Below are 56,711 nucleotides of genomic sequence, written 5' to 3'. Positions count from 1 at the left end.
GCCGGTGCCGGTCATCAACATGGAGACCATCACCCATCCCTGCCAGGAGCTGGCCCACGCGCTGGCCCTGCAGGAGCGCTTCGGCACCACCGACCTGCGCGGCAAGAAGTACGTACTGACCTGGACCTACCACCCCAAGCCGCTCAACACCGCGGTGGCGAACTCGGCGCTGACCATCGCCACGCGCTTAGGCATGGACGTGACCCTGCTGTGCCCGACCCCCGAGTACGTGCTCGACGAGCGCTACATGGGCTGGGCCGAGCAGAACGTCGCCGAGAGTGGCGGTTCGCTCACGGTCAGCCACGACATCGACAGCGCCTACCGCGGCGCCGACGTGGTCTACGCCAAGAGCTGGGGCGCGCTGCCGTACTTCGGCAACTGGGCCCCGGAAAAGCCGATCCGCGACCAGTACAAGCACTTCATCGTCGACGAAGCCAAGATGGCGCTGACCAACAACGGCGTCTTCAGCCACTGCCTGCCGCTGCGCCGCAACGTCAAGGCGACCGACGCGGTGATGGATTCGCCGAACTGCATCGCCATCGACGAAGCCGAGAACCGCCTGCACGTGCAGAAGGCGGTGATGGCGGCGTTGATCGGCCAGTAACCCGTATTGCTCCCTCTCCCGCACAGTGGGAGAGGGTTGGGGTGAGGGCGCTGTCCGCCTTGGCTCCGAAACACCCGCTTCATCCGTTTGCCCCCACCCCGACCCTCCCCCGCAAGCGGGGGAGGGAGCCAAACAGAGCAGAGACTTTCCGAACATGAGCAAAGACATCGTCCTCGCCTTCTCCGGCGGCCTCGACACCAGCTTCTGCGTGCCCTACCTGCAAGAGCGCGGCTGGGCCGTGCACACCGTGTTCGCCGACACCGGCGGCGTCGATGCCGAGGAGCGCGCCTTCATCGAACAGCGCGCCGCCGAACTGGGCGTGACCAGCCACGTCACCGTCGACGGCGGCCCGGCGATCTGGTCGGGCTTCGTCAAGCCGTTCGTGTGGGCCGGCGAGGGCTACCAGGGCCAGTACCCGCTGCTGGTGTCCGACCGTTACCTGATCGTCGAAGCCGCGCTCGCGCGCGCCGCCGAACTGGGCACCAAGGCCATCGCCCACGGCTGCACCGGCATGGGCAACGACCAGGTCCGCTTCGACCTGGCGGTGAAGGCGCTGGGCGATTACGAAATCGTCGCGCCGATCCGCGAAATCCAGAAGGAACACACCGAAGTCCGCGCCTACGAGCAGAAGTATCTGGAAGAACGCGGCTTCGGCGTGCGCGCCAAGCAGAAGGCCTACACCATCAACGAGAACCTGCTCGGCCTGACCATGTCCGGCGGCGAGATCGACCGCTGGCAGGCGCCGGGCGAGGGCGCGGTGGGCTGGTGCAAGCCGCGCGCGCAGTGGCCGGAGCAAGCGCTGCGGGTCAAGCTGAGCTTCGAAAACGGCGAGGCGGTGGCGCTGGACGGCGAGAAGATCGCCGGCCACACGCTGCTGGCCAAGCTCAACGCGCTGTTCGCGCAGTACGGCGTTGGCCGTGGCCTGTACACCGGCGACACCACCATCGGCCTGAAGGGCCGCATCATCTTCGAAGCGCCGGGCCTGATCGCGCTGCTGACCGCGCACCGCGCGCTGGAAGAGGCGGTGCTGAGCAAACAGCAGAACCGCTTCAAGCCGGACGTGGCGCGCAAGTGGGTCGAGCTGGTGTACGAAGGCTTCTACCACGACCCGCTCAAGACCGACCTGGAAGCGTTCCTGGCCAGCTCGCAGAGCACGGTCAACGGCGAGGTGACCCTGGAAACCCAGGGCGGCATCGTCAACGCGGTGGCCATCGACTCCAAGCACATCCTCAATGCCAAGGGCGCGACCTACGCGCAGGCGGCCGACTGGGGCGTGGCCGAGGCCGAAGGCTTCATCAAGCTGTTCGGCATGAGCAGCACGCTGTGGGCGGAAATCAACCGCAAGGGCTGATCCCGTGAAAGCCCCTCTCCCGCGTGCGGGAGAGGGTCAGGGTGAGGGCAGAGCGCGGCGATCCCGCACACCCTCACCCTGACCCTCTCCCGCAAGCGGGAGAGGGGACGCAAGCGAAGCCGCTGCGGTGACGCCCCCGACCGACTCCAACTAACCGCCGACCATGCTCCCCGAAGTCCTAAACCACCTGCACGCCCTGGTCTCCTACGACACCCGCAACCCGCCGCGCGACATCGGCACCGGCGGCATTTTCGATTACCTGCGCAGCCAGCTGCCCGGCTTCCGCATCGAGGTGACCGACTTCGGCGCCGGCGCGGTGTCGATGCTGGCAGTGCGCGGCAACCCGCGCCGGCTGTTCAACGTGCACCTGGACACGGTGCCCTCGTCGGAAGCCTGGAGCGCGGACCCGCACACGCTGCGCGTCGGCGCGGATCGCGCCATCGGCCTGGGCGCCTGCGACATCAAGGGCGCGGCCGCGGGCCTGCTGGCTGCGGCCGCCGTCACCGACGGCGATGCGGCGTTCCTGTTCTCCACCGACGAAGAAGCCAACGACGCGCGCTGCATCGCCGGCTTCCTCGCCACCAATCACGGTTTCACCGAGGCCATCGTCGCCGAGCCGACCATGTGCGAGGCGGTGCTGGCCCACCGCGGCATCAGCTCGGTGCTGCTGCGCTTCCGCGGCGTCGCCGGGCATGCCTCCGGCGCCAACGCCATGCAGGCCAGCGCGCTGCACCAGGCGGTGCGCTGGGGCGGCAAGGCGCTGGACTACGTCGAAGCGCAGTCGCACCAGCGCTTCGGCGGCCTGACCGGACTGCGCTTCAACATCGGCCGCATCGAGGGCGGGATCAAGGCCAACATGATCGCGCCCAGCGCCGAGCTGCGCTTCGGTTTCCGCCCGCTGCCGTCGCAGTCCATCGACGGCCTGCACGAGACCTTCGGCACGCTCACCGACGCCGGCGCGATCGAGCGCTACGAAGAAACCTTCCGCGGCCCGCCGCTGCCGGCCGGCGGCGTGGCCGAGGCCGAGGATCGCCGACTGGAAGCGCGCGACCTCGCCGACGCGCTCAACCTGCCGATCGGCAACGCGGTGGACTTCTGGACCGAAGCCTCGCTGTTCTCGGCCGGCGGCCTGACCGCCATCGTCTACGGCCCCGGCGACATCGCCCAGGCCCACACCGCCGACGAATGGGTCGCGCTGGAACAACTCGAACGTTACGCCCAGAGCGTAGCGCGCATCATCGGGAGCAAGGCGCAATGAGCGTTTCCATGGACAACCACCTGCAGACCCGCCAGACCATTGTGCGGCTGCTGTCGAGCATGGCCTCGGCCAAGGAAATCTCGCAATACCTCAAGCGCTTCTCGCAGCTCGATTCCAAGCGTTTCGCCGTGGTCAAGGTCGGCGGCGCGGTGCTGCGCGACGATCTGGCCGCGCTGACCTCGTCGCTGGCGTTCCTGCAGGACGTGGGCCTCACCCCCATCGTCATCCACGGCGCCGGCCCGCAGCTCGACGAAGAACTGTCGGCCGCCGGCATCGTCAAGCAGACCGTGGGCGGCCTGCGCGTGACCTCGCCCGAAGCGCTGGCGATCGTGCGCCGGGTGTTCCAGTCGCAGAACCTCAAGCTGGTCGAAGCGCTGCAGTCCGGCGACGGCCGCGCCACCTCGATCATCTCCGGCGTGTTCGAAGCCGACTACCTCGACCGCGACACCTACGGCCTGGTCGGCGAGGTCAAGAAGGTCAACCTCGCGCCGATCGAAGCCAGCCTGCAGGCCGGTTCGATTCCGGTCATCGCCAGCCTCGGCGAAACCGCCGGCGGGCAGATCCTCAACGTCAACGCCGACTTCGCCGCCAACGAACTGGTGCAGGTGCTGCAGCCGTACAAGATCGTGTTCCTGACCGGCACCGGCGGCCTGCTCGACGACAACGGCCGGGTGATCGACTCGATCAACCTGTCGACCGAGTACGAACACCTGATCCAGCAGCCGTGGATCAACGGCGGCATGAAGGTCAAGATCGAGCAGATCAAGGACTTGCTGGACAAGCTGCCGCTGACCTCGTCGGTGTCGATCACCAAGCCGTCGGAGCTGGCCAAGGAACTGTTCACCCATAAGGGCTCGGGCACCCTGGTGCGGCGCGGCGAACGCGTGCTGCAGGCCTCGCGCTGGGACGAGCTGGATCTGGTGCGCCTGCGCGGGCTGATCGACTCGGCGTTCGGCCGCAAGCTGGTCGACGGCTATTTCGACAACACCAAGCTCAAGCAGGCCTACGTCAGCGAGAACTACCGCGCCGCCATCGTGCTGATCGAAGCCGACGACGGCCGCACCTACCTGGACAAGTTCGCCGTACTCGACGACGCGCAAGGCGAAGGCCTCGGCCGCGCGGTCTGGCAGGTGATGCGCGAGCAGAACCCGAGCGTATTCTGGCGCTCGCGCCACGGCAACGCGGTCAATCCGTTCTATTACTCCGAATCCGACGGCTGCCTGAAGCAGGAGAAGTGGAAGGTGTTCTGGTACGGCATGGACGGTTTCGACGAGATCGCCGCCTGCGTCGCGTACGCCGGCCGGCGCACGCCGACCCTGGAGGACTGAGATGGGCAACGCAGCCTGGACCGCGCAACCGCGCATGAGCGGCGAGCACGTAGCGCTGGAACCGCTGAGCCACGCCCACGCCGACGGTTTGCGCGCGGCCCTGGCCGGCGGCGAGCTGGCCAAGGCCTGGTACACCAACGTGCCGGCGCCCGAACGCGTGGACGGTTACATCGATGCGGCCCTGGCGATGCGCGACAAAGGCGTGGCCTGGCCGTTCGCCGTGCTCGACGCGCACGGCGAGGTAGTCGGCAGCACCCGCTACTACGACATGGACGCCGCGGTCCCGCGCGTCCAGATCGGCTACACCTTCTACGCCCCGCGCGTGCAGCGCACCGGCCTGAACACACAAGCCAAGCTGCTGTTGCTGCGACACGCGTTCGAAACCCTGGGCTGCATTGCGGTAGGCTTCGAAACCAGCTGGTTCAACCTGGCCTCGCGCACCGCGATCGCGCGCCTGGGCGCCAAGCAGGACGGCGTGCTGCGCAACCATCGCCGCCACGCCGACGGCAGCCCGCGCGACACGGTCGCGTTTTCGATCATCGATACGGAGTGGCCGGCGGTGAAGCGCAGCCTGCAGTACAAACTCGACCAGCACTCCAACGGAGCGGCGCATGGCTAAGACCATTGGCATCGTGGGCGCGCGCGGACACGTCGGCGCCGACCTGGTCCGGCTGATCGCCGCGCATCCGCAGTTCGAGCTGGCCTTCGTGTCCTCGCGCGAACTGGCCGGGCAGAAGCTCGCCGACCATATTCCCGAGTACGCGGCCAAGAACCCCGAGCTGCGCTACAGCTCGCCCAGCCACGAAGAACTGCCCGGCCTGGGCGCCGACGCGGTGGTGCTGGCGTTGCCCAACGGCAAGGCCGCCGACTGCGTGGCGGCGTTCGACGCCGTCGGCGTCGATCCGGTGGTGATCGATCTGTCGGCCGATTACCGCTTCGACGACCGTTGGTACTACGGCCTGCCGGAACTGACCCGCGCGCAATTCCACGGCCAGCGCCGGATCAGCAATCCCGGCTGCTACGCCAGCGCCATGCAGCTGGCGATCGCGCCGCTGCTCAACGTGCTGGAAGGGCCGGTGCAGTGCTTCGGCGTGTCCGGTTACTCCGGCGCGGGCACCACGCCCTCGGACAAGAACGACCCCGACAAGCTGCGCGACAACCTGATGCCCTACGCGCTGACCGGGCACCTGCACGAGCGCGAAGTGACCCGCCACCTCGGCCATCCGGTCGAGTTCATGCCGCACGTGGCGCCGCATTTCCGCGGCCTCACCGTCACCTCGAACCTGCATCTGGAGCGCCGCTTCGACCGCGAGGAACTGGTCGAGCACTACCACCGCCATTACGACGGCGAGCCGCTGGTGCGGGTGACCGAAGACGCGCCGTGGGTGAGCTCCATCGCCGGCCAACACCACGTCGACGTCGGCGGCTTCGCGCTGTCGGAAGACGGCCGCCGCGTGGTCGTGGTCTCCACCCTCGACAACCTGCTCAAGGGCGCGGCGACGCAGGCGCTGCAGAACCTCAACCTGGCCTTCGGCTACGACGAACTCAGCGGCATCGACGCCCACCCGCGACCGCGACCGTGACGCTTACGCCGCCCCTTTGCGCGCAAAGGGGCAGGGGATTCGCCCGGCCGCCGCACGCGCCCAGCCCGATGCGGGCCACGGCCGGCCGAGTCGCCCAGGCGCCCTTGCCTGCAAGGGACACCCGGTAAGACCGTCGGCCCACGTCTGGGCCCAGCGTTCGGAGTAAAGCCATGCGTCTGTCGCGTTATCTGTTGCCAACCCTGAAAGAAAACCCCGCCGAGGCGCAGATCGCCTCGCACCGTTTGATGCTGCGCGCCGGCCTGATCCGGCAAGAGGCCGCCGGCATCTACTCGTGGCTGCCGGCCGGCCTGCGCACGCTGCGTAAGATCGAAGCCATCGTGCGCGAGGAAATGAACCGCGCCGGCGCGCTCGAACTGCTGATGCCGACCCTGCAACTGGCCGACCTGTGGCGCGAAAGCGGCCGCTACGACGCCTACGGCCCGGAAATGCTGCGCATCCGCGACCGCCACGAGCGCGAGCTGCTGTACGGGCCCACCAACGAGGACATGGTCACCGCGATCTTCCGCGCCAACGTCAAGAGCTATCGCGCGCTGCCGCTGAACCTCTACCACGTGCAATGGAAGTTCCGCGACGAGCAGCGCCCGCGCTTCGGGGTGATGCGCGGGCGCGAGTTCCTGATGAAGGACGCGTACTCGTTCGACCTGGACGAAGCGTCCGCGCGCCGTTCCTACCAGCGCATGTTCGTCGCCTACCTGCGCACCTTCGCCCGCATGGGCATCCGCGCGATCCCGATGCGCGCGGAAACCGGCCCCATCGGCGGCGACCTCTCGCACGAGTTCCTGGTGCTGGCGCAGACCGGCGAATCGGCGGTGTACTGCGACAAGGCCGTGCTCGACCTGCCGATCCCCGGCGCCGGCGTCGATTACGACGGCGACCTCGACCCGATCGTCCAACAGTGGACCGCGCCTTACGCCGCCACCGAGGACGTGCACGACTTCGAACGCTTCGAACGCGAAGTGCCGGCCGAGCGCCGGGTGCAGACGCGCGGCATCGAAGTCGGCCAGGTGTTCTACTTCGGCACCAAGTATTCGGCACCAATGAAGGCGCTGGTGACCGGCCCCGACGGCAGCGACAAGCCGATCCACGGCGGCTCCTACGGCATCGGCGTGTCGCGCTTGCTAGGTGCGATCATCGAAGCCGGCCACGACGACGCCGGTATCGTCTGGCCCGACGCGGTGGCGCCGTTCAACGTCGGCATCGTCGATCTCGACCCCGGCGATGCGCAGGTCGGCGAAGTCTGCGCCGGCATCCAGAACTCGCTCGAAGCCCTCGGCCTGGACGCGCTGCACGACGACACCGACGAGCGCGCCGGGGTGAAGTTCGCGCGCATGGACCTGCTCGGCTTGCCGTGGCAGCTCATCGTCGGCCGCCGCGGCCTGGGCGAGGGCACGGTCGAGCTCAAGCGCCGCGCCACCGGCGAGCGCCTGAGCCTGGCCCCACACGACGCCGTCGCCCACATCGCCAACCATCTTTCTTCCTGAGTCTTTCCAGACCGCATTCGAGCGAACGCCCCCATGTCCGATCTGCTTTGGCAAAAACCCGGCGTCAAGGTCGACGCGCGCATCCAGAACTTCCTCGCCGGCGAGGACGTGATCCTGGACCGCGAATTCTTCGTGTTCGACATCCAGGCCAGCCGCGCGCACGCGCAGGGCCTGCAGCAGATCGGCATCCTCAGCGCCGAGGAACTCGACGGCCTGTCGCGCGAACTCGAGCTGTTGGCCGAAGACTTCCAGGCCGGCCGCTTCGTCCTCGACGAGCGCTTCGAAGACGGCCATTCGGCCATCGAAGGCCGCCTGATCGAACGCCTCGGCGATGCCGGCCGCAAGATCCACACCGGCCGCAGCCGCAACGACCAGATCCTGGTCGCCACCCGCCTGTGGCTCAAGGACCGCCTGGCGCGCGTGCACGCGCTGTGCGTGGAGACCGCCGAAGTCGCGCTGGCGCGCGCCGCGGCCGAACGCGACCTGCCGCTGCCGGGCTATACCCATCTGCAGCGCGCCGTGGTCTCCAGCGCCGGCATGTGGTGGGCGGCCTGGGCAGAAGGTTTTATCGACAACGCGGTGCGCGCGCGGCAGACGCTGGACTGGGTCGACGCCAACCCGCTCGGCAGCGCCGCCGGCTACGGCGTCAACCTGCCGCTGGCGCGCGACCACACCACCGCCGCGCTCGGCTTCGGCCGCATGCAGGTCTCCGCCGCTTATGCGCAGCTCTCGCGCGGCAAGTTCGAACTCGGCGCGATCGACGCGCTGTCCACCGCCTTGCTCGACCTGCGCCGGCTGGCCTGGGACCTGAGCCTGTTCACCAGCGCCGAATTCGGCTTCGTCGCGCTGCCGGCCGAGTACACCACCGGCAGCTCGATCATGCCGAACAAGCGCAACCCGGATGTGATCGAACTCATGCGCGCCAGCTACGCCGCCGCTGCGGCCGCGCGCGCGGAAATCGAACACCTGCTGTCGCTGCCCTCGGGCTACCACCGCGATCTGCAGTTCTCCAAGGGCGCGATCTTCCACGCCTTCGGCCGCGGCCTGGGCGCGCTGGAACTGCTGCCCGACCTGCTGCGCAACCTGGAATGGAAGCCGCAGGCGATGCGCGCCGCGCTCGACCCGTCGATGTACGCCACCGACCTCGCCGTCGATCTGGCCCGCCAAGGCCTGCCGTTCCGCGACGCCTACAAGCAGGCCGCCGACCCGGCGCGCTGGGCCCAGGGCGACCCGGAAGCCAGCCTGGCCGCGCGCGTCTCGCCCGGCGCCGCCGCCGATCTGCGCCTGGACGTGTTGCAGGCGCGCTTGAAGGAACTCACATGAGCGCGACGGCAAAGGACTTCGCCGCGCAGCCTTTGCCGTCCTGGCGCCGCGCCGTGCTCAAGGTCGGCAGCAGCCTGCTGGCCGGCTTCGACGGCGGCGGGCTCGACCCGCGCTATGCCGCGGGCCTGGCGCGCTTCATCGAAAGCGCGCGCGAACAACAGCGCGAAGTGGTGCTGGTGTCGTCCGGCGCGGTCGCCGCCGGGCGCAGCCGGATCCAGGCCGGCGGCGACGGGCTGGTGCTGCGGCAGGCGCTGGCCTCGCTCGGCCAGGCCTCGCTGATCGCGTTCTGGCAGCAACTGTCCAGCGTGCCGGTCGCGCAGGTGCTGCTGACCCACGACGACCTGCGCAACCGCCGCCGCTACCTCAACGCACGCGCCTCGCTGCGCGAGCTGCTGCGGCTGGGCACGCTGCCGGTCATCAACGAAAACGACACCGTCGCCGTCGATGAGCTCAAGCTCGGCGACAACGACAACCTCGCCGCGGCGGTGGCCTCGCTGGTCGATGCCGACCTGCTGCTGATCGCCACCGACATCGGCGGGCTCTACAGCGGGCATCCGCAGCGCGACCCGAGCGCGCGGCCGATCGAGCGCGTCGCCGCGGTCACGCCCGAGCTGTTGCTCGCCGCCAGCGGCGGCGCCGGCGCGCTCGGCACCGGCGGCATGCGCACCAAGCTCGAAGCCGCGGCCAAGGCCGCCACCGCCGGCGTCGCCACCGCGCTGTTCTGCGGGCGCGACAGCGATGTAGTGGATGCGTTGGCGCAGGGCCGCCTGCACGGCACCTTGGTGTCCGCGCAGAGCGACCGTCTGCGCGCGCGCAAGCAATGGCTGCGCCACGCCCCGGCCAGCGGCAGCCTGTTGATCGACGCCGGCGCCGCCAACGCCTTGCGCGTGCGCGGCGCCTCGCTGCTGCCCGGCGGCGTGGTCGCGGTGCAGGGCGAGTTCCGTCGCGGCGACGTGGTCGAGTTGCGCGTGGCCGAAGGCGACGACGCGGTGGGGCGCGGGCTGGTGCAGTACAGCGCCGGCGAACTGGTGCGCATCAAGGGCCGGCACAGCCGCGATATCGAGGCCGTGCTGGGCTTCGGTTATGGCGAATCGGTCGTGCATCGCGACGATCTGGTGATGATCGGCGACAAGGCGGCCGCATCCGCGCCGGTAGCCGCCATCGAATCCGCGACTTTCGAATCGAACAGCCAAGAGGCAGCGCAATGAGCGGTTACGTACGCACTCTCGCCGAACGCGCGCGCGCGGCCTCGCTGACCCTGGCCGCGCTCGACGGCGCCGAACGCGCCGCGCTGATCGCAGCCATGGCCGGCCAACTCGACGCGCAGCGCGAAGCCATCCTCGCCGCCAACGCCGAGGACGTTGCCCGCGGCGAAGCCGGCGGCCTCAGCGCCGCCATGCTCGACCGCCTGCGCCTGGACCCGCCGCGTCTGGCCGCCATCGCCGCTGCCCTGCGCGAAGTGGCCGCGCAGCCCGACCCGCTCGACGGCGTCACCCGCAGCGAAACCCGCGCCAACGGCCTGACCATCGAACGCCAGCGCGTGCCGCTGGGCCTGATCGCGATGATCTACGAATCGCGCCCCAACGTGACCGCCGACGCCGCCGCGCTGTGCCTGAAGGCCGGCAACGCCGTGCTGCTGCGTGGCGGTTCGGAAGCGCGCGCCAGCAACGCCGCCATCGCCGCCGCCCTGCATGCCGCACTGCGCGAACGCGGCCTGCCGGAGGCCGCGGTGTCGTTGATCGAAGACACCGCGCGCGAACACGTGCTGGAACTGCTGCAACTGTCCGACCTGATCGACCTGGCCATCCCGCGCGGCGGCGAAAGCCTGATCCGCTTCGTAGCCGAACACGCGCGCGTGCCGGTGATCAAGCACTACAAAGGCGTCTGCCATCTTTACGTGGACCGTGCCGCCGATCTCGATCTCGCGCTGAACCTGCTGGTGGACGGCAAGGCCTCGCGCCCCGGCGTGTGCAACGCGCTGGAAACCTTGCTGGTGCACCAGGACATCGCGCCCGCCTTCGTGCCGCGCGCGCTCGCGGCGCTGTCCGGCCGCGGCGTGCAAGTGCGCGGCTGCGAGCGCATCCGTGCCTTGGCGAGCGACAGCGGCATCGACGTAGCCGCCGCCGACGACAGCGACTACCCCGCCGAATACCTCGACCTCATCATCGCCGCCCGCGTCGTCGACGACCTCGACGCCGCACTGGCGCACATCGCCCGTTACGGCTCCGACCACACCGAAGTGATCGCCAGCGAAGACCCCGCGACCGCCGACGCCTTCGTCCGCCGCACCCGCAGCTCCGCGGTGATGGTCAACGCCTCCTCGCGCTTCAACGACGGCGGCCAACTCGGCCTCGGCGCCGAGATCGGCATTTCCACCACCCGCCTGCACGCCTACGGCCCGATGGGCGTGGAATCGCTGACCATCGAACGCTTCGTCGTGCGCGGGGCAGGGCAAGTCCGCCACCCCGAATCCCTGAATCGCTGAGCCCCACGCACCGCCCTGGGCCCCTGTAGGAGCGACGCAAGTCGCGACCGCGGGGTCGCCAGCTTGCGCCGCACGCCGGAATTCGCGGTCGCGGCTCGCGCCGCTCCTACAGGGGGCAACCCATCCGCGCAATCATCGGGCTAGCCCTGTAGGAGCGACGCAAGTCGCGACCGCGGGCTTACACGCGCGAACGAAAGCTCACGCAAGCCGCCATCGGTCAACCCGCACCGCTCAAGCCCCAGCCACCGGCCGCACCGTCAGACACTGACTGACCACTCCGACCACACCCTCGCGGTCGTGGATCCAACTGTGAGTCAGCCCCACGCCTCCGGGCCCGAAACTCACCGACGTATCGAACCCCACCCACGGCCCGACCGGCGCGCGCAGCAGATGCGCGGTGAGGTCGAGATTCGGATACAGCGCCCGTTCCGGCGAAACCCGCGGCGTCGCGCCGTTGGCGATATCGACCAGCCCCATCAGCCGTGCGGTCGGGCTCACCGTTTCGCCCTTCAGCAAGGCCACGTCCGTATCGACCCAGAACACGCACTGCCCCGGCGCCTGCTCGCGCCGCCGCGTGCGCACGCTGCGGACGAAGCCGCCGGGCCAGACGCTGCCGAAATCCCACGATGGCAGCGCCTCCGGCGGTGGAAGCGGCGATTGGGGCGTTCCGGCCAAAGCGGCGCTGTCGGTACGCGCCAGCCACCACGCGCGCAGCACCACCGCGGTCCGCCCGCCGTGCACGATGCGCGCTTCCACCAACTCGATGGTGCGGCCGGGCCGAACGACGTCCAGTTCGACCTCGAACGCCTCCATCGGCAGCACGCCGTGAATATCGAAGCTCAGCCGGCCGAGCGCGAGATCGCCGCCGCCGCGTTGCTCGCGATGCCGTTCGAGCAGATGCGTCAGCAAGCCGAACGCCGGCGCGATGTGCTGCTCGCGCGGGTTCCAGCCGCCGCCTACATGGCCGCTAGGCGCGAAACGCAACGCGCCGAGCGGTTCGAAATACCAAGCGTCGTCGTGCGAACGATCCATTGCGTCCATAGGCGGGAGGAACCGTCGCCCAGCATACTCCTTCGCACACGCCGGCCTGCGGCGACGCAGCCGCGCAAACGAGGGCGTCCACCCGCGGCGCAAACAAGAACGCGACGGCCAATGCGGGCCGTCGCGTTCGCACAACGCTCCAGACCGAAAACCGCGCCGCCGCCCGCCGGTCGCGCGCGGCTCAGGGCTTCTTGGGCTCGTAGCTGGAGTCGTTGTCGACCCAGATTTCCGTGCACTTCTTGGCGGCATCGAACATGAAGTGGATATACGAATCGCCCTTGGCCGATTGCGCCGCCGACACCAGCGGCGCCTCGGTGGTGGTGCAGGTGGCGCGCGCGCCGAACGCATTGGCGGCCGAGCACATGGCCGACAGCGACGCCACGCCCGAGGTGGCGTACACCGTGCAACCGATGCTCTGGCGAGTGTCGGTGCTGTTGCGGGCGTAGCCGACACTGCCTTCGGCGTAGTTGGTGCCCACGTCGACGGCGACGTACTGCTTGAAGCCGGCATGGGCCGGCGCGAGCGAAGCAACGACAGCGCACACGACGACCGATACGGCGAACAGAGACTTCATGGCGATCTTCTCCTGAAAGTGGATGTCCATCGATGCGCAGCGATCAGTTCACCCGCCCGGTCGCGCCGGCGCCGTTGGCCGGGTTGTAGAACAAGACGCCGTTGGGCGAATACACCACGCGATTCCACCCCAGCGCGAAGGCGCCGTTGGGATAGGTGGCGAGCGTGGTGTGGTTGCCGGCGCTGTCGAGCCGGCCGATCGCGCCGGCGCCGGTCTGCGCGTTGTAGAAGAGCAACCCGTTGGGTGTAGAGACGATGCTGGTCCAACCGGTGGCGAACGAGCCGGCCGGATAGCTGCGGATGGTGACGTGATTGCCGGTGCTGTCGATCCGGCCGACCGAACCGGCGCCGTTTTGCGCGTTGTAGTACAGCAGGCCGTTGGGCGTATCGACGATGGTCGTCCAGCCGGTGGCGAACGACCCGGCCGGCCACGTGCGCAGGGTGGTGAACGACTGCGCCTGCACCGACTGCAACGGCAGGGCCAAGGCCAGCGGCACCAACAGCGAAGCCAACCAGGTGCGCTTGATCGTGCCCAGATTCGAGGTGCTCATGAGGTTTCCTTTCCGTAGGGTTCGCAGGGCGCGACCGCGGGAGCGGAGAGAGCGCCCCGCGTCGCGATGCCGCGGTCTGGCGAGCAGTCGCCGCGCGGCACACGCGGATTCAACGGCGCCGTCGCGGCAGCGGCAAGCCGCCTTCGCGATTGCTCAGATCGCGCGTGATCGGGCGCGCAGAGGGGTTGATCGGATCGAAAAAACGCGGCCCGCGCTTACGGATTTGGAAACCTGCGCGACGTCGCATGCGTCGCAGGCCGGAACGCGATGGCTGCACTTGAGGGCAAGAAAAGCCGATCCCCTTGCGATGACCAAGCCGAAGAACGGCCCTCCCGCCGCACGCGTAACCTCGCGCCGCCCTACATGTAGGAGCGGCGCAAGCCGCGACCGCGAACCTTCCAGCTCGCGCCGGATGCAGTGCGCCGAGCGCTAAAGACGCCGGACGCGCGCCAACGTTCAACGCCCGCGCGGAAAGAACCCGGGCGCCCGTTCCTGCACCGCGCGGAAATACGCAAAGTGACGCATCGCGTACTTGTTCGCGCTGGGCGGCGACGCAGCCATCCGCGGCCACTCCTCGTCGAACCCCACCTTGCGCAGCAGACGCGCATATTCCTTGAACTCGTGCGGCGTATTGCCGGCCGCCAGCATGTTCGCCACCCGGTGCCGGACGCGCTGCTTCAGCGCGTCCGGCAACTCGGCGCTGCGCAGCGCCCGCGCGGCATTGCTCTTGAGGATGCGGCCGAACGGAAACTTGCGGTCTTGCTCGATGAGCTCGACGCCGAGCGCCACGCAGGCCGCATCGCCGGCTTTGATGCCGTCGATGACGGTCTGCAGGATCGGCTCCGCCCAGACGCCGTTGGCGTTGCGATGCGTCCTGGGCTGGAGCGGGCGGGGCGAGGGGAGGTTCAATCGGGCGCAGTGCGCCAGGTAGCGCGATTGAACGGCCTCAACGCTCCACTCGCCGTCTGCGTTGTCGTCGCGAACCGGCATCGACCGAATCCAGGAACCGTGTGTGGCCGGCTATCTTAGGCGACTACAGCTCGGACTTGTTCTTGACGAACACTGGCAACGGCACGTCCAGCGCTTCGTCCTTGACCGGCCGGCCGGCTAGGAAATCGGCGATGTTCTCGGCGATGCCCGGGTGGCCCAGCCACAGCTCGTTGTCGTGGCTGGCGCCGCGAACCAGCAGTTCCCGGCCCTGGCGGAAGCCGGGCAACAGCGCCTGCGCATTGGCGCGCGGCGTGCGTCCGTCGAGCGTGCCGCTGACGAAAAGCACCGGCACCTTGCTGCGCAGCGGCGCGCGGAACGCCTCGCCCAGGTCGACCAGCCCCAGGCCGTCGGCGAGCTGCGGGAACGGGAAGTTCAAGGCGTCGCCGAACAGGCTTTCGCGCGCCTGCGCCTCGACCAGGGCGCGACGCTGCGGGCTCTGGCCGGAGGCCACGTCCATCGCCAGCGGCATCGCGCGGACCCCGAGCCCCTCGCGCATCATCAGCACGAAGCCCGCCAGCAGGCTGTAGTCGCCGCGTTCGGCGTCGCGCAACAGCAGCGGCAGCATGCGCTGGGAAGAGCGCCGGCCCAGCGCGTTGGCGATCGCCAACTGAGCGTCGAATTCGCCGATCACGACTTTCCTGCCGTCGTGCATCGGGCTGCTGCCCTGGACGGGCTGACGGCGCAGCGCTTCGAGCACGCGCCGGGCCGATCCCTGCATATCGTCGAAGCCGTCCTTCTTGGCGACGACGGCCAGATCCGCCAACAAGGCGTCCGCGGCCAGCGGCAACTTGATCGTGTCGTCCGGCCCCTCGGTCCCCATCAGCACCACGCGCTCCAGGCTCGCGCCGTGCCGGCGCACGGTGGCCAACGCCAGATGCGTGCCGTAGCTCATTCCCCACAGGCTGATGCGCTTGAGGCCCATCGCGCGCCGCAGCGCGTCGATATCGTCGGCGCTCTCGACCGTGGTGTAGGCAGCCAGATCGACGCCGGCCTTGCGCCACTGCGCGATGCACGTCACCGCGGTCGCGCGCAGCGCGGTCAGCGCGGCCTCGCGTTGCAAGGGTTGCGCGTCGTCGAAGCGATGCTGCTGGGTGCACTCCGGCGGCATTTCCGAGAAGTCCGTGCCGCGCTGATCGAGCAGCAACACATCGGTCTCGCGGCGGATGCGGTCGAACACCGGCCAGCGCGGCCCGAGCGCGGTGCCGAAACCGGAGCCGCCCGGGCCGCCGGCGAGATAGACCACCGGCGCGGCGCGGCCGTCGCCGCCGGTCGCGGGCAGGCGCACCACGCGCAGACGGATGCGCGGCCCGTCGGGCTCGCTGTGCCGGCGCGGCACCTCGATAAACGCTTCCTCAGTCGCGATCGTACCGTTGCCCTTGGTCTGCATCGCATACGGCGCGAACGCCAGCGGCTTGCGCGCGTCGCCGGCCAGCGCCGGCGCCGTGCAGGCGAGGGCGATGCACAGCGCCGCCCAGCGCGCGGCCCGATGCAAGGGCCGGCCGCGACGGCTTGAAACGAAAAACGATTGGCTCGACATAGCGCGCTCCGGTTGAGAGAAGGTCTGAACGTGGCCGGGCGCTTCGCGTCTTTGCGACGAGCCCAGCGGCCACGGCGTCCAGCTTCTCCCTGGCCGCGGCGTACCGGCCGCGTCCGTCCGCCGAACCGCTCCAAACGGCGGTCCAGCGTCTCCGCGCAGCCGATAAGATGCGGGCATGCAGATCCCACGCGGCTTGGCCGTCATCGTCGTCCTGTTCGTCGCCGTCGCCGCGTGGCTGCTCGCCGCGACGCCCGACATGACGGCCGTGCGGTTGCTGACCGGAGAAATGGCGCCCGCGACGCAGGCAGCCTCCGGCGCCTTGCCGGCGCGCCCGCCCGCCGACGCGCAGTGGCGCCCGCTCGATCAGCGCGTACTGGCCGGTTGGCGCGGCCCCTACTGGCTGCGCTGGCGCTCGCCCGCGCCCGCGACGCAGGACCCGGACGACCGCGCGCTGCGTGTGTCGCTGCGCGGCGCCAGCCGGCTGTACTGGAACGGACGCCCGTTGGCGGGCAATGGCGTCGTCGGCCGCACCGCCGCGCAGGAACGCCCGGGCCGCATCGACATCGTCCGCGCGCTGCCGCCCTCCGCCGCCGCCGGGACGGACGAACTGCTGGTGCTCGCGTCCAGCCACTATCGCAGCGGGTATCTGCGCAGCGCGGACGCCATCGCCGTGGTCGCGCCAGCGCAAATGCTCTACGGCCAAGTTCTGCGGCCCTGGCTGATCGCCGCCTTCGCCACCGGCGCGCTGGCGGCGGCGTGTCTTTACTTCCTGGCGGCCCAGCGCGGCCGCCCGCGCACGCCCGGCGCGCGCTTGCTGCTCGCACTGTGCGCGGTCGGGCTGGCGCTGCCGGTCGTCGAAGCCTGGCGCCCGCTGCTGGGCTATGCCTATCCCTGGCACGCGCCGCGCTTGCTGCTTCTGTTGGCGCTGCACCTGGCGGCAGCGGCGCTGCTGCCGGCCTACCTCGCGCGTCACTTCGGCGTCGCCGTGCCCGTTGCCGCGCGTGTCGCCTATCTGGCGACGCTCGTCGCGCTGGCCGCGTTCGTGCCCAGCTTCGATGCGCGTTCGGCGGCGGTGCTGCTGCTGAGCCTGCTCGCCTCGGCGGCGGTGCTGGCGCGCGCCCGAGGCGCGGCGGAGGAACGCACGCCGATCCTGGCGCTGTCGATCGCCGGCATGCTGGCGATGGCGGTCGCGCGCAACGCCTTCCTCGACGGCCCGTATTTCCTGCTGCTGGCGGTGCTGATGGGCTTCTTGCTGATTCGCCACGCGGCGCAGCTGCGCGCTTTGGACCGCCACAACGCGACCCTGCGCGAAGAGCGCGCCCAGCTCTCGCTGCAACTGCTGCAACGGGGCATCCACCCGCACTGGCTCATGAACACCTTGACCTGCCTGCAAGAGTTGATCGAACAAGCGCCGCCGCGGGCCAGCCGTCTGGTCGAGTCGCTGGCCGAGCAGTTCGACCGGCTGCGCGACAGCAGCACCCGCCCCAGCGTGGCGCTGGAGGACGAACTGGCCTTGTGCCGCAACCACCTGGACATCGTCGGCCTGGCCTCGGATCAGCCCTTGTCGCTGGAGGTCGACGCCGACGACACCCGGCTGTCGCTGCCGCCCGGCATCCTGCACGCGCAGATCGAGAACGCGCTGACCCACGCCGGCGCCAGCGCTTGCGCGCAGCGGCCGTTCCGCTTGCGCGTGCGCCGCCAGAACGAGCGCTGGACCCTGGAGTTGCGCAGCGCGCGCGGATCGGCGCCGCACCGCGGCCGCGGCACCGGCACGCGCTATATCGAGGCCAGCCTGGCCACTGCCTATCCCGACCGCTGGCGCTTCGACCAAGGCGCCGACGGCGCCGACTGGTGCGGCCGGATCGAGCTGACATGCGCATCCTGATCGTCGAGGACGAACCGCTGGTGCGCCAGCGCCTGCTGCGCCTGAGCGCAGAACTGGCCGGCGCGCGCGCCCGTTTCGACGCGGTCGCGGACTTGGAAGCGGCCGGCGACCGACTGCAGCGCAACGTCTACGATGGCCTGTTGCTGGACCTCAACCTGGAAGGCGAGGACGGCTTCGAACTGCTACGGCGCGCGGTGGCCGGACGCTACCACTGCGTCGTGGTCTCGGCCCATCGCGAACGCGCGCTGCAGGCCTTCGAACACGGCGTGCTGGATTTCGTGCCCAAACCGTTCTCGCGCGAGCGCCTGAGCCAAGCGCTCGAACGCCTGCTCGATGCCGGCCGCTACCGCAGCGGCCAAGCCCGCTACCTCGGCATCTGGCGCGCGCAAGGCACCGCGCTGGTCGAACTGGCCGACGTGGTGTGGATCCGCGCGGACGGCGACTACAGCCAACTGCGCCTGCGCGACGGCCGCAGCGAACTGCACGACAAATCCCTGGCCGCCCTGACCGGCCTGCTGCCGCCCGACTTCGTGCGCTGCCACCGCTCGTACCTGGTCAACCTGCGCCACATCCGCAGCCTGCACGCCGGCTCGGGCAGCCGCTATTGGGTGGTGCTGAGCGACGGTGCGGAGCTGTCCGTGGGCCGGGCGTACGTTGCGGCGTTGCGGCGCGAGCTTGCGTTGGAGTGAGGGCGTTGCCGGCGCGGACGCGTGGCGGCCATCGCCAGCGATGGTTTGGGCCACCGCCGGGCCACAGGCTGCAAGGAGTCGCGACGTTGCCGCTCACGGCATTCGTTGAATGCCCTTAAGCCAATCGCGCCAGAGCACGCCCGAGCTCCAGAGCGGTGCAGCGCGCAAAGTGGTTTGGGCGGAAATCCGTCGGGTGAACCACCAGCCGATGCACGCGAACGAACGCACCTTGTCCTATCGGATTCAATACGGTGCTTGCGCCCTCGAGAATCGCCAAGCGAGCCGCCTCGACCCATTGCGGATCAGCGTCAGCCGGCTCGGTCGCGACCACTTCGACTTCGATGAGAGGGGCGTCGCTTAGCTCGATGTCTGCATCGTAGATGACGACGTAGCTTCCGCCGCTTGCCGTCTGCCGGATGTCGCTGACGTTCAAGTACATGCGTGCTCACCGGTCGCCGATTGGGTCGGAAACGCACATTAGCACCCGACCGGCCGCCCGGCTCGATACATCAGAACCCAGCCACGGTTCTGACGAGTGCCCTAGAAGGCCATCTTCGGTCCGCCCTGGGACGGCCCGTCCATGCCCAGGGTTTGGGCCTGAGCTTGCTGTTGGGCCTGCTGCTGGTTGAGTTGCTCCACCCGTTCCAGGCTCTTGTGCGCAGGCACCTGAGCCGCGTTGCTGGCGTCGATCCCGAGGTGATGGTGCGGACCGGCCGGTCCATGCGGGGACGCATACCCAATCAGGCTCGTGCCTCCATCCGCCGCCTGGCCGATCACGACGCCGGTGAGGTTCGCCCCTACGGTCGGGTCTGCCTTCACCGCCGCCAAGCCCGCTGAGGCGAGGTTGCGGGCCTCGGCTTGACTCCAGCGGCCGTCGGCCAGCGCGGCGCGGTGGAACATCTCGAAGGCTGGGTGGTCGGGATGTTCCGGCTGGTCGGCTCGCAACGCCGATGTTGTTGCCTCTACAACAGGGGCATCCTGCCGGTGCGAGACGTGACCGCTGATAGATCGAGTGTGCGAGATGCTTTCTTGCGCGTGCCTGCCGTCGCTGGTGTCGACGTAATGCAGTTGGCGCCCGGGGCCGCCGAGGTCCACGCCGAACCGTTCTATCCGGCGTGGGTCCAGTTTGAGCGCCGCCATGTCCAGCTCGATCTGCGGGACATGCATCATCGTGTTCTTGGCGTAATCGGCCAGTGCCTGGGACACGGTGCTCATGGCATACGCCCCGGCCTGATCCCGATAGCTGGATTTGCCTTGAGGGCCAAGCGTGGCAGACGTGTCCGTGTAGCACTGGGCCACCGCTTCCAGCGCTGGGCTGGGTTGGAACTTGCCGATGCGCTGAATGCCGTCGGGAGACAGCTTGAGGCCGTCGTAGAGCTTGTTGTCGCCATCCACGCACGGAGTTGAAGTAGCCGCGAGCTTGGCGAACGCGTCGCGGTTGAATGGCTCCTGCCCGCCGTGGGTGGCCCGGCTCGCCAGGGCGTTCATTCCAATCAGCTCCGCCATGGCCTCGTTGCGCCGCTCGAACGCGACCTAACGTTGGACGGGAGCGGTGAGGTCAGCGGACTCGAAGTCTCTGGACGCGTCTCGAATCGCATGGGTCGCATCGAACAAGAGCTGATAACGCTCAAGCCGTCCAGCCTCCGCCAGCAGTGCGTGACCGGTTTCATGGCCGATCACCACCGCCAAGTTGCTCTGGCGAACCTCCGCTTTGTCGAAGCGTGCCGGATCGAAGTTGCTGCGATTGAGATGGACCGTGCCGGTGCCTGGATCGTAGTGCCCTGATTGATGGGGCTCGTCCGTCATGCCCAGATGTTTGAGGCTGCCATTGGCGATAGCCGCACCCATGACGTTGGCCAAGTAGGGCGAACTGGCGATGGTGGCTTCGATATCGGCCACTGCCGAGGGCGGGAGATTTTTTTGCCGAGCCAGTTCGTCGATGAGCGGCCCGATGTCGGATCGAACCTCCGCCACCTCAGCGCCCCTTGGTGTCGGCTTCGATACGCAAGTTGCCGACGCACGCTTCGCCCGGATTGTTATCCGACGCACCAACCCGATGGACAAGAGCGGTCACCGAGAAGGAGAGGCCTGGGATGCGTTTGACGTAGGTCGATCGCTCACGCCCCGCTCGGTCCGACCATCCCTCGTTGGCCGAATAGCCCAGCGCCGTAACGTGGCGTTTGAGGGTTTCCTGCGAGAACGAACACTGGGACTTCGCTGAAGTATGCGAGCCGCTCCCGGCCTCACCAAAGCCTGTGATCGAGACGGTCCAGTCGTTGGGAGTGTCGAGATACAACGCGTCCACATCCAGGGAATACTCGCCCCCGTCAGACAAGCGTCCTCGCACGGTCCAACCTCGACCGTCCGGGTGCTCGGCGCTCTTGCCGAGGGCAAGGCCGGTCACGGCCGCCACCCGCTCGGGCGCCAAGTCTTGGCTGGATTTCAAACTCGCGATCAAGCGAGTGGTGCGGTCGATCAGATCGCTGGAAGCCAAGAGCGGTCCGGGTGGCGGTGGAGTGACCGGAGCGTCAACAGGGACCGTATGAGAAGAGGGGTGGGGCGCCTCATCGGCGATGCGGTCCAACTGCTCAGCGACTTCTCGCGCAGCGATTTCACCGGAGGACGGTTGAGCTTCGGCCACGGGGACTTCCTTTTCCTGCTCAGCAGAAGCTTGGTCAGGGCGCGCGCAGCCTGCGAGTGCGAGGCAAGCGAATAAACCGATGTGGGGCCAGCGATGCAAGGTCATGAGCCGCTGCCGTCCTCTGCTGGGCTGGTCGGTTCCGACATTGGGTCCGTGGCCGTGGTGGCGCATGCGCAGGCAGCGAGCACACGGGCCCCAGTGGGCCGTCTCGTCGCCAAGAAGTGGCAAGGGAGCATGGGCATTCACGTCTCCATGTGCGCTTCGGCTCAGGGCCAAACGAGCAGCGCACTCGCGGCTCATCGTGGAAGAGCCTCCGCCGAGGGTCAAGCAGCGCAGGCGCCGACGACGCCAGGATATGACCACGATCTCAGCGGCGCGCCCGCTTTTTGCAGGCGGGCTTTTTATGTGTGACGTTCAGGTGTGCCGATGGGCCGCACGAACTGAAAACGCGGCACGCCCCATGTGCAGCCAAGCCCTTTAGCGCGAAGCGGCCGGCTTCAACGGCACATAGAACTCCGCAATCTTCGGAATAAACCGCTGCGGATTCGCCCCCGCAAGATTGGTCAACACCACAACCGCCAACCCATCGTCCGGATAGACCACGAACGCCGCGCGCGCACCACCGATGCCGGCCACTTGCCGCGGCGGTGCGGCGCGCAGCACCGGCCAGCCGGCGCCCCAGGCGCCGTCGGCGCCGCTGTTTACTTTCTCCGGCGTCCACATGCGCTACAGATGGGCTTGGTCGATCAGCCGGCCGTTCGACAGCGCGATGAGCCAACGCGACAACTCGTCCGCCGTGGTCTGGATGCCGCCGCCGGCCCACAGGCTGTAGGGCATGTCGTAGATCCAACGCGACATGCGGTTGCCGTCGTCCTTCGCCAAGGTGCCGCGCGGCGAGTGGCTGTAGATCGTCGCCGCGTTGGCCACCAGGTCGTAGCTGTCGCCGAAGGTCGTCAGCGGCATGCCGACCACGGCGAACTGGCGCTGCGCCAGATACTGCTCGTAGGGCATCTGCGTCTGCTTGACGATGATCTGCGCCAACAGGCCGTAGTTGGTCTGGTTGTAGGCGAAGCGCTCGCCGATGGGCGCCTCCAGCGGCCGCGCCTTGACCGCCTGCCACGCCGCCGCCTCGGGGCCGGCGCCGATCGAACCGTTCTGATCGACGATGTCGGGCAGCCCGGAGGTATGCCCGAGCAACTGACGCACGCGGATCGCCCGCCACGCTGCGGGCAGGTCGTCCAGATAACGCGAAACCGGCGCGTCGAGATCCACGCGCCCGGCTTGCGCGAGCTGCATCATCGCGACGCCGGTGAAGGCCTTGGTGGCGGAGTTGATGGGGAAGCGGGTGGTGGCCGTCACCGGCACCTTGTTCTCGACGTTGGCGTAGCCATAACGCTCGGACAGCACGCCCCGACCGTCCTTGATGACGGCCACTTGCAGGCCGGGAATCCGCTGCTCGGTCATGGTCTGCTGCACGAACCGTCGGGTGAGTTCGTTGGCCTCGCGCAACGAGGTGGCGGCGAGCGCGGCACACGGCAACGACATCAGCACCGCGGCGATGAGCGCGGTGACGCGGAGTTTTACGGACGGCATGCAAGTCCCTGTGGCGAAGGCGCCGGTGAGGTGAGGTTCAAGACGCTGGCCGGGCGATGCCTGTGACCAGCCCGGTGGGTGGATGTAGCCAATGGCGGGAGGGTTTAAACCGCTCGGCCTCGCCACAACAGCGCGTCCGGAAGGAGGGCAGCGAGTGTGTACCATGGCCTACCCTCGTCGAAGCGCACGCGGCCGGGCATCGGGTCGGGGCGATGCAGGAATGTTCTCCCGCCCGTTCGCCGCACGCGTGCGTCGTCGCTCTCGCCGTGCGGTCGCGACCCGATCAACACCGACCTTTCGATGCATCGACCATGCTGAGCCAGCATTTCCTGTTCTTCTTCGCGATGCTCGGCGCCTTCAACGGCATCGGCGCGGCATCGTTTCTCTGGTGGCGGGCCAAGGGCCAACCCACGCAGCGTTGGCTGTCGCTGCTGATCCTGGCGGTCAGCGTGCGAACGGGAAAATCGGTGGCCTATTATTTTTGGCCCGCCATTCCCAAGATCGTTCTGCAGCTCGGCCTGACCGCCTGTTTCATGATCGGGCCATGCCTGTTCTTCCTGGTGCGCTCGAGCCAAAGCGACAACCCCAGCCTCGGGCGGGCCGACCGTTGGCATATCGCCGGCCTGCTGGCCATCGCCGCCGCCGTGAATGTGTTGCTGCCCTATGCCGGGCATATCGACCTGTGGCGACAGGTGATTGTGCCGGGCATCACCTACTCGTGGCTGGGCTACCTGCTGCTGGCCACCGCGCAGGTGTACCGCCACCGCAGCCGGCTTGCGGGGACGCCCTCGGGCCCGCTGTTGCTGGGGGCGGTAGGCGGCATCTGGTTGATCTGGATCGCCTACTACACCTCCGGCTACACCGCCTACATCGTCGGCGCGCTGTCCTTTACCTTCGTCCTGGCGGCGAGCGTGCTGGTCTATCTGCGCCTGCGCGCGGGCCGCGCCCCGATCGAGCCCTACCAGGATCGCCGCATTCCCCAAGCCGAAGCCGCCGTGCAATTGCAGGCCCTGGCCGAGTTGATGGCGAACGAGCGCTTGCATCTGGAACCCGGACTGACCCTGCCACGCCTCGCTCGCCGGCTCGGCATGCCGCAGACCCGGCTGACGCAGTTGCTCAACGACAACAACCAGACCTCGTTCAAGCAATACCTGGCGCAACTGCGCGTCGGCGAGGCCAAAACGCTGCTGGCCCGGGAACCTTCGAAGCCGCTCGAAGCGATCGCCGAAGCGGCGGGCTTCCAGTCGATGTCGACCTTCTACAGCGCCTTCAAAAAAGCCGAAGGCATCACCCCGGCGGCGTTCCGACAGCGCTGCGCGACTCCGGCAATCGATTCCCGGAGTCCTCGAAGCGATTCCAAGGCATTGATCTGAAAGGGCGCCTGTAGCGTACGTGGCCTCCCTCGATTGCGAGCCGGTGCCATGTACACGTTTCGATTGTTGCGATGCCTCGTCCTGCTGCTGGCCGGCCTGACGGCCGTCGCCCACGCCCGTGCGGCGGATGAAGACCCCGAGCGGGCCGCCATCACCCGCACCTTGACCGACTACATCGACGGCAGCGGCCAGGCGCGGCCGGAGCAGTTGCGGCGCGCGTTCCATCCCGACGCACGCCTGCTGCTGAGCCGGCCGGGCACCGCCTATTGGCCGGTCGGCGTCGACGAGTACGTCGGCTGGTTCTCCGGCGCCAAGGCCGGCCAACCGACCGGGCGGATCGGCAAGGTCCTGTCGATCGACGTCGAGGGGGACACCGCCACCGTCAAGGCCGAGATCCTGATGCCCGGCCAAGGCGCGCGGTTCATCGATTTGTTCCTGCTGCGCAAGCTCGATGCCGAATGGAAAATCGTCGCCAAGACCGCCACCCGCGAGCCCAGCCAGCGCAGCGGCGAGCGCGTGCTGTTCGTCCTGTCCAGCAGCCAGTTCCACGGCGCCTCCAAACTGCCGGCGGGCGTGAGCTTCGGCGAGGTCGTGGAAGCCTGGGACGCGTTCCTGGCCGCCGGCCTGACGGTGGATTTCGTCACCCCCGAAGGCAACGCCGCGCCGATCAACGTGACCGAAGCGGGCGAGTTCCGCAGCCGGCTCTACGACGCGGACCTGATGTACGCGCTGGGACACACCTACACGCCCGCGCAGATCGACCCGGCGCGCTACCGCGCCGTGTACTTCGTCGGCGGCAGCAACGCCATCTACGGCGTACCGGAAAACACCCAACTGCAAAACATCGCCATGCACGTCTACGAGCGCAACGGCGGCGTGGTGTCGGCCGTGTGCCACGGCACGGCGGGGCTGGTGAACCTCAAGTTGTCCGACGGCAAATACCTGATCGGCGGCAAGCGCGTCAGCGGCTATCCCGAGGAATTCGAACGGCAGGACGCCGCTTATTTCAAAGAGTTTCCGTTCCTGATCCGGCAGACGGTGGAGTCGCGGGGCGGTACGTTCCTGACTTCAGCGCGGGATAAGGGGTATGTGGTGGTCGATGGGAGGTTGGTGACTGGGCAGAACTATCTTTCTGCGAAGCAGGTGGCGGGGGCGGTTGTCGACATCCTTCGCAGGCCGGATGATCGACAGGCGAAGTAGGGCGCGGCGGAAGTGTGATCTTGTGCGGCATCGTCTAAGCGATGCAGGGCCGCAAACGCGCGCTCAGTGAAAGTCCACGGCGCAACGAAAGTCTTGATCCGCCCCTTTTTTTCGCAGGGGGCGGTTCTCTTTTTTCCGCATCCATCATGGTGCGAAGCCGCGAGCATGATGTAGTGGGTCGTGCCCTAAAAAATAGGATGCGCGCGTTCGAAACGGGCGACGCTAATCCAACCTTCCAAGTGTTCACAAAAAACGGGTGGGTGCTTGGCTGTCGTTGGTCTGGTAGCAGCCGAGATGGCCGCCGACAGGCGCATCCAACGGTCGCGTTAATTACCTGCCACGCCTCCGCCTCGGGGCCGATGCCGATCGAGCCGTTCTGGTCGACGATGTCGGGTAGCCGGAGGTATGCCCGAGCAATTGACGCACGCGGATCGCCCGCCACGTTGCGGGCAGGTCGTTCAGATAGCGCAAGACTGGGGCGTCGAGGTCCACCTTTCGGGCCTGCGCGAGTTGCATCATCGCTATGCTCGTGAAGGATTTGGTGGCGGAGCTGATGAGGGAGCGGGTCTAGGGCGTTACGGGGGCTTGGTTCTCGACTTTGGCTAGACCGTAGCTCTCCGACAGAACTACTCGGGCGTCTCTGACGACTACTACTTCAAGGCCGGGCATCCGTTGCTCCGTCATTGTCCGCTTCACCAACTGGCGGATGAGTGCGCTTGCGTTCTGCAACGTAGAACGGGCCAAAGAGGTTGTCGACAATGTAAATCTAGTTGGCCCGGCCGGTCAGATCCACCGGGTGGTGAACGAATGAGCTCGTACCTGCAGTGTCGGTACGGCCAACGTCAGAGGGGCGGCAGCATTGTCAAACAACTACGCTTGCTAACGATCACATTCGAGGGGCTCATATGCGTTCCTTTCCTTTGGCAGTATGGGAAGGCATCCGGCACGGACCGCGTCGCAGAATTGAGTGCGATGAAAGCCAGTAGCGGGTATCGGTCGTGGCGCACTGGCATTCAAGATCTGATGTACTCTGAAGCAATAAGAATTTACTGGGGTTCGCAAGGAGGGGGTATGCCCGCGGTATTTATTCATGTGTCCGACATTCATTTCGGGCAGGAAAAGGATGATCGTGTCTATATTCACGGTGATGTAAAACGCCAGCTCATCGCTGATGCCAGGGATGTTGTGGCGAGTATCGGTTCAGGAGGGGCGCATGGCATTCTGGTTACCGGTGATATTGCCCACTCTGGTGTCCGGGAGCAGTACGAAGAGGCTGGGAAATGGTTGGATGAGCTGGCTGCAAGTATCGGCGCTGAGATTCACTGCGTTCAAATGGTGCCAGGCAATCACGATCTTGACCGTTCCAAGGCTTCATTTGCAGCTGGCCAGATTCTCGCTCACATCCGCGATGGCGGAGCAAAAGAGTTTGAGAATATCCTCCGGAATCCAACCGATCGGGCTGCATTGTTCGAAAGATTCGAGGATTACGGAAAATTTAGCTTTGGCTACAACTGCCCGCTCAACAACGAAGGTGCATTCGCTTCTGAGATGGAAGTAACGTTGGCCCCAGGGCGAGCAATACGATTCATTCGGTTCAACTCGTCGCTGCTATGTCATGGGAAGGAGCGTCATGAGCATCCGGAGCTGATGATTGGGGCTAGGCAGTTCACTATTCCCAGGGCAGATGGGGTAGAGAACATAGTGCTAGTTCACCATCCGCTGCATTGGTACAAAGACCAAGCTCAAGTGCGTGACTACATTCGTAGCCGTGTACGAGTGATGATATCTGGGCATGAGCACGATCCTAAAGTGATCGTTGATGCGGTAGAGCCCGGTTGCGATTTGATGATGCTCGCTGCCGGCGCGACGGTCCCATTCGAATCTAATGAAATTTATACATTCACATATAACGTCATTGAATTCGACTGGGATGAGGAAATCGATGGCCTTTCTGTGACTATTCATCCAAGAGCATGGAACCCGCAACGAACTTGTTTTGAAGACGATCAACAGCGGCTCGGCGGTAGGTCCCCGAAGTTTAGCTTGCAGTGCCCTTCATTTCGAAAAGCGGAGAAGCTTGCTGCTGATGAATCAGCCGGTTTGGTGACATCCACTGGGCGTGATGCTGGTTTGAGCGCTATTGACCCAGTCATAGAAATGGTCCCAATAGGGCCGTTGATGGAAGGGGATCAGGTTATGCCATCAAACATAGAGGGCTATGAGATCGCCCGCCTACGCTTTTTCCGCGACCTCCTTCAAGGGGAGCGATTGCGCATTCTTGTTGAACTCGGAGCCCTTGATAAAGGTTTCGATGAGCGCATGACGCAGGGGCTTGAGCGACGCTTACTGGATAAGCTTGTTAGCGGCGGTAGGCTTGAGCAAATAAATAAAATGATTGATCAACTGATTAGCGAAAAAGATAGGGGAGTGTGAATGAATAACATCTCGACCCACATGCGGATTTGCGCGGTCTCCATCAGTGACGATGAGGTTAATTCGAGGACTGCAGCGGTAACAAGTCTTGCTGTCGTTTGGGGGAAGGAAACTAATATCACAACTCTTTTGCGAAGAGCCGAAGATGTGGCAATCGCGTTAGGTGGTGATGGTCGAGCTACTCAGTCGTTAGGTGTAGAGGTGCAGGCTGCTATTCAAAAAAAGTCCTCAGCTTACTTATACGAAGAACGCCCCCTCGACGTAGGTGTCTGTGCCGGTATGGCGATGGTGTCGTTGATCAATGAGCAGCCGGGGAATAGTGGCTGGACAAATAAAGATGTGTATGCGACAGCGTTATGGCTGGCTCTTACATATCAACCAAGCTTGGGAGATGCTCGGCGTGAGAAGCTTCGTAGAGAAGTACTTGAAAGCTGCGAAAATTGGGCGATCTCCTCTGCTCGCGAGGCAAGATCAAGGTCTGAGGTAAAGAATCCGGCAGAACTAAAGATTACGGTCGCCGAGAATGGTTTAGTTACGCACAATTTCAAGGCCGTGATCGATGGATCAATCAATGCCTTGAGGCGTAATGCTGCGCTAGACCGCGAGGAATTAGACTTTCTCTGGTGGGCGCAGATCGGAAGTAGTCGGCTGCTGAGGAGAAAAATTTCTTCTCTTAATGAGCCGACGAGAATTATCGGCGCAGCGATTGAAGGTGCTGCGATTTTGCGTCGCCTCCCTAGTGAAGTGCATCGCGAAATTATTCTGCGTACGCTGAATGAGGATCCCCAGCTTGATCTAAGCGAGCTTCTCGATATGCTCGGTGAGGATCGAGCTGCAATTGGTGCTGGCTTTGGATTGGATAACGTGACCAATCACCCCGCAGTATTTCCCGTCCTCTTGGCTTTAACGAGTGGTGCGGTGACTGGTGAAGATGCGTGCATAAAGCGTGCCGTTTCTGAGTGGGGCGCAAGAGCTCTGGTAGAGGCCAGTCTAAGCCATATGGCAGCAAAAGGATTGCGGACCTTATGAGCAGGACCTGCAAGTACGAGGGATGTACCGTTGATGAGACTGGGGTGTGTGCGCTGGAGCGTCCTGCATCGACCTGCGAGAATAGAGATGGAGCCCTGGCTGAGGCAGTTATTGGTGAGACATCTTTTGATAGCAGCCAATTCCCTCAATCCGGCGAGTCTCTCGGCACTCCTGTACTCAATCGACCCGCTATCAAAAGTCCTTTTCCCTCAAGCCGTACGCTTGGCCTAGAGGATCTCAATGCCTTGATGGCTACCCGATATGTCAATGTGGTCGGAATTCTAGGTGATCCAGAGTCAGGAAAAACGGCATGTCTTGCTAGTCTGTATTTACTTGTGGCTAACGCGATGCTGAAAGGTTGGTCGTTCGCTGATAGTAGAACACTCACAGCGTTTGAGGATATCGCTCGAGGTGCACGAGAATGGAATAACGGCGCGCCCCCCGAGCAAATGACGGTTCATACCGAGCTATCTGACGACCGTCAACCAGGCTTTTTGCATCTCAGGCTAGTCCGAGAGAGGGACGGGAGGCGAGTCGATTTCGCTCTCCCAGATGTGCCTGGAGAATGGACACAGGCGCTCATAACTTCCGCCGAGTCTGATCGTTTCGATTACATGAAGTCCGCTGAGGTAATCTGGATTGTGTTAGACGGTCGTGTACTAGCGAGCCTCGAAAAGCGACAGGGTCTTATAGTTCGTGTGGGACAACTAGCGGCGCGGCTAAATAAAATGCTTAGCGGAAATAAACCGAGAATATTGTTGGTCGTAACGCACAGAGATCAATGTGCTGTGGACGAAGTTGTTGTTGCGCGCCTGAATAATGAACTGTGGCGTCGTCAAATTCATGCTGAAATTGTCGAAATTGCTCCATTTTCAGATCAGCCAGACATTGTTCCTGCGGGCTTCGGTATATCCGAACTCATCAATCAGACAGTGGATTGCAACCCTAATCATTCGGTGTTTTGGCCTGCTAGCGAGCATGTTGATGGTGACCGTTATTATCTAAACTATCGGAGGCTCGTATGAGCCAATCTATTGTTCTTCTGGGCGGTCCGGACTCTGGTAAGACCAATTATATTGGGCGTCTTTGGAGGATTCTGGATGAGGCCGCGGGTGCGCTGCATGTTGCGGAGCAGCCTGAGGACTTGAGCTTCGTTCTTGAAATCGCCGATCATCTATTTGAGGGCGAATTCGCGCCGCGTACCGAACTCAGTGAAGCGCGCAGGGATTTTAATGTTGTGGTGGCTGCGGAGTCGGGCGGGGCGACAACCAAACTAATTGTGCCAGATATCTCAGGTGAGCTTTGGCAAACCGCAGTGCTAGAGAGCGAAATTGCGGCAGACTGGATGCAAGAACTGCGCAATGCCAGCGGCGCGCTGCTTTTTGTACGCGTTGCTTCTGACCAGGACGTGCGCCCGCTCGACTGGGTTACTTCCCGTAAAATGCTGGAGTTAATCGGAAGTGACGATGATCATGGGATGCCGACGCAAATAATGCTTTGTGAGCTTCTACGCTTTTTGGAGTGTTCACTGGCTCGCCAAAGTAATGGCGGGATGTCGCGTTTATCGATTATTGTTTCCGCATGGGATCTCGTCGATTCGGTTACTTTTACGAGTGGCCCGGTGGAATATCTGAAACAAGAGTATCCGTTATTTTTTGGGAGGTTGGGGGACATGTCAGATATCGACGTCCGTGTGTACGGCCTCAGTGTTGTTGGCGGTGATTTGAAGAATGACCTTGCTTATAGAGAGCAATTTCTACGGAATGGTCTGGATGGCCGCGGCTGGGTTGCGGTACTGGTAGACGGTGTATGGCGGAAAAATCCTGATGTGACTTTACCGTTAGCGTGGGCGATGGGTCTGTAATTTCGTGAATACATTCGAAGTCCAAGTTCATGGTTATCGAAAAGGGCATCAGCTATTAGCATCATCCGTAGCATTAGCTAGGGATGATCAATCGGTCGTGGATAGATTGTCAGACGTAGCTGGTCCGTTGCGACCCCGAGAGGTATTTTCCCCATATCTGTCTGCTTATCCATTGCCGAGCGGGACTTACTACGTCGTTGCGAGGACGTGGCAAGACATGACTGTTTCGCGAGCAGGGTGCGTTCGTACTAAAAGTATATTTGTTGAAATGGATGCGTGGCGTCGCGGCGCGTCGGTGGGAGGGATTCTTGAGCAAATCAGTTCCACTGATCTGCCTGATGCAAGTGAGGCGAAGTCTCTTAATGTCGGAGATGGGCATGAAGAGGGTTTTGCAACTGTGCCAAGTTTCAATTCTAGTGAGCTTCTCGAGGCTATTTTCTTTGAGGAGCTAATGCCTGTTGTGGTGTTTGACGCGCCAGATCCTGAGTTGATTGGCTTGCGTATATTGTCTTCGCTTTGGCCTGATATTCGCGCGGGTTTTGCGCTTTCGACGTTTGCCTTATCGCCCAGAAGGATTGGTGGACGTGACTTCGATCTTGTGTTTGCGCCGTTGAATGCGAAGGCTAAGTTCGCTGGCTGGGCTGGTCGCAAGATTGATGGGCGTCTGCAACAGGCTGAAAGACATAGATGGACGGGTGCAGTTGTTCGTCGGGTTTTTGTTGATCCTAATCCAAAGCTTTTGTCCGCTCGTGAGAATGAGTTGGTTCGTGGAAATTCGGTTAATAGTGCCTCGGTGCTGCGTATAGCCTTGTTATGGGATGAGCTTGTTGCAAAAGTTGAACAGACGCCTACGGCAGTGCTGGGATTGCTTGATATTGCCAACTCTGGCCTGGTGAATAGTGATTTAGTTTCTAGTCTGCTAGAGCATCGCCTGGTCTCTGCTGCTCGCAACGTGGCTGTTAGCCTTCCTGTCGACGACGCATGGGACTTTGTCGGAGCTATTGTGAGGAAGCTTCAAAGCGGCACGATGCCGGCAGGGCACGCTGCTATTGAGAGGCTTGCGACTAATCTTGCAAAGCGCTCTCCCCGTGGCGCGATTGAGTTGTTGCGACGGCCCGATGTAAAGGGGGAGATTGGCGCTCTCGTTCCTAGTATCGCTGCTGGTTTTAGTGAAGGAGCTAAGCCTCAGATCGAGAATGCTCTTATTGACGCTCCGCCGGATGTGTTTGCAAAGCTAGTATTTCAAAATACGGAGCTATCAAAGCTGTCTATAAGCTCTGATGCTCTAATAGAAAAGACGGGCGCCGTACTGAGGGACGCCGCCGCGCCTCAGTTTGCAGATGATGCGAGTGCTGTGCTGCTTCCGCTATTGGTGGAGGCTCGCCATCTTCCAGTCGCTGAGCCAATCTTCGAAAAACTGGACAGCATAGGTGTTGCAAATGAGCTGAGATGGCTAGGGCATGTCAATGATTTTGGTGCAATGGAGCTATGTGAGGCGCTCTTGGCTCGTGCAGAGGAAATCGATGGGTTTCTCGCTGCACGTGATGCTTTGATTTCACTGAAGCCTTCCCCGCGTCGAGATGAAATGATCGAAGCAACGCTGAGATCAAGTGTTGCTGATGTTCTATGGGTAATTAATAGAGACGGTGTTTCCGAGGATTTGAAAGGTAAGCTGCTGGCGATTTTGTTCAGACATGCAAGCGTTAAGGAGCTCCGGGAGTTGCTATCCCATGAAGTGATAGGTGTGGGAGCTGTAAGGTACTCCGCGAACTTCGAAATAGATATTTTGGCGCGCATCGTTCTAGAAGATGCTCTTCCGCTCAATGCGTATGCTCATTTTGTTCGGGCTTATATCTCGAAAGCTGACGGAGAGGCTAAGGCTGAAGTCGTATCTCACGCGTTGAAGAAATTCTTGTCGATTAGTTTTGAAGAAGATGATGGCGACACCCTATTGCTTTTGCTCAACGCGTTGGGCTCTAAGGTTGATGGGCTATGGGTGGTCAAAGTTGGCTTGTCGCGTGGGCTTTCTGCTGAGGTTGCCAGTAGAAATGCAATCATATTTGAGAGGTCTCAAATCGAAGTTCGCGCATGCTTTGTTGCTGTTGTGGATGAGTTTGCTCGTATGTTGAAGGAGCGACGAAATTTTGATCTTTCAGAGGATGCACTTGATGCATGCGCGAAGCTGATGTTCGACGCTGGGGAATCGGCACGGAATTCTTATGGGCGCGCTGCCGCCTGGTTAGTAGCGCCGCTCTTACTGGCGCGCCGACGCCCAGTCTCTCTGCTTGTTGCGGCTCTTTTTCCCGAAATTTACCTCCGTCTTGATAAAGATGAGGAGGCATCTGATTTTTTTGGAGTATTTTCCTTTCTTGGTAAGTACTCGCGGAAATCCGCTCGCGAAGATCTTGTTGAAGCTTTCGTATATTCAAGCTGGAGGCCGGGGCATTTCGCATTGACAGCTATTCGATGTGGTGATGCGCCGAGATTTTTTGCGAGAGTCCTTAAGTTGTATCGTGGGGAAGAGTACCTGATTCAAGTTGAAAAGGATTTGAGTGCTTTGAGTGTTGAAGATCAGTACTCGGTTAATCGCGCTATTGCCAAGGTTCGGCCTGCCTCTCGTGCCAAGCGCAATCGCTGATTTTCTTGTTTTTAAAAAATAACATAGTCCGTTATGCTTGGGTTAGCAGCTTGCGTCGTTGATCTCCGGCGATAAAATCGGACGTGTCTGATTGACAGCCTTTGTTGGTCTCAGCAAAGTCGCAGCCAAGGAGCCTCTAAACTCCTCAAACAGCGGAACCCACCTCCGAAAATCGGTGGGTTTTTCATGCCTGAAGTTTGGGCATGACCGATGCTGCGTCCTGCGTCGGGAGGGCGGCTAATACAACACCCGAAAGGGGAATACGCCCGCCGTCTGTTTGCGGTTTAGAGCCTCCCGACATCCCGCCGGCGCGTCTGCGTCCGGCGGGTTCCCGCCCAAGGACAGGAGTACCGCGTATGCCCCGCACCCCCGACCACACGCCGCCGCCCGAAGGCGTGGTCATGCCCGTTGACGCGTTCAAAGCCCTCTCGGCGTTCCAGCAGGAACTGCACGGCATCGTGCGGACCTTGCAGCCGGAGGTGTTGATCGAGATCGGTTATCCGCCCGGCCAGGATCACCGTTTGTTGCGCGAAGTCTTCCAGGCGCTGGCGCGCCGGCTGGATCCGGTCATGGATGCCTGTGTGTGGACGCCCACCGGGGACGGCGGCGCCGGGTCTGCGGCGTCGCAGCGCCTGCACTGATCCGCGCCGGCCCGGTTTGAGTGGGGGCGGGGTGGGCGCAAGCCGCCTCGTCCCGTCAGCCAGTCGCTGGGGTCGGGCATCGGCCGGAATCGCTCCGGCCGCAACACAAAACGCTTTGCGCGCAAGCCGAAACGGGCCGCGCGCAAGGCGATTCGCTCCGGTGTCGGGCGGTTCGGGTCCGCCCGCAAGCTGCGGCGCCCCGCCCGCAAGCTCGCGCATCCCAGCCGCCAGCCGCGGCGCGTTGCGCGCGGGCTGCCGAATCTTGCGCGCCACGCTTCGCACCTTGCGTTCGCAATGCGTCGGGGCTTGTGCGCAAGCCGTTTGGGTTGCGCGCGGGGCGCAACGGCTTGCGCTTGCTGCGGCAAGGCTTGCGCGCAAGCCGATGTGGCTTGCGGGCGCAACGCGCGGCGCTTTGCGCGCAAGCCGGAGGTGTCGCGCGCGGCCCGCGCGGGTTTGCGCTTGGGTGTTGGCGGTGTGCGCGCAAGGCGCAACGGCTTGCGGTCGGGGCGGCGGGGCTTGCGCGCGGGGCGTGGCGGGTCGCGCGCGCGGTTCTAGGCTGCGCGGACCGGCCGCTGGGGCCGGCGTGAATCCCCCGATTGCCAAGGACTGCCATGAGCCAGAACCTGATCGACCTGACCCTGTCCGCCGAGTCCATCGCCGCCATCGACGAGGCGCTGAACGTGCTGGAAATCCACCTTGCCGGGCTGGTGGCGCTGCCGCTGGACCAGCGCCGCCAGCTGACCAAGATGGGCGACAAATCCGAAGCCTTCTGCCGCCAGGCGCTGCATGTGATGGGCGAGAACCCCGGCATCCTGCCGCGCAATTTCGACCTCGACGGCTTGCGCCGCGATCTGGCCTTGCTCGACACCCTGCGCCCGCGCGCGCTGCGCCTGACCCGCCTGCACGAGCGCATGCGCGACACCGAGACCGCGCTGGGCAGCGATCTGATGACCAACGGGCTGGAGGGGTATGCCTTCCTCAAGATCGCCGGCAAGGGCGAGGGCCTGGAGGCGCTGCGGCAGATGCTGTCGGCGCGGTTCAATCGCACCTCGGCCAAGCGCGCCGAGCCGCCGGGCGAATCGGCCAGGGCTTGAGTGCTGGATACGAACAGGCCCCGCGTTGCGCGGGGCCTGTTTTTTTGGGGCGGGGCGCGGCCGCCTGCGAATCTGGAACCCGCGGCGGCGGCGCTTGCGCCGCAGGTGCGGGTGCAGTGGGCGCGCCTGCGTGCGCGCGGCGGGCCGGCGGCGCTTATCCGCAGAAGACCGCGACGATTCCATTCGGCACCGAGCGTTTCTCCGACATCACCCCGACGAATTCGGTGGTGTAGCAGACCTCGCGCAGCGGCGCGTGGTGGCGGTCGTCGGTGCCGGGCGCGACGCCGCGCTCGCCGGCGTAGAACTGGCAGTAGGCCTGGATCGGTTGGCCGTGCTTGCGGTACGCGCTCACCGCGATATAGAAGCCTTCCAGCGACTGCACGCCCACGCCGCCGAACAGGGCGAAGCCGACGCAGGGGTAATTCTTCTTGTCGACCGGGTTCATGATCGCCTTGGCGGCGGGGATCGTGGTCGCCAGCGGCAATACGTTCGCTTGGCCGTTCGGGCCGATGTGGAAGTGGATCTCGCTGAGGTCGGTGTTGGCGGTGTTGAACAGCACGCCTTGCAGGTGCAGCTTGATGTTGAACAGTTCGATGAGGTCGAGCACCAGCGTGTACAGGCTGATGCCGATGCCGATCTCGGTTTCCGCCGCGCCGGCGATGCCTTCGATCAGGTCGAGGGCGATGCTGTTGCCGGGATCGTTGGGGTTGCTGGGGATGTCGGGCAGGGTGTAGTCGCGGGTGGAGATGATGCCGGTCTTGTCCTGGTAGGCCTTGAGCAGGGCCATCGTGTTCGCGCCCGGGCCGAGCCCGCGCTTGAAGTCCTGGTGGGCGGCGGTGAGGGTTTCGAGGAAGTGGGCGACCGCGTCGGGCGCGGTGGCCGGGTTCTTGAGGCCCGCGCTCAGCGCCTGGTAGGCGGCGCTTTCGGTGTTGAGCCAGGTGATGTGGGAAAACTGGCAATCCGGGAAGCTCATGGCCGTGTTCCTTGGTGTGCGTGGGGTGGCGGGGCGCAACCCTGAAGGAACGTGGCGTGGGGGCGTGAGCGGTCAACGCCCGCCTGCGCGGGCGCGCAGACGGGCGACGAGGCGGTCGGGTTCGGGCGGATGGCGTTGCCGGCGTCCGCGCGTGTTGGGGCGCCGGCGCGGTGTTAGGCCTTGAACGTGGGTTCGTCGCGGACGTAGGCGGACCAGACGTCGGCGCCGAGTTCGTCGTGAAGCCGCGCGAGGATGCCGTGCATGCGTTCGCGCAGTTCCGCGACTTGGGCCACTAGTGCGGCGCGCGGCGTGGAGATCGCGACTTGGGTTGCGTCTTCGTCCGGATCGCTTTGCAGGAAGTACAGCGTGTCGTCCCGGGCGTAGGTCTGCAGCGCCCAGCCTTGATCCGTGTCGTCGTGCACGGGGCCGTCGGCGATGTCGACCAGCGGCCGCAGAAAGCCGTCGATCTCGGCGAAGCTGTCGTACCACGGAAAGGCGATGCCGACGCGCTGCTCGGGATTCCACAGCCACAGGCGCAGCCAGAAATAGTGGCGGATGGAATTGAACGGCAATCGGTGCTGGCGGGCCAGGCGCACGATCTGGCGGTAGTGATCGGCCAGCGCGCGCTCATAGCCCCGCGCTTCGGCAGAGCGGACCAGGCCGGGATCCTGCATCGGCAGGGCGGGCGGCGCCAGCGGCTCGGCGAACGTCTGCAGGTCGGCCGGATCGGAAAACCGGTCGGGACCGTAGTACAGGCGCTCCTGGATCAGGAAGCACACGTCGACTTGCAGCGACGCGATGGGCCGGGTGTCGGAAAGCCAGGAGGGCATGGGGGCGGTGCCTGGGGAGGGTTCGGTTTTGGGGAGGGCGTGCCGCGCAAGTGGATTCGGTGCGCCGCGCGCCAGTGTCGGCGACCTCGTTCGGGGGTTCAATCGCACGTCGGCCAAGCGGGCCGGGCCGCCGGGCGATTCGGCCAAGGCCTGAAGGCTGGCAACGCAACGGCCCCGCGATCAGCGGGGCCTTTGCTTTTTGCGGCGCGCGCGCGACGATCCGGCCGGTGACGGCATCCCTTGAAGGATTCCGTTGCGCCTGGGAGGGCGAATGCTGCGATCCATCGTGATGACGGCGCCGGTGGCCGTGGGGTTGTTCTGCGCTGGCGAGGCTGCGTCGGCGGCGCCTGCTGCGCCGTCTGCGCTGTATGCCTTGCCCGCGGGCGTCGCCGACGACCCGGAGCGCCTGGACGCGGCGATGCCGGCGTTGGCGCGGCGCTTGCTTGCCGATGACAGCGACGGCGCGAGCGGCGGCGATTCGAATCAGCGCTTCCGCCTGCAACTGGCGGCCGGCGATTACGCCGCGGCCGAGCGCAGCCTGGAGGCGTTCGCCGCGAGCGCCACCCAGGGGCCGGTGCCGGTGCGGCCGAACGTCGCCCATTACCGTCTGTATGCGCGCGCCAAGGCCTTGCAGGCGCGGCATGGGCAGGGCTTCGACGCGGCGTTGGAGCGCGCGTTCGCCGAGACGGTGGCGACGATGGACGACCGCCGCGCCGGCGTGGCGATGCGCGTGCTCAATGCCGAGGCGGCGGACGCGCCGCGCCAGCGCCGCGCGCTGGCCGATGCGCTGGCGCCGTTGCGCGAGCGGCCGGCGCTGGATCGCGACGCTGCGGTAGCGCTGGTGCGCAGCTATCTGGCCGAGCGCAGCGATGCGGCGATGTCGGCGCGGTTGCCGGCGCTGGTGGCCGGCGACGATGCGCGGCGCTATCTGATCGAGCGCGACGTGGCCGTGGCCACGCCCGACGGCGCCACCGTCTGCGCCACAGTCGTGCGCCCGCGCGGCGCGCCGGCGAAGCGGCCGACGCTGTTGAACTTCACCATCTACGCCGACCCGGTCACCACGCTCAACGAGGCGCGGCGGTCGGCGTCCAACGGTTATGTCGGCGTCACCGGCACCAGCCGCGGCAAGGGCTGCAGCACGGACCGCGCGGTGCCTTACGAGCACGACGGCGACGATGCCGCGACGCTGATCGACTGGATCGCCGCGCAGCCGTGGAGCGACGGGCGCGTGGGCATGTATGGCGGCAGCTACGAGGGCTTCACCCAGTGGGCCGCGGCCAAGCGCCGGCCCAAGGCGTTGAAGGCGCTGATGCCGTCGGTGACCGGCGCGCCGGGCATCGACGTGCCGATGGAGGGCGGCATCTCCTACGCCTTCCAGTACTACTGGCCGTTCTACGTGACCAACAACCGCCAGGTGGACACCGCGGCGATGGAGGACGAGGCGCGCTGGAATCGCCTGTATCGCCAGTGGTATCTCAGCGGCCGCGCTTACCGCGAGCTGCCGCAGATCGACGGCACGCCGAACCCGTTCTACCTGCGTTGGCTGTCGCATCCGGATTACGACGCGTATTGGCAGGCGATGATCCCTTACCGCGACGAATTCGCCGCGCTGGACCTGCCGGTGCTGACCACCACCGGCTATTACGACGGCGCCCAGATCGGTGCGCTGTATTACCTGCGCGAGCATTATCGCTATCGCCCGAACGCCGAGCATTACCTGGTGATCGGGCCGTACAACCACATCAGCGGCCAGCGCGGCACCGTCGCCACGGGCACGCGTTTGCGCGGGTACACGCTCGACCCGCAGGCGCAGATCGACCTGGGCGAGTTGCGCTATCAGTGGTTCGACTACGTGTTCAAGGGCGCGCCGAAGCCGGCGCTGCTGGCCGACCGGATCAACTACCAGGTGATGGGCGCGAACGAGTGGAAGCACGCGCCGTCGCTGGCGGCGATGGCGCAGCGGCGGCAGCGTTTCTACTTCGGTGCGGCCGCCGGCGGTGATGGCCGGCATGGGTTGCTGGCGACGCCCGCCGGCGCGGACGTCTTTGCTGAGCAGACGATCGACCTGCGCGACCGCAGCGACGCCGACCGCATCGTGCCCGGCGGCGGCATCGTCGATGCCGAGCTGGACACGGCCGGCAGCGTGGTGTTCGTCAGCGCGCCTTTCGCCGCGGCCGAAGAGTTCAGCGGCCTGTTTTCCGGCCGGCTGGAGGCGAGCGCGAACAAGCGCGATTTCGACTTCAACATTTCGTTGTATGAATGGATGCCGGACGGGCGTTACTTCGAGCTGTCGCGTTATCAATCGCGCGCCAGCTACGTCGGCGACCTCAGCCGCCGGCAACTGTTGCAGCCGGATCGCCGCACGGTACTGAACTTCGAAGCCGGACGCGCCACCAGCAAGCGCATGCAGGCCGGCAGCCGCTTGCTGGCGGTGGTGAGCGTGCTGCGCAATCCGCAGCAGCAGATCAACTACGGCAGCGGCAAGCCGGTCGCCGCCGAGAGCATCGCCGACGCCGGCGAACCGCTGCGGGTGCGCTGGTATGGCGGCAGCTATCTGGAGATTCCGCTGAGCCGGTGAGAATCGGCGACGTTGCAGTCTGGCCGCCGCGCGGCGCCAGCCGAATGCCAGTGCGCCGTTACCGATCATCAGCGAGCTGCCGACTCGCTGGATGTGGTGAACCGCGATACGAAGGGGCGCGCAGGCGGTTGATGATGCCATCAGGTTCTGGCGGCCGGCGTTGGCCTCGCGATCACGGACGCGAGGACGGTGAGCCGCCGGAAGGTTTGTCGGGGGGCGGGGCGGCTTCGGGAAGCGAGCGATACGCCTTTGGAGGTGTGAAGTCGCTCCTCAGCTCAAGGTTTGCGCCGATTGCGACGCGCGCTTGCATAAGAAAAGCAGGACGCTGAAGTGGGGCGATGGGTCTTGGCGCACCGACATAGCGGGCATCGACACGGTTCAGTTCATGCTGGAAAGCGCTGACGCGTTTTGGGTTCGTGTCCAGGCCTCTACCGCAAAGGGCGTCCGCCAGTACGCGAACGAATAAAACTGCATTGGCGTTTAAGGCCGTATGACCGTCGGGCTCGAGTGCCAGGGCAAGCTCGGTCGGAAGCGACCCGGCTCCGGGGCATGGTTTTCCTGGCCACCAGTGATCTTTGAATACAGGTTGGATCGAATAAAGCAGGACTTCATGGTTTACCAAGCCAACCATTCGACCAAGCTGGGACCGGCTTATTGCCTTGTATTTCTTCTTGTCTGGGCACGCCGCTTTGGCTTCGAAATGCTTCACCCCAGCCAGCACATGTCCTCGCTGCGTGCATAGAGTGACGTTGAGTGCGATGTCGCCGTTGGCCGTCTCGTAGTCGCCATACGCCTTGAACATTCTCCAAGAGGCGCTGCAGGCTTTATCTTCCCAGTGCACGGTACCCGACGTCCCGATCGCGCGCAGAACATCTCCGGTGATTCGGTTCTCGTCCCAAGTGTGTGTGCGTTGATCTTCCTCGTTCCAGCATGCATTGATGGCGCTATAAATCGCGTCATTCGTTTCGTAGATCCAGTCCCATCGGTTCATGTGCGCTTCCCTTCGTCTGTTGTTCAACGCTGCTCAGACATCTAATGCGTTGTTATGCCGGCTTCTAGCGCTCAGAGTCAATGTTGAACCAAGGCCGCCAACAGCCGACCAGACGGTCTTCCGTAAAGAATCGCTCCGCTACCGCATTGTCGAGAAATTCCGTGGTGTAGGAAAAGCCCACATTGCGCATGATGACGCTCAGCGGGTCCAGCTCCCTCGGGAAAATGTGCTCGATTCCAAACCTTAATTGGCATGAGCTCGTCCGGGGCTTGGCTTTCCTGTTATCCGAAGACGGAGGGTGAAGTCGGCCAGGACATTTCCTTTTGATGTGCAGGGCGAAACGTTTCTTGATGTTCGTGGTCTTGCCGACATACAGGCACGGATAGGCGAGCTCGTTCGGCCACCAGTCGCGGTACTCGACATCCACTGCTTGCCCGCGGGGCCCTTTCAGCACGATGTGCCTATTGGCCGACATCAGTTCCGACTTCGTTGCGATCCACCAGAAGGCATAGACGCCGGGAGAGGCGGGCAGTGCATTGCCCGTTTTTTGGAAGAACGAGTCGACTGGCCGTACATCGCTGGATAGATGCATGAAAGACCTGATGTCTGGATCAAGCTCGCCAAAAGCTTGCGTCGGCTTGAGTGAATGGTTGGACGGCGCTGTTTGAAGACGTTAGCAGGCGAACTGGGCAGGGCGCTGAAGCTGTTATGGCCATTGCGTGAGTGCTCGACCGGTAGCGGCGCAGAGCCATTCTGTGGCGTTTCCCAATTTCCCGTGACGATGACCGCGGCGCTAGCCAGCCATACACGGCTGGCTCTTGAACTCTACAAGTATTCTTGTAGTATTTCGCCCATGAACGACGACACCGCCGTCCAGGCGCTCTCCGCCCTCGCTCACGCCGACCGGCTGGCGGCCTTCCGCATGCTGGTGCGGGCGGGGCCGCAGGGGATGGCCTCGGGCGAGATCGCCGAGGCGCTGGCGATCGCGCCGACCCGCATGAGCTTCCATCTGGCCGCGCTGGAGCGGGCGAAGCTGCTGCGCTCCTGGCGCGACGGGCGACGCATTTTGTACGCGGCCAGTTACGACGATATGCGCGAGCTGCTCGCGTTCCTCACCGAAGACTGTTGTTCCGGCAATCCGCAGATCTGCGCGCCGCTCACCGACTTCGTCGCGGCTTGCGATGCGAAGACGTGTTCATGAGCGGCGGCTAGCGGTTTCGCTTTTGGTTTTCCGCGCCGACGGCCTATGAGGGGCGCCGTTGCCGCGCCGATGTTTCGCGAGTGGGTGCCGGCTGCGTCGGCGCCTCGTCCTGGCTCGACCTGAGGTTTCGTCATGCGCATCACGATCTACCACAACCCCGATTGCGGCACCTCGCGCAATGCATTGGCGATGATCCGCCAATCGGGCGAAGACCCGTTGGTCGTCGAGTACCTGAAAACGCCGCCGTCGCGCGAGACCTTGCAGGGCTTGATCGCAGCGATGGGCATCGCGCCGCGCGAGTTGCTGCGCGAGAAGGGCACGCCTTATGCGGAGCTGGGCCTGTCCGATCCGGCGCTGGGCGATGAGGCCTTGCTGGACGCGATGCTGGCGCATCCGATCCTAATCAACCGGCCGATCGTGGTGTCGGACCAGGGCGCGGCGCTGTGCCGGCCGTCGGAGAAGGTGCTGGCGTTGTTGGCGCATCCGCTGACGTCGTTCGTCAAGGAAGACGGCGAAGTGGTGAAGCTGCCCGGGGCGTCGGCATGAGCGAGGCGATGCCGATGGAGTTGCCGAACCTCGACCCGGCGCAACTGATGGCGATCGACACCGCCGCGCTCGCCGCGCCGGGCGATCCGAGCCATCCTCCGCGGATCCTGATCCTGTACGGCTCGCTGCGCGAGCGTTCGTACTCGCGCTTTCTCGCCCATGAGGCTGCGCGTTTGCTGCGCTGGTTCGGCTGCGAGGTGCGGATCTACGACCCGCGCGACCTGCCGCTGCCCGACGGCGCCGAGCCGGACCATCCCAAGGTGCAGGAGCTGCGCGACTTGGCCGATTGGTCCGAGGGCATGGTGTGGGTGAGCCCGGAACGCCACGGTGCGATGACCGGAATCATGAAGGCGCAGATCGACTGGATTCCGCTGACGGTCGGTTCGCGACGGCCGACCCAGGGCAAGACGCTGGCGGTGATGCAGGTGTCCGGCGGTTCGCAGAGCTTCAACGCGGTCAACCAGCTGCGCACGCTCGGCCGCTGGATGCGCATGGTCACGATTCCGAACCAGTCGTCGGTGGCCAAGGCGTTCCAGGAGTTCGACGAGGCGGGCCGGATGAAGCCTTCGTCGTATTACCAGCGCGTGGTCGACGTGTGCGAGGAACTGGTCAAGTTCACCTGGCTGGTGCGCGGGCGCTCGGCGTATCTGACCGACCGATACTCGGAGCGTGTGGAGAGCGCTGAAGAATTGTCCCGGCGCGTGAATCAACGCGCCATCTAAGGCGCTGCCCGATGCATCGCTTGATGCGTCTTCCATCTTCGTTCGATCTCTGACTGAGCGCCGCATGCTTGCCCTCGCTATTTTCGTCGTCACCCTGATTTTCGTCATCTGGCAGCCGCGCGGGCTCGGCATCGGTTGGTCGGCGCTGGCCGGCGCGGCCGTCGCCTTGGCCACGGGCGTGGTCGGCTGGCACGACGTCGGCACGGTGTGGGGGCTGGTGTGGGATGCGACCTTCACCTTCGTCGCCTTGATCGTGATTTCGCTGATCCTCGACGAGGCGGGGTTCTTCGCCTGGGCGGCGCTGCATGTCGCGCGCTGGGGCGGCGGCGACGGGCGTCGGCTGTTTCCGTTGATCGTCCTGCTCGGCGCGGCCATCGCCGCGGTGTTCGCCAACGACGGCGCGGCGTTGCTGCTGACGCCGATCGTGCTGGCGATCCTGCTGCGCCTCAACGTCGCCCCGACCTGCGCGATGGCGTTCACCATCGCTTGCGGCTTCATCGCCGACACCGCCAGCCTGCCGCTGGTGGTGTCGAACCTGGTCAACATCGTCAGCGCGCAGTTCTTCGAGGTGCCGTTCGGCCGCTATGCGGCGGTGATGGTGCCGGTGAACCTGGTCTCGGTCGCGACGACGTTGTTGGTGTTGTGGGCGTGGTTCCGCCGCGATATCGCCGTGCGTTACGCGGTCGACGCGCTGGAGCCGCCGCGCCATGCGATCCGCGACGAGGCGGTGTTCCGCGCGGCGTTCCCGCTGTTGGGGCTGCTGTTGCTCTCGTACTTCGTCACCGGGCCGCTCGGCGTGCCGATCGCGGCGGTGACCGGCGCGGCGGCGGTGGTGCTGATGGCCATCGCCGGCCGTTGGGGCCGCGGCGGCCGCGGCGCGACGGTGCAGTTAGGCAAGGTGTTGCGCGAGGCGCCGTGGCAGATCGTGCTGTTTTCGCTGGGCATGTATCTGGTCGTCTACGGCCTGGGCCATGCGTGGCTGACGCGGGAGGCCAGTGCGGTGCTGACCTGGCTGGCGGCGCAGGGCACGTTCGCGGCCACGGTCGGCACCGGCTTCGCTGTGGCGGTGCTGGCGTCGGTGATGAACAACATGCCGGCGACGCTGGTGGGCGCGCTGGCCATCGACGCGGCGCCGGTGCCGGCGCTGACGCGCGAGTTGATGGTCTACGCCAACGTGGTCGGCAACGACCTGGGGCCGAAGTTCACTCCGATCGGTTCGCTGGCGACGCTGCTGTGGCTGCACGTGCTGGCCGGCAAGGGCCAGCGGATCGGCTGGGGCGAGTACATGAAGGTCGGCTTGGTGTTGACCCCGCCGGTGCTGCTGGCGAGCTTGGTCGCGCTATGGCTGTGGTTGCCGTGGGTGCGGTGAGGGCGCGAATTCGGCGAGGCCTTATCGAGCGCCGTTCGCGGGGACGACGACCTGACCTTGCTCGTCCCGCCGCAGCGGCTCGACCCAGAGCACCTGGCGCTGCTGCAACACGCCGTACAGATGCGGAAACTCCATCGCGCTGCGCGGCGACAGTTCCCACTTGATCGTGTCGCCGGCGGCCTTGAGGTCCACCGCGGCGATGAACAAATCGGACTGGCCGGCGAAGTGGCGGTCGGCGGTGCGGGTGAGCTGGGCGTCGGTGGACAGGTGGATGTAGCCGTCGGCGGCATCCTGCGGCGAACCTTCGAAGCGGCCGCTGGTTTCGAGCGTGGTCTTTTCCGGCCGGGTCAGGATCTTGTAGGCGATGGCCGGGCGCGCGGCGGTGTCGCCGGCGTGGGCGTCGTGGCCGGCGTTGCCAACCATCATCGATGCGAGTACCGCGAGCGTGGTCATGGAGCGCCTCATGGCTGGCCTTGGGGTGGCGGCGGAATCGGTGGTGCGGACGGTCGAGCGGCGCGCGTCGTCGCTAGGGCGAAGGCGCTTCGCGCAGGCAGGCCCACGCGAGCGCCGCAGAGACCAGCAGCGCCGCGATCGCGACATAGCAGACGGTCCGCATGCCTGCGCCCGCGCCGCCGCCGGCGAGCAACAGGCCGCACAATGCCACACCCAGCGCCGCGCCGGTTTGCCGGACCGCGTTGATCGCGGCGGCCGCGGTGCCCGATTGCTCGCGCTCGACGCTGCTCAGGATCAGGCCGGTGGCGGCCGGCATCGCCAGCCCCATGCCGGCGGGAATGGCGAGGAAGGCGGGCAGGATCCACAGGTAGCCGTCGCCGGGCGCGAGCCGGCTCAGCCAGGCGAAGCCGGCGGCGCAGACCGCCGAGCCCAGCGCGATCGCGGTGCGCACGCCGTGGCGGGTCAGCACGCGCGCGCTGAGCAGGTTGGCGGCGATGAAGGCGGCGGCCAGCGGCAGGTAGGCCAGGCCGGCCTGCAACGCGGTGTAGCCGGCGAACTGTTGCAGGTACAGGCTCATGGCGAACAGCAGGCTGTAGTAGGCCAGGCTGACCGCCAGCGCCGACAGCAGGGCGAGGCTGAAACGCGGCCGCGCGAACAAACGCGGCGGCAGCAGCGGCTGCGCGGCGCGCGATTCCACCGCGACGAAGGCGAGCGCGCAGACCACGGCCAGCGCTGCCGCGCTCCACACCGCCGGATGCTGCGCGCCCAGGCGCGGGGTTTCGATGATCGCGGCGATCAGCGCGGCCAGTCCGACGACGGCCAGCAGTTGTCCGGCGAGGTCGAGCGCGCGTTCGGGCCGGCGTGGCGTTTCCGCGAGTCGCCATACGAGCGCGATGCCCACCGCGCAGATCGGCAGATTGACCAGGAAGATGCTGCGCCAACCCAGCGTCTGCAGCAGCGCGCCGCCGGCGACCGAGCCCAGTGTGGCCGCGGCCGCGCCCGAGGCGGTCCACACCGCCAGGGCGCGCGCGCGGCGCGGCGGATCGTGGGCGAAGGCGTGGTTGAGCAAGGCCAGCGAGGACGGCACCAGCAACGCGGCGAACACGCCTTGCAGGGCGCGCGCGGCGACCAACTGCGCGACGTTGCCGGCGAGGCCGCAGGCGATCGAGGCGAGCAGGAAGCCGCCCAGCCCGAGCAGGAAACTGCGGCGCGCGCCGATGCGGTCGCTCAAGGCGCCGGCCGACAGCAGCAGCGAGGCGAACAGCAGGGTGTAGGCGTCCATGACCCATTGCAGGCCGGCGAGGTCGGAGCGCAGGTCGGCGGCCAGCGTGGGCAGCGCGAGATTGACGATGGTGACGTCGAGTTGAACGATCATGAAGCCGAAGCACGCGGCCGCGAGCACGAGGCCGGACGAGGGCGGCGTTCGCGCGCGGGCGTCTGCGGCTTGCGCGGGTTCGCGTGCGGTTTGCGGGGGCGTGGTGTCGGTGGCTCGCATCGGTGCGATGGGCTGCGCCGATGCGTTGTCCCGATGGGGAGGCGTTTGCGCCGAAGCCGGCGCGCGGCTTTCGCCGCTCACGTTGGCGCCCGTGGCGTTCGCGGCGCCGACGACCACACCACGTCGACGTGTCCGCGCACCGGCGCCGCGCCGGTTTCGTCGATGACCTTCATCGGCACGCGCAGGCGGCCGCCGCCGGCGTTGGCGGCCGCGCCGATCTGCGCCGGATCCAGGCTGGCCTGCGCCTGCACGCCGCCGTGCAGCGGCTTGCGGAAGTCGGCGTGCACGCTTTTGACCAGTAGGCGCGCGCCGCGCGGCAGGTGTTGCGCGACCACCAGCGCGGCGGCGTACTCGCCGGCGACACTGGCGGCCATCGCGTGCAGCGCGCCGACGCGGTTGCGCAGCGCGCGGCGGTTGCCGGCCAGGATCGAGACGCGGCCCGGCGCGATCTGGACGATGCGCAGGCGGTGGGTGCGGAAGTAGCGGCTCTGCTGGCCCACGGCCGCCGACACGAGCCGGTAGCGCCAGGCTTCGGGCAGGAACGCCAGGCGCTCCAGCGCGGCGGACAGGTCGCCGAGGATCCACTCGTGCAATCGCGAGAAGGGCATGGCCGACTCAGGCGCCGAGGGTCAAGCCGCGGCAGGTCCAGTTGAGGTAATGCGCCAGCGCCCAGATCCGGGTGAGGAAGGCTTTTTCTTCGCCGTCTTCGATGACGTGGCGCTGGTGCAGCTCCTGCAGGTTGATCAGGTAGCGGAACAGGCCGAACACGCGATAGAACGGCCAGTGCTCGCGGCTGCGGCCGGTGGCGGCGAAGTAGCGGTCGGCGATCTGCTCGCGGGTGAACATGCCGGGCAGGTGCGAGGGCTGCCATTGGTAGCGCCGCATCAGCGCGTTGTCGCCGGGTTCGACCCAGTACGACAGGGCGATGCCCAGGTCCATCAGCGGGTCGCCGAGCGCGGCGAATTCCCAATCCAGCACCGCGCGGATGCGGGTGGGCTGGGCGGCGTCGAAGACCAGGTTGGCGAGGCGCCAGTCGTTGTGCAGCACGCGCACGGGGCCGTGGCTGGGGACGCGGTCGATCAGCCATTGCGCCATCCAGCGCAGGTCGGGCAGGGTCCAGGCCTTGAGCCGGTGGTAGCGGCTGGACCAGTGCTGCAGGCGCTTGCGCAAATAGGCCGGGTGATGATCGGCCGGCAGCGCGCCGCCGCCGCCGAGCGCGCCCGGGTCGATCCGGTGCAGCGCGATCAATGTGTCGACTAGGTTGGCGCACAGCCGCTGGGCATCCTCGGGCGTCGGCGTCGCGTGCGCGAACGCGTTGCGCTGCGGGACGATGCCGGGCACGTAGCGCATGAGGTAGAACGGCGCGCCGGCGATGTGCGGGTCGTCGCACAGGTGCAGCATCTCGGGCACCGGATAGTGCGGGGCGAGCGCGGCTTGCAGGGCGAATTCGCGCCGCAGCCGCTGCGCGCCGCCTTGCGCGTGCAGCGGGCGGCGCAGCACCAGGTCGTCGCGGTCGCAGCGCAGCCGGTAGGTCAGGTGCGACAGGCCGCCGGCGAGGCGTTCGATCCGCGCGACGCGGCCGACGTCGAGCGCCTGCGTGCGCAGCCAGCGGGCGACCGCCGCGCCGAGTTCGGCGAGGTCGGGCGGCGCGGCCGCGATGTGCGCTTGCAACGGCTCGAAGGGCTCGTCGCAGGCGAGCGCAGTCGGGTAGTGGACGAGCGCCATATCGATCCCTTGACGAGCGGCTACGCGTTCTTGCGCAACGTAGCCCGGCGATATCGCGGTCGTCGTGACTGCGCTCACAGGCGATCCATCCCTCACCTACGCTCACTGCATCGCGTTGGTTATGACGCGATGTGCGCAGCGGATAAGGCGCGATGCGCGCGTCGGTGGAGGCTGCGGGCGGCGCTTACGCAAAGCCCCGCCGGTGGCGGGGCTTTGCGTCGATGCGTGCGGTGGCGCACGCGTCGGCTGTGCGCTGGTTCGGTCGGGTTTGCGTCGGTCGTGCTTTTAATCGCGCGGCTTGAACTCCACCGGCACGATCACCACCGCCGCCACCGGCTTGCCTTCGCGCATCGCAGGCGCGAACTTCCAGCGCCGCACGGTGCTGACCGCGGCGCGGTCGAGCGCGCGGAAGCCGCTGCGGCGGCTGACGTCGACCCGGGTCGGTTCGCCCTGCGCCGAGACTTGCACGCGCAAGGTCACCAGGCCGCTTTCGGATTGGCGCAGCGCGTCCAGCGGGTAGACCGGTTTGGGGCTGAAGCCGGGCAGCGGGCGCGGTTTGGCGCTGGCCGCGGCGGCCTTGCGTTGCGCCAGGGCTTTGGCCTGGGCCTCGCGCCGCGCTTTGGCTTCGCGCGCGCGGGTGGCGGCATCGGCTTTGGCGCTGGCCGCTTGCGCGGCGGCGTTCGGGGTCGCGGCGTCCGGCGTGCCGGCCACTGCGTCGTCGGCCGGGCCGACGAAGCCCGGGCCGTCGGCGTTCGCCGGCAGCGCCGGACGGTCCATGCCCGGTGCGCCTTCCAACCCGTGCACCGGCTCGGAGCTTTCGATCTGGCGATAACCGTGCGAAACCACGATCAACACGCCGATCACCAGCGCGATCGCCGCCAACGCCACCACCAGCAGCCAGTTGCTGCTCGGCGCGGTCGCGGTGCGGGTAAAGCGCGGCTTGGGCGGCAGCGGCGGGAACGGGTTTTGCGCGGGCGGGTTCGGCGTCACCGCGGTCACCGACAGCGGCACGGCCTGGTTGGTATCCATGTGCAGCACGCTGACGCGGCCGGCGTTGAGCGCCTGCGCCACTTCGGCGCTGGCGCCGAGGCTTTGCGCGACCTCGTCCAGGCTCACGTCGGCCAGGCGGGTGCGGCGTTCGGCGTCGTCGCCGGCGAAACGCCAGCGGTTGTACTCGGCCCACGTCAGCAGCAGCGCGACCACTGCGGCGGCGGTGGCGGGCAGGGCCAGCATCAGGAACGGATCGACTTCGTGGGTGCGCAGGTACAGCTCCGAGGCCACCGTGCGCAGGCCCAGCAGCCACAGCACCAGGGTCAGCACCGGCGTCCACAGGTACAGATACGCCAGCCAGAACGCGCCGGTGACCACGCCCCACAGCGTGCGCGGCAGCGGGTGCTGCGAGCCGGGTTTCTGGATCAGGCGCGAGTCGTGCTTGTGCGAGGCGGGTTTGTCGGCCTTGTTGGACTTGCCGGGTGCTGCGGGTGCGGCGGATTTCGCCGGCGCCAGCGGCGGCGCGGCGGTGCTGTGCGCCGGACGCGAGAAGCCGTCGGCGGCGCGGCCGGTGTCGGCGCCGCGCGGCGGCGCGCCTTCGTCGGGCGGGCGGCGGTCGTTGCTCATCGCAGCCCCCGGTCCGGGCTGACCCAGGTCGCGAGGGTGCCGCGGCGCTTGAGCAGGGCCTTGGGCACCGCGGTGACGGTGGTGAAGAAGCTCAACAGCCAATAGGCCATCGGGTACCAGATCATCCAGTAGTAATTGCGGCCGACACCGGTTTCGTAACGTCGATCGATGATGATGCTGGCAGCGAACTGGAGCAGGCAGATCAGCGCCAGGATCACTCCGTGCCACGACGGCAGCAGCGTGCTCACGCGCAGTTGCACCGGCAGATCGACGAACAGGCCCAGCGCCCACAGCAAAATGATGAAGGCCATGATGTAGGCCCAGGCGACGCTGGCGACGTACTCGGCCATCACCGCCCACATCCGCCGCTTGCGCCACGAGAACAGGTCGCGGCTGTGGCGCAGCAGCACTTCCACGCCGCCCTGGGCCCAGCGCAGGCGCTGTTTCCACAGGCCCTTGAGGGTTTCGGGCATGAGGATGAAGCACATCGCGTTGGGTTCGTAGCGGATGTCCCAGTGGTCCATCTGCAGGCGCCAGCTGATGTCGATGTCCTCGGTCACCATCGAATCGGACCAGTAGCCGATGCGGTGCAGGGCGCTGCGCCGGAACGCGCAGATCACCCCGGACACGGTGAAGATGCGGCCGTACACGCGCTGGGCGCGCTTGATCATGCCGATGATCGAGGAGAACTCGCCGACCTGCAGCCGGCCGAGCAAGGTCGAGCGGTTGCGGATGCGCGGGTTGCCGGTGACCGCGCCGACGCGCGCGCCGGAGATCAGGTGCCAGACCATCCAGTGGGTGGCGTATTCGTCCAGCAGCGCATCGCCGTCGATGCACACCAGGTATTCCGAGCGCGCCGCCAGCGCGCCCATGCGCATGCCGTTGGCCTTGCCCAGGTTGCGGTCCAGATGGACCACGCGCAGGCGCGGGTGGATCGCGGCGAGGCGGTTGAGCTGCTCGCCGGTGTCGTCGCGGCTGCCGTCGTTGATCGCGATCACTTCGAAATCGGGATAGCGCTGGGCCAGCGCGGCGGCGATGGTTTCGTGGACGTGGTCGCCTTCGTTGTGGCAGGGGATCAGGATGCTGACGAACGGCGCCGCGTCCAGCGGCGGCGGGTCGGTGCGGCCGCGCGCGCTGCGCTCGCGGCGGAAGTAGTAATACAGCCCGCCGGCGATCCAGAAGAACGACATCACGATCGGATAGAAGAACGCGAACTGGAACAGCGCGGTCAACAGTGGACTGGTTTGAGGGCTCATGCGTGGCGACGCTCCATCGACGGCGGCCGATCCTGGCCGCGCGCCGGTCTGGTTTCGAAAGTGCGGTCTGTCTGCGCGGTGCGGCGGTGTCGGCTTATTTCTCGAGGTAGGGGAAGCCGCGCGCGGACATGATTTCGCGCGCGTCGGCGGTGGAGGGGCGGTCGGCGATGAAGTCGTCCGGGTACCACGCCAGATGGCGCGCGCCGTCGGCCTGCAGGCGCCGCGCCATGCGCTTGAGCTGCTCGGCCGGAATCGGCTTGCTCTTGTCGCGCCAGTCCACGGTCTGCAGTTCGAAGATGGTGTGCGACAGGCCGCGCGGCGAGGCCTTGACCCGTTCGACCAACTGGTCCATCCAGCGCTGCGGGTCGCGGCTGTTCTCCATCCACGGCATCGCCATCACCGCGGTGTAGTCGTAGGCGTTGTTGAACGCGGCCAGGTCCTGGGCGAACCAGCTCTCGCTCTTGGGCTGCAGCACCGGCGCGGCGAACAGGTTGCGCACGGTGATCAGCTTGGGCCGCCACTTGCCGGCGGCGCGGGTCAGTTCCTGGGTGAAGTCGATCAGCGCCTGGGTGCGCGCGGCCGGCGCGGCCGGGGCGATGCCGCGCAGTTCGTCGTCGCGCAGGAAGGCGTCGTCGTGGAACAGCAGGCCTTCGGTGTAGCCGCTGATGGCGAGGTCTTCGTAGATCTGCGCGACGATCTCGCGGGTGCGCGGGTCGAACGGGTTGAGCCGGTGGGTTTCGGCCGTGTTGCTGGACTTGATCGCCAGTTGCGCGTCCAGCGCCTTGTCCGGCAGCTCGTAGCCGAGCACCGGCAGCCACGCGAACACCTTGGCGCGGGCGCGGGTCTTGATCTGCCAGGCGACGCGGTTGAACAGGTCCGCGCGCATCGGCAACTGGCGGTTGGGGAAGTACAGCGCGTCGGCCGAACCGTTGCCGTCGGGGTCGGCGAAGGCCTGCAGGAACACGTGGCTGGGGCCGACCTGCTTGATCCGTTCGATCAGCTTGTCGAGGTTGCGCGCCTGCTGCGCCGGGTCTTTGTCGTAGACGTAGTCCAGGTCGACCTGCAGCGCGCGCACGCCGTCGAGTTCGGTGTCGTGGCGCAGCTCAAAGGTGAGGTCCTGGATGGTGGGGTTGTCGAACACCAACAGGCGGGCGAGGCCGTGCAGGTCGCGCCCGATCGTTTGGTGGCGGCCTTCCAGATCGAAGGTGACGCTCATGCCGAGCTTGTCGGCGATGTCGTTGGTCTGGCTGTTGTAGGCCGCGTACGGCCACACCACCGAGTGCGGCGACACGCCCAGTTCGCGCTCGATCTTGGTCTTGCTGGCGGTGAGGTCGCGGCGCACGCGATCGAGGTATTCGGCCTCGGTTTCGTAGCGCTGGGCCTTGACGCTCCACTCGCGGGTGATCGCCGCGGGCATGGTGTTGCCCTGCGGGTTGGAGGTGATGCCGCGGTGCAGGTTGTCGCTGTGCGAGGAAATCTCGACCAGGCCCGAGGCCTGCATCTCGCGCAACTGGTCCCAGGTGACGAAATCGTCGTGGGTGAACATGCGCGGGCCGTAGTCGACCTTCTGGTCTTTCGGCAGGTCGACCCAGCCGGTGACCACCGCCATCAGCGCCGGGTAGTTGTAGGCGCGCAGCAGCGGGAACACGTGGGTGTAGATGCTGCGCAGGCCGTCGTCGAAGGTCAGCAGCACCGCCTTGGGCGGCAGCTTGAGCTCGCCGCGCGAGGCCTTGATGACGTCGCTCAGCGACACCGGGCGGTAACCGTGGCCGGACAGCCAGTCCAGGTGCGCGGCGAAGTTCTGGGTGCTGACCGCGTAGGCGTCGGGGTCGCCCTTGCGCGCGACGTCGTCGCGCACGTCGTGGTAGCTCAGCACCAGCAACTGGTCGCCGCGGCTTTCGCGTTCGGCCGCCTGCGCGGCGCTGAGGTCTTTGTCTTGCGCGCCTTGCGCCACTGGCGCGGCCTGCGCGGCCAGCGGCAGGGCCAGCAGCAGCGCGGCGGTGGACAGGACGCGGCGCAGTGCGGCGTGGATGGATGCGTGCGTCATGCTCATTGCTCTCCCCAACGGAAGCTCAGGTCGAAACCCAGACGGTCTTCGCGGATGCCGTCGTAGACCGGGCGCGACCAGTTCACGCCGTAATTCAGCACTCGGCCGGTGCCGAAGCGCCATTCGTGTTCGTAGCGCACCTGCGGCACCCAGTGGCTGCCGAAGTTCTCCTGCCAATACGGCCCGGCCTGCACGGTCAGGCGCTGGCGGAAGTGGCGCTCGTAACGGCGCCAGGCCAGGTGGTCGATGCGCAGGCCGAGGTTGAGCGAGCCGTCGCGGCTGGGATTGAAGTAGGGAATGTCGGGGCCGGTGCGGCTGGCGCGGCTGGCGAACACGTCGGCCAGGCCGTCGATCAGCAGGTGCGGGCGGGTGTACAGGCGCTGCGCGCCGCTGAGGCCGAACGCGGTGCGGGTGTTGTCGTCGCTGTAGCGCAGTTGCTGCGCGGTCGCGGCCAGCGAGCTGCGTTCGCTCGGTGTCCAGCGCAGGCCCAGGCTCAGCGCGTCGGCGTGCAGGCCGGCGCGGCGCGCCTGCAGCGAGGCCTCCGGCGTGGTCGCGTACCACGAGGCGGTGCCTTGCAGCACGTCGCTGAAACGCCAGCCGGCGTCGAGGTAATAACCGGTGCGGTCGCCGCTGGGCAGCCAGCGGTCGTTGCTGCGGTCGACGCCGAAGCCGAGGGTCAAACGATCGTAGGCGTACAGCGCGCCGACGCCGGTGCGGCGGTCGTGCACGCGGTCCTTGCCGCCGTCGCCGTTGTCGTAATCGGCCCAGGCGTCTTGCGCGTGCGCGGTCAGGCGCCAGCGATCGCCGATCAGCGGGCTGGCGACTTCGACCTTGTGGGTCGCATCGCGCGAGCCCAGCGGCGAAGCGGTGGCGGCGCGGTCGCCGTCCGAATCGCTGCGGCCGAACGCGGTCGACACCTGCCATTGCCAGCCCAACCGGCTGTCCCAGGAGCGCCCCATCTGCTCGACCTGGACGTCGCGCGCGCGGTTTTGCAGCAGTTCGTCGTGGATCGGCCGGGCCAGATCGACGCGGTTGTGTTCGAGCAGGCCGCCGACCTGGCCGACGCGCGCGGACACGTTGGTCGGCTCCATCGTCTGGGCCATGCGGAAGCGTTCCAGCGCGCGGTCGGTCCAGCCGCGCTTTTGGTAGAGCACGCCCAGGTCGGACTGCAGGCCCGGATTGTTCGGGCCGATCTTGGCCATCGTCTCCAGGCGCTGTTGCGCGCCGACGGTGTCTTCGCCGTACAGGCGGATCATCGCCTGCTGGCTGTCGGCGTCGTAATGGCGCTGGTTCTGATGGCTTTCCTTGGCCCCGGGCACGCGCACGAACGCGGGCTGCGCCTGCTTGATCTTCTCCAGCTGGCGGTCGGCGTCGCCGAAGCGCTCGCTTTCGGAATAGGCGTAGGCCAGCTGCAGTTGCGAGTCTTCGTCTTCGGGCCACTGGCGGGCGACGGTTTCCAACACGGTCGCCGCTTCCTCCGGATGCTTGGCCGCCAGCAGCGACTGGCCGACCTTGGCCAGCGCGTACATCGGGATCTCGACCTTCTCCGCCTGCAGCGCGCGATAGCGCTCGACCACGTCGGCGTGGCGCTCCAGGTAGTTGAGCATCACCAGTTCGTCGAAGCGCGAGCGCAGGTCGGCCTGTTGCTGCTGCGGGGTCTGCGCGGCGCGGTGTTGCGCCAGCAGTTCGCTCGCCTGGCGCATCTCGTCCAGGCGTTGGGCTTCGCTCTGCGGGTAGCCCGCGCCCCACAGCACGCGGCGGGCGAAGCGGTCGGCGCTCAGGCGCTGGCGTTCGCCCTCGCTGAACAACTGCGGCTTGGCCTGGGCCAGGCTCCAGGCGCGCTCGGCGCCGCCGAGATCGGCCAGGGTCAGCACTTGCAGGCGATAGAGCCGGTCGTCGCCAGGGCGGGCGGCCTGGGCGGCTTCGATCCGCGCCAACGCCGGCAGCCATTGCCGTTGTTCACGCAGACGCTCGATCTCGGGCAGGGGATCGCCCACGACGGTGTCTGCATTATGACGCGGTGCGGCAAAAACTGACGTTGAAGGGCAGGTTGCGATCACCGCCGCGAGCGCGGCAGCGAGGGCCAGGGGACGCTGTGTGGGCATGGGCACCGATTTCCGTGGGGGCCCGGGTAAATCTGGGCCGATCAAAATGTGAAAAACATCACATTTTGCGATAGGGACGCAAAAGCTGTGCCAAGAGGGTGTGAACGGCGATCAGTTCTTATAATTCAAGCCGTTGTTTTGATTGTATTTTTGTGCCGTGAAGGGGGTGTCTAATGTGCTGCGCCGCGGTTTGACATTGCTCTTTTAGATCGATTCAAATCGATTCGAGGCAGGAGGACGCGCCGATCGGCGCCGTTCGCGACAGACGTCGGGGCGCCCACTGCGCGCCGCGGATCGGGGCAAGGGAGCAATAGATATGTCGGTAAACCGAGGCGGCCGCCGCGCGGGCGCAGGGCTGGCGGTGCTGGCCGCGGCATTGGCCGTGGCCGCAGGCGCGCAGGCGCAGGCCAAAAGCCGGGCGTTCTGGAGTTCGTTCGAGCCGTCCGACCCGGCCGCATCCCTGCTCGCCGGCGCCGTGCCGCGATTGAGCCCGGCCGGCGGCCCGCCCGCTGCCGCGGCGCTGACCGCCAAGCCCGACGCCGGTTTCACCGGTCTGCATTCGCTGCGTTACGACGGCAACGGCGGCGGCGAGCAACGCGCGCAGGTGTTCGAGGTCGATGTACCGGTGAGCAAGGACAGCGAGCTGTCGTATCGCCTGTTCCCGCTGTCGGCGCGGCAACTCGATGCGAAGGCGGGGCAACTGGACGATCTGCGCTACGCCTCGACCTTCGTCGCGCTCGACCTGGAATTCGACGACGGCAGCCGCCTGTCGCAGCTCAAGCCGGTCGACCGCTACGGTTTCGCCCTGACCGCGCGCGGCCAGGGCGAGGCGCGGCTGCTGTATCCGGACCAGTGGAACGCGGTCGCCAGCCGCATCGGCGAGGTGGCCGCGGGCAAGCGCGTGCGCAAGATCGTGCTGGTCCACGATGGCGGCGCGGGCGCGCTCTACGGCGGTTATCTCGACGATGTGCGGATCGAGCCGGCGCCGCGGCGCAAGGACAAGGAACTCGACAAGCTCGCGGCCAAGCACCCCAGCGAATTCGTCGACACCCGCCGCGGCAGCAATTCCAACGCGCGCTATTCGCGCGGCAACAACTTCCCGGCGGTGGCGCTGCCGCACGGCTTCAATTTCTGGACGCCGACCACCAACGCCGGCTCGCATTGGATCTACCAGTACCAGGAGCGCAACGGCGAGGCCAACCGGCCGCGGCTGGAGGCGCTGGCGCTGTCGCACGAGCCCAGCCCGTGGATGGGCGACCGCCAGGCGTTCCATATCCTTCCGGCGCCCGGCGAGGGCGCGGTCGAGTTCGACCGCGGCAAGCGCGCGCTGAGCTTCGGCCACGACCAGGAAACCGCGCGCGCCGATTACTACCGGGTGCGCTTCGACAACGGCATGGTCGCCGAGATGGCCCCGACCGACCACGCCGCGATGCTGCGTTTCAGCTTCCCCGAAGAGCGCGGGCGGTTGTTGTTCGATCAGCGCGACGAGCACGGCGACATCGCGCTCGACCGCGAAACCGGCACGCTCAGCGGCTGGACCGAGAACAAGAGCAAGCTCTCCGCCGGCGCCGGGCGGCTGTATGTCTATGCGCGCTTC

Annotated in this window: 48 protein-coding genes and 2 pseudogenes (2 of these 50 running past the window's edge); 27 read left to right on the top strand and 23 right to left on the bottom strand. The window is 66.2% G+C overall.

All coding sequences use genetic code 11. The annotated features are described in order from the left end of the window. The 10 genes from BLU84_RS12825 to BLU84_RS12780 form a co-directional block, all read left to right on the top strand. Positions 1–604 carry the 3' portion of an N-acetylornithine carbamoyltransferase gene (locus tag BLU84_RS12825; protein WP_074867406.1) on the top strand. It extends 401 nt beyond the left edge of the window, so only the last 604 of its 1,005 coding nucleotides appear in the window; its start codon lies beyond the left edge, outside the window; the stop codon is at positions 602–604. A gap of 154 nt (positions 605–758) precedes the next feature. Next, positions 759–1,955, top strand: a complete 1,197-nt coding sequence (locus BLU84_RS12820) for an argininosuccinate synthase (protein WP_074867404.1) — start codon at positions 759–761, stop codon at positions 1,953–1,955. Positions 1,956–2,118: 163 nt separating this feature from the next. Then, complete coding sequence (locus tag BLU84_RS12815; RefSeq protein WP_074867400.1) at positions 2,119–3,213, top strand: acetylornithine deacetylase; 1,095 nt, start codon at positions 2,119–2,121, stop codon at positions 3,211–3,213. Then, positions 3,210–4,541 (top strand): acetylglutamate kinase, encoded by a 1,332-nt coding sequence (locus BLU84_RS12810; RefSeq protein WP_074867398.1) that lies wholly within the window; start codon positions 3,210–3,212, stop codon positions 4,539–4,541. The genes BLU84_RS12815 and BLU84_RS12810 overlap by 4 nt, the downstream gene beginning before the upstream one ends. A 1-nt stretch (position 4,542) precedes the next feature. After that, positions 4,543–5,160, top strand: a complete 618-nt coding sequence (locus BLU84_RS12805; protein ID WP_074867395.1) for a GNAT family N-acetyltransferase — start codon at positions 4,543–4,545, stop codon at positions 5,158–5,160. Continuing rightward, complete coding sequence (argC, locus tag BLU84_RS12800) at positions 5,153–6,124, top strand: N-acetyl-gamma-glutamyl-phosphate reductase (RefSeq protein ID WP_074867392.1); 972 nt, start codon at positions 5,153–5,155, stop codon at positions 6,122–6,124. The genes BLU84_RS12805 and argC overlap by 8 nt, the downstream gene beginning before the upstream one ends. A gap of 170 nt (positions 6,125–6,294) precedes the next feature. Beyond that, positions 6,295–7,626 (top strand): proline--tRNA ligase, encoded by a 1,332-nt coding sequence (gene proS / locus BLU84_RS12795; protein ID WP_074867390.1) that lies wholly within the window; start codon positions 6,295–6,297, stop codon positions 7,624–7,626. Between the two features lie 33 nt (positions 7,627–7,659). Continuing rightward, a complete protein-coding gene (gene argH, locus BLU84_RS12790; protein ID WP_074867388.1) occupies positions 7,660–8,949 on the top strand; it encodes an argininosuccinate lyase in 1,290 nt (429 codons plus the stop codon). Further along, complete coding sequence (proB, locus tag BLU84_RS12785; RefSeq protein ID WP_074867386.1) at positions 8,946–10,157, top strand: glutamate 5-kinase; 1,212 nt, start codon at positions 8,946–8,948, stop codon at positions 10,155–10,157. The genes argH and proB overlap by 4 nt, the downstream gene beginning before the upstream one ends. Then, positions 10,154–11,434, top strand: coding sequence for a glutamate-5-semialdehyde dehydrogenase (locus BLU84_RS12780; RefSeq protein WP_074867384.1), 1,281 nt, complete (start codon positions 10,154–10,156; stop codon positions 11,432–11,434). The genes proB and BLU84_RS12780 overlap by 4 nt, the downstream gene beginning before the upstream one ends. Before the next feature lie 231 nt (positions 11,435–11,665). Here the strand turns inward: BLU84_RS12780 and BLU84_RS12775 are convergent, their stop codons facing one another. From BLU84_RS12775 to BLU84_RS12755, 5 genes are all read right to left on the bottom strand, one after another. Then, complete coding sequence (locus BLU84_RS12775; RefSeq protein ID WP_074867382.1) at positions 11,666–12,466, bottom strand: thioesterase family protein; 801 nt, start codon at positions 12,464–12,466, stop codon at positions 11,666–11,668. Between the two features lie 190 nt (positions 12,467–12,656). Then, positions 12,657–13,049, bottom strand: a complete 393-nt coding sequence (locus BLU84_RS12770) for a hypothetical protein (RefSeq protein ID WP_139174973.1) — start codon at positions 13,047–13,049, stop codon at positions 12,657–12,659. A 43-nt stretch (positions 13,050–13,092) separates the two neighbouring features. Further along, positions 13,093–13,599, bottom strand: coding sequence for a hypothetical protein (locus BLU84_RS12765; protein WP_074867378.1), 507 nt, complete (start codon positions 13,597–13,599; stop codon positions 13,093–13,095). A gap of 456 nt (positions 13,600–14,055) precedes the next feature. After that, positions 14,056–14,589, bottom strand: coding sequence for a hypothetical protein (locus tag BLU84_RS12760; protein ID WP_139174972.1), 534 nt, complete (start codon positions 14,587–14,589; stop codon positions 14,056–14,058). 43 nt (positions 14,590–14,632) lie between these two features. Then, positions 14,633–16,126, bottom strand: coding sequence for an alpha/beta hydrolase (locus BLU84_RS12755; RefSeq protein WP_074867376.1), 1,494 nt, complete (start codon positions 16,124–16,126; stop codon positions 14,633–14,635). 175 nt (positions 16,127–16,301) lie between these two features. Here BLU84_RS12755 and BLU84_RS12750 point away from each other — a divergent pair, with 175 nt between their 5' ends. Continuing rightward, the gene (locus BLU84_RS12750) at positions 16,302–18,011 is read left to right on the top strand and encodes a histidine kinase (RefSeq protein ID WP_074867375.1); all 1,710 of its coding nucleotides are present in this window, start codon (positions 16,302–16,304) and stop codon (positions 18,009–18,011) included. Next, positions 17,999–18,700 carry a LytR/AlgR family response regulator transcription factor gene (locus BLU84_RS12745; protein WP_074867373.1) on the top strand — a complete coding sequence of 234 codons (702 nt, stop codon included), beginning with the start codon at positions 17,999–18,001 and terminating at the stop codon, positions 18,698–18,700. Before BLU84_RS12750 ends, BLU84_RS12745 begins: the two co-directional genes overlap by 13 nt. A 115-nt stretch (positions 18,701–18,815) precedes the next feature. Here BLU84_RS12745 and BLU84_RS12740 read toward each other — a convergent pair whose 3' ends face one another. The 5 genes and pseudogenes from BLU84_RS12740 to BLU84_RS12720 all read right to left on the bottom strand — a co-directional run bounded on the left by BLU84_RS12740 (position 18,816) and on the right by BLU84_RS12720 (position 22,934). Beyond that, the gene (locus BLU84_RS12740; protein WP_074867372.1) at positions 18,816–19,139 is read right to left on the bottom strand and encodes a hypothetical protein; all 324 of its coding nucleotides are present in this window, start codon (positions 19,137–19,139) and stop codon (positions 18,816–18,818) included. A 101-nt stretch (positions 19,140–19,240) separates the two neighbouring features. Further along, positions 19,241–20,188, bottom strand: a complete 948-nt coding sequence (locus BLU84_RS12735) for a hypothetical protein (protein ID WP_139174971.1) — start codon at positions 20,186–20,188, stop codon at positions 19,241–19,243. Positions 20,189–20,233: 45 nt separating this feature from the next. Continuing rightward, positions 20,234–20,674, bottom strand: a complete 441-nt coding sequence (locus BLU84_RS12730) for a zinc metalloprotease (protein WP_074867367.1) — start codon at positions 20,672–20,674, stop codon at positions 20,234–20,236. Between the two features lies 1 nt (position 20,675). Beyond that, positions 20,676–21,446 (bottom strand): hypothetical protein, encoded by a 771-nt coding sequence (locus tag BLU84_RS26485; protein WP_139174970.1) that lies wholly within the window; start codon positions 21,444–21,446, stop codon positions 20,676–20,678. 372 nt (positions 21,447–21,818) lie between these two features. Further along, a pseudogene (locus BLU84_RS12720) lies at positions 21,819–22,934 on the bottom strand (serine hydrolase domain-containing protein). 311 nt (positions 22,935–23,245) lie between these two features. Between BLU84_RS12720 and BLU84_RS12715 the strand changes: the two are divergent. Then, positions 23,246–24,307 carry an AraC family transcriptional regulator gene (locus BLU84_RS12715; RefSeq protein ID WP_074867363.1) on the top strand — a complete coding sequence of 354 codons (1,062 nt, stop codon included), beginning with the start codon at positions 23,246–23,248 and terminating at the stop codon, positions 24,305–24,307. A 33-nt stretch (positions 24,308–24,340) separates the two neighbouring features. Then, positions 24,341–25,507 carry a nuclear transport factor 2 family protein gene (locus BLU84_RS12710; RefSeq protein ID WP_211664533.1) on the top strand — a complete coding sequence of 389 codons (1,167 nt, stop codon included), beginning with the start codon at positions 24,341–24,343 and terminating at the stop codon, positions 25,505–25,507. A gap of 330 nt (positions 25,508–25,837) precedes the next feature. Here BLU84_RS12710 and BLU84_RS28640 read toward each other — a convergent pair. After that, positions 25,838–26,203, bottom strand: a pseudogene (locus BLU84_RS28640) (serine hydrolase domain-containing protein). A gap of 375 nt (positions 26,204–26,578) precedes the next feature. Between BLU84_RS28640 and BLU84_RS12695 the strand changes: the two are divergent. The 7 genes from BLU84_RS12695 to BLU84_RS12665 all read left to right on the top strand — a co-directional run bounded on the left by BLU84_RS12695 (position 26,579) and on the right by BLU84_RS12665 (position 35,206). Next, positions 26,579–27,940: a metallophosphoesterase gene (locus BLU84_RS12695; protein ID WP_074867357.1), complete on the top strand. Its 1,362-nt coding sequence runs from the start codon at positions 26,579–26,581 to the stop codon at positions 27,938–27,940. Further along, entirely contained in the window at positions 27,941–28,969 is a 1,029-nt protein-coding gene (locus BLU84_RS12690) for a GTPase-associated system all-helical protein GASH (RefSeq protein WP_074867355.1), read from the top strand. Next, complete coding sequence (locus tag BLU84_RS12685; protein WP_074867354.1) at positions 28,966–29,994, top strand: TRAFAC clade GTPase domain-containing protein; 1,029 nt, start codon at positions 28,966–28,968, stop codon at positions 29,992–29,994. Before BLU84_RS12690 ends, BLU84_RS12685 begins: the two co-directional genes overlap by 4 nt. Further along, complete coding sequence (locus tag BLU84_RS12680; RefSeq protein ID WP_074867352.1) at positions 29,991–30,833, top strand: TRAFAC clade GTPase domain-containing protein; 843 nt, start codon at positions 29,991–29,993, stop codon at positions 30,831–30,833. The genes BLU84_RS12685 and BLU84_RS12680 overlap by 4 nt, the downstream gene beginning before the upstream one ends. Before the next feature lie 4 nt (positions 30,834–30,837). Continuing rightward, a complete protein-coding gene (locus tag BLU84_RS26475) occupies positions 30,838–33,471 on the top strand; it encodes a GAP1-N1 domain-containing protein (protein ID WP_074867917.1) in 2,634 nt (877 codons plus the stop codon). Between the two features lie 356 nt (positions 33,472–33,827). Beyond that, positions 33,828–34,112 (top strand): hypothetical protein, encoded by a 285-nt coding sequence (locus tag BLU84_RS27180; RefSeq protein WP_074867349.1) that lies wholly within the window; start codon positions 33,828–33,830, stop codon positions 34,110–34,112. A gap of 611 nt (positions 34,113–34,723) precedes the next feature. Next, the gene (locus BLU84_RS12665; protein ID WP_074867347.1) at positions 34,724–35,206 is read left to right on the top strand and encodes a hypothetical protein; all 483 of its coding nucleotides are present in this window, start codon (positions 34,724–34,726) and stop codon (positions 35,204–35,206) included. Between the two features lie 154 nt (positions 35,207–35,360). Here the strand turns inward: BLU84_RS12665 and BLU84_RS12660 are convergent, their stop codons facing one another. Together BLU84_RS12660 and BLU84_RS12655 are read right to left on the bottom strand one after the other, a co-directional pair. Continuing rightward, positions 35,361–36,179 (bottom strand): hypothetical protein, encoded by an 819-nt coding sequence (locus tag BLU84_RS12660; RefSeq protein WP_074867345.1) that lies wholly within the window; start codon positions 36,177–36,179, stop codon positions 35,361–35,363. A 173-nt stretch (positions 36,180–36,352) separates the two neighbouring features. Beyond that, positions 36,353–37,009 carry a hypothetical protein gene (locus tag BLU84_RS12655; protein ID WP_074867343.1) on the bottom strand — a complete coding sequence of 219 codons (657 nt, stop codon included), beginning with the start codon at positions 37,007–37,009 and terminating at the stop codon, positions 36,353–36,355. A 271-nt stretch (positions 37,010–37,280) separates the two neighbouring features. Between BLU84_RS12655 and BLU84_RS12650 the strand changes: the two genes are divergently transcribed. After that, a complete protein-coding gene (locus tag BLU84_RS12650; RefSeq protein WP_083382538.1) occupies positions 37,281–39,587 on the top strand; it encodes a CocE/NonD family hydrolase in 2,307 nt (768 codons plus the stop codon). Between the two features lie 172 nt (positions 39,588–39,759). On the opposite strand, the gene BLU84_RS26470 is transcribed toward BLU84_RS12650, so the two are convergent. Then, the gene (locus BLU84_RS26470) at positions 39,760–40,578 is read right to left on the bottom strand and encodes a hypothetical protein (protein ID WP_139174968.1); all 819 of its coding nucleotides are present in this window, start codon (positions 40,576–40,578) and stop codon (positions 39,760–39,762) included. 64 nt (positions 40,579–40,642) lie between these two features. Beyond that, positions 40,643–41,170 (bottom strand): hypothetical protein, encoded by a 528-nt coding sequence (locus BLU84_RS26465; RefSeq protein ID WP_074867341.1) that lies wholly within the window; start codon positions 41,168–41,170, stop codon positions 40,643–40,645. A 261-nt stretch (positions 41,171–41,431) separates the two neighbouring features. Between BLU84_RS26465 and BLU84_RS12640 the strand changes: the two genes are divergently transcribed. The 4 genes from BLU84_RS12640 to BLU84_RS12625 all read left to right on the top strand — a co-directional run bounded on the left by BLU84_RS12640 (position 41,432) and on the right by BLU84_RS12625 (position 44,416). After that, positions 41,432–41,779 carry an ArsR/SmtB family transcription factor gene (locus tag BLU84_RS12640; protein ID WP_074867339.1) on the top strand — a complete coding sequence of 116 codons (348 nt, stop codon included), beginning with the start codon at positions 41,432–41,434 and terminating at the stop codon, positions 41,777–41,779. Between the two features lie 132 nt (positions 41,780–41,911). Further along, complete coding sequence (gene arsC / locus BLU84_RS12635) at positions 41,912–42,325, top strand: arsenate reductase (glutaredoxin) (protein WP_074867337.1); 414 nt, start codon at positions 41,912–41,914, stop codon at positions 42,323–42,325. A 14-nt stretch (positions 42,326–42,339) separates the two neighbouring features. Then, positions 42,340–43,047 carry an arsenical resistance protein ArsH gene (arsH, locus tag BLU84_RS12630; RefSeq protein WP_425479382.1) on the top strand — a complete coding sequence of 236 codons (708 nt, stop codon included), beginning with the start codon at positions 42,340–42,342 and terminating at the stop codon, positions 43,045–43,047. A 64-nt stretch (positions 43,048–43,111) separates the two neighbouring features. Continuing rightward, positions 43,112–44,416 (top strand): arsenic transporter, encoded by a 1,305-nt coding sequence (locus BLU84_RS12625; protein ID WP_074867334.1) that lies wholly within the window; start codon positions 43,112–43,114, stop codon positions 44,414–44,416. A gap of 21 nt (positions 44,417–44,437) precedes the next feature. Here BLU84_RS12625 and BLU84_RS12620 read toward each other — a convergent pair whose 3' ends face one another. The 8 genes from BLU84_RS12620 to pgaA all read right to left on the bottom strand — a co-directional run bounded on the left by BLU84_RS12620 (position 44,438) and on the right by pgaA (position 55,006). Next, on the bottom strand, positions 44,438–44,869 hold the full coding sequence (locus BLU84_RS12620) for a DUF952 domain-containing protein (protein ID WP_211664531.1): 432 nt from the start codon (positions 44,867–44,869) through the stop codon (positions 44,438–44,440). Positions 44,870–44,942: 73 nt separating this feature from the next. Then, a complete protein-coding gene (locus tag BLU84_RS12615) occupies positions 44,943–46,244 on the bottom strand; it encodes an MFS transporter (protein ID WP_170849158.1) in 1,302 nt (433 codons plus the stop codon). A gap of 197 nt (positions 46,245–46,441) precedes the next feature. Beyond that, positions 46,442–46,972: a DUF4442 domain-containing protein gene (locus tag BLU84_RS12610; protein ID WP_074867332.1), complete on the bottom strand. Its 531-nt coding sequence runs from the start codon at positions 46,970–46,972 to the stop codon at positions 46,442–46,444. A 7-nt stretch (positions 46,973–46,979) separates the two neighbouring features. After that, on the bottom strand, positions 46,980–48,089 hold the full coding sequence (locus BLU84_RS12605) for a phosphotransferase family protein (RefSeq protein WP_083382537.1): 1,110 nt from the start codon (positions 48,087–48,089) through the stop codon (positions 46,980–46,982). Positions 48,090–48,374: 285 nt separating this feature from the next. Next, a complete protein-coding gene (gene pgaD / locus BLU84_RS26460) occupies positions 48,375–49,706 on the bottom strand; it encodes a poly-beta-1,6-N-acetyl-D-glucosamine biosynthesis protein PgaD (RefSeq protein ID WP_074867330.1) in 1,332 nt (443 codons plus the stop codon). Further along, a complete protein-coding gene (gene pgaC, locus BLU84_RS12595) occupies positions 49,703–50,962 on the bottom strand; it encodes a poly-beta-1,6-N-acetyl-D-glucosamine synthase (RefSeq protein ID WP_074867328.1) in 1,260 nt (419 codons plus the stop codon). The genes pgaD and pgaC overlap by 4 nt, the downstream gene beginning before the upstream one ends. A gap of 94 nt (positions 50,963–51,056) precedes the next feature. After that, the gene (pgaB, locus tag BLU84_RS12590) at positions 51,057–53,009 is read right to left on the bottom strand and encodes a poly-beta-1,6-N-acetyl-D-glucosamine N-deacetylase PgaB (RefSeq protein WP_074867326.1); all 1,953 of its coding nucleotides are present in this window, start codon (positions 53,007–53,009) and stop codon (positions 51,057–51,059) included. Between the two features lie 2 nt (positions 53,010–53,011). Continuing rightward, complete coding sequence (gene pgaA, locus BLU84_RS12585) at positions 53,012–55,006, bottom strand: poly-beta-1,6 N-acetyl-D-glucosamine export porin PgaA (protein WP_170849157.1); 1,995 nt, start codon at positions 55,004–55,006, stop codon at positions 53,012–53,014. 424 nt (positions 55,007–55,430) lie between these two features. On the opposite strand from pgaA, the gene BLU84_RS12580 reads away from it, so the two are divergent. Next, a protein-coding gene (locus tag BLU84_RS12580; RefSeq protein WP_083382535.1) for a GH92 family glycosyl hydrolase crosses the window boundary here: on the top strand, positions 55,431–56,711 show its beginning. 2,139 nt of this gene lie beyond the right edge of the window; the window shows 1,281 of its 3,420 coding nt (coding positions 1–1,281); its start codon is at positions 55,431–55,433; its stop codon lies off the right edge, out of view.

Source organism: Lysobacter enzymogenes, assembly GCF_900106525.1.
Lineage (GTDB): Bacteria > Pseudomonadota > Gammaproteobacteria > Xanthomonadales > Xanthomonadaceae > Lysobacter > Lysobacter enzymogenes.
This window is presented reverse-complemented; position numbering and strand designations above follow the sequence as displayed.

What these genes read in the sequence shown, in the direction of transcription:
- BLU84_RS12810 (WP_074867398.1), top strand. Translation starts at nt 3,210, where the DNA reads ATGAGCGTTTCCATGGACAACCACCTGCAGACCCGCCAGACCATTGTG.
- BLU84_RS26470 (WP_139174968.1), bottom strand. Translation starts at nt 40,578, where the DNA reads ATGAACCGATGGGACTGGATCTACGAAACGAATGACGCGATTTATAGC.
- BLU84_RS12735 (WP_139174971.1), bottom strand. Translation starts at nt 20,188, where the DNA reads ATGAACGCCCTGGCGAGCCGGGCCACCCACGGCGGGCAGGAGCCATTC.
- BLU84_RS12685 (WP_074867354.1), top strand. Translation starts at nt 28,966, where the DNA reads ATGAGCAGGACCTGCAAGTACGAGGGATGTACCGTTGATGAGACTGGG.
- BLU84_RS12620 (WP_211664531.1), bottom strand. Translation starts at nt 44,869, where the DNA reads ATGACCACGCTCGCGGTACTCGCATCGATGATGGTTGGCAACGCCGGC.
- pgaD (WP_074867330.1), bottom strand. Translation starts at nt 49,706, where the DNA reads ATGAGCAACGACCGCCGCCCGCCCGACGAAGGCGCGCCGCCGCGCGGC.
- BLU84_RS12820 (WP_074867404.1), top strand. Translation starts at nt 759, where the DNA reads ATGAGCAAAGACATCGTCCTCGCCTTCTCCGGCGGCCTCGACACCAGC.
- pgaB (WP_074867326.1), bottom strand. Translation starts at nt 53,009, where the DNA reads ATGACGCACGCATCCATCCACGCCGCACTGCGCCGCGTCCTGTCCACC.
- BLU84_RS12805 (WP_074867395.1), top strand. Translation starts at nt 4,543, where the DNA reads ATGGGCAACGCAGCCTGGACCGCGCAACCGCGCATGAGCGGCGAGCAC.
- argC (WP_074867392.1), top strand. Translation starts at nt 5,153, where the DNA reads ATGGCTAAGACCATTGGCATCGTGGGCGCGCGCGGACACGTCGGCGCC.
- BLU84_RS12765 (WP_074867378.1), bottom strand. Translation starts at nt 13,599, where the DNA reads ATGAGCACCTCGAATCTGGGCACGATCAAGCGCACCTGGTTGGCTTCG.
- proS (WP_074867390.1), top strand. Translation starts at nt 6,295, where the DNA reads ATGCGTCTGTCGCGTTATCTGTTGCCAACCCTGAAAGAAAACCCCGCC.
- BLU84_RS12625 (WP_074867334.1), top strand. Translation starts at nt 43,112, where the DNA reads ATGCTTGCCCTCGCTATTTTCGTCGTCACCCTGATTTTCGTCATCTGG.
- BLU84_RS26485 (WP_139174970.1), bottom strand. Translation starts at nt 21,446, where the DNA reads ATGACCTTGCATCGCTGGCCCCACATCGGTTTATTCGCTTGCCTCGCA.
- BLU84_RS12665 (WP_074867347.1), top strand. Translation starts at nt 34,724, where the DNA reads ATGAGCCAGAACCTGATCGACCTGACCCTGTCCGCCGAGTCCATCGCC.
- BLU84_RS12615 (WP_170849158.1), bottom strand. Translation starts at nt 46,244, where the DNA reads ATGATCGTTCAACTCGACGTCACCATCGTCAATCTCGCGCTGCCCACG.
- arsC (WP_074867337.1), top strand. Translation starts at nt 41,912, where the DNA reads ATGCGCATCACGATCTACCACAACCCCGATTGCGGCACCTCGCGCAAT.
- BLU84_RS12780 (WP_074867384.1), top strand. Translation starts at nt 10,154, where the DNA reads ATGAGCGGTTACGTACGCACTCTCGCCGAACGCGCGCGCGCGGCCTCG.
- BLU84_RS12650 (WP_083382538.1), top strand. Translation starts at nt 37,281, where the DNA reads ATGCTGCGATCCATCGTGATGACGGCGCCGGTGGCCGTGGGGTTGTTC.
- BLU84_RS12770 (WP_139174973.1), bottom strand. Translation starts at nt 13,049, where the DNA reads ATGAAGTCTCTGTTCGCCGTATCGGTCGTCGTGTGCGCTGTCGTTGCT.
- BLU84_RS12745 (WP_074867373.1), top strand. Translation starts at nt 17,999, where the DNA reads ATGCGCATCCTGATCGTCGAGGACGAACCGCTGGTGCGCCAGCGCCTG.
- BLU84_RS12815 (WP_074867400.1), top strand. Translation starts at nt 2,119, where the DNA reads ATGCTCCCCGAAGTCCTAAACCACCTGCACGCCCTGGTCTCCTACGAC.
- proB (WP_074867386.1), top strand. Translation starts at nt 8,946, where the DNA reads ATGAGCGCGACGGCAAAGGACTTCGCCGCGCAGCCTTTGCCGTCCTGG.
- BLU84_RS12695 (WP_074867357.1), top strand. Translation starts at nt 26,579, where the DNA reads ATGCCCGCGGTATTTATTCATGTGTCCGACATTCATTTCGGGCAGGAA.
- arsH (WP_425479382.1), top strand. Translation starts at nt 42,340, where the DNA reads ATGGAGTTGCCGAACCTCGACCCGGCGCAACTGATGGCGATCGACACC.
- BLU84_RS12605 (WP_083382537.1), bottom strand. Translation starts at nt 48,089, where the DNA reads ATGGCGCTCGTCCACTACCCGACTGCGCTCGCCTGCGACGAGCCCTTC.
- BLU84_RS12755 (WP_074867376.1), bottom strand. Translation starts at nt 16,126, where the DNA reads ATGTCGAGCCAATCGTTTTTCGTTTCAAGCCGTCGCGGCCGGCCCTTG.
- BLU84_RS12660 (WP_074867345.1), bottom strand. Translation starts at nt 36,179, where the DNA reads ATGAGCTTCCCGGATTGCCAGTTTTCCCACATCACCTGGCTCAACACC.
- BLU84_RS12680 (WP_074867352.1), top strand. Translation starts at nt 29,991, where the DNA reads ATGAGCCAATCTATTGTTCTTCTGGGCGGTCCGGACTCTGGTAAGACC.
- BLU84_RS12760 (WP_139174972.1), bottom strand. Translation starts at nt 14,589, where the DNA reads ATGCCGGTTCGCGACGACAACGCAGACGGCGAGTGGAGCGTTGAGGCC.
- BLU84_RS12655 (WP_074867343.1), bottom strand. Translation starts at nt 37,009, where the DNA reads ATGCCCTCCTGGCTTTCCGACACCCGGCCCATCGCGTCGCTGCAAGTC.
- BLU84_RS12640 (WP_074867339.1), top strand. Translation starts at nt 41,432, where the DNA reads ATGAACGACGACACCGCCGTCCAGGCGCTCTCCGCCCTCGCTCACGCC.
- pgaC (WP_074867328.1), bottom strand. Translation starts at nt 50,962, where the DNA reads ATGAGCCCTCAAACCAGTCCACTGTTGACCGCGCTGTTCCAGTTCGCG.
- BLU84_RS12690 (WP_074867355.1), top strand. Translation starts at nt 27,941, where the DNA reads ATGAATAACATCTCGACCCACATGCGGATTTGCGCGGTCTCCATCAGT.
- argH (WP_074867388.1), top strand. Translation starts at nt 7,660, where the DNA reads ATGTCCGATCTGCTTTGGCAAAAACCCGGCGTCAAGGTCGACGCGCGC.
- BLU84_RS12775 (WP_074867382.1), bottom strand. Translation starts at nt 12,466, where the DNA reads ATGGATCGTTCGCACGACGACGCTTGGTATTTCGAACCGCTCGGCGCG.
- BLU84_RS26465 (WP_074867341.1), bottom strand. Translation starts at nt 41,170, where the DNA reads ATGCATCTATCCAGCGATGTACGGCCAGTCGACTCGTTCTTCCAAAAA.
- BLU84_RS12610 (WP_074867332.1), bottom strand. Translation starts at nt 46,972, where the DNA reads ATGCCCTTCTCGCGATTGCACGAGTGGATCCTCGGCGACCTGTCCGCC.
- BLU84_RS27180 (WP_074867349.1), top strand. Translation starts at nt 33,828, where the DNA reads ATGCCCCGCACCCCCGACCACACGCCGCCGCCCGAAGGCGTGGTCATG.
- BLU84_RS12715 (WP_074867363.1), top strand. Translation starts at nt 23,246, where the DNA reads ATGCTGAGCCAGCATTTCCTGTTCTTCTTCGCGATGCTCGGCGCCTTC.
- BLU84_RS12750 (WP_074867375.1), top strand. Translation starts at nt 16,302, where the DNA reads ATGCAGATCCCACGCGGCTTGGCCGTCATCGTCGTCCTGTTCGTCGCC.
- BLU84_RS12740 (WP_074867372.1), bottom strand. Translation starts at nt 19,139, where the DNA reads ATGTACTTGAACGTCAGCGACATCCGGCAGACGGCAAGCGGCGGAAGC.